Here is a 57,107-nt window from a genome sequence, read left to right as displayed (position 1 = left end):
CTTCGACCAACAGTTCTTCCGCACCACGTTTTATCAGCGCTAGCTGCTCTTCAACCGACTTCATAACAGACCCGCAAGGCTCAGATTCAAAAGGGAACCAACCATACAAGATCAGGGACTAATTACAAGTTTTGCCCTGCGAACGGACACCGTTCAGCAAGCCCAGCGTTCGCGAGCTTGCGCCACAGATGATTTGGTTATATTTTATACAGTTATTTCATCTTCATCATGTCATTCATCTTTTCCATTTCATCTTCAAAGTCAAAATTACCTATGACCACTGAACCGTCTAAAGCGCCGCCGCTTTACCCGAAGACCCACCTGCTCGCCGCAAGTGGTATCGCCGCCCTTCTCAGCCTGGCACTCCTGGTATTCCCTTCCAGTGACGTAGAAGCCAAACGAACATCCCTGAGCCTTGACCTGGAAAGTCCAGTTGAACAACTGACACAAGATCAAGACGCTTCCGACGCGCAACAAGCCACAAATACGACCACCGAATCACCGTTCGCCCAGATAGAAAACAACCCCGAAGACACCCAACAAGCAGCCCAGAGTACAGCTGCGCCTGCTGCCGACACGGCCAAAAACCCTCAACACCGCGAAGTGATCGTGGCCAAGGGCGACACCCTGTCGACTCTATTCGAGAAGGTCGGCCTCCCCGCCGCTACCGTTAATGAAGTGCTGGCGAGCGACAAACAAGCCAAGCAGTTCACCCAGCTCAAGCACGGCCAGAAGCTCGAATTCGAGTTCGCCCCCGATGGCCAACTGAACAACCTGCACAGCAATGTCAGCGACCTCGAAAGCATTACCCTGACAAAGGGCGCCAAAGGCTTTGCCTTCAATCGGATCACTACCAAGCCGGTCATGCGCTCGGCCTATGTACACGGGGTGATCAACAGCTCCCTGTCACAGTCGGCGGCCCGGGCAGGCCTGTCCCACAGCATGACCATGGACATGGCCAGCGTGTTCGGCTACGACATCGACTTCGCCCAGGACATTCGCCAGGGCGACGAATTCGACGTGATCTACGAGCAGAAAGTCGCCAACGGCAAAGTCGTGGGCACCGGCAACATTCTCTCCGCACGCTTCACCAACCGCGGCAAGACCTACACCGCCGTGCGCTACACCAACAAACAAGGTAGCAGCAGCTACTACACTGCCGATGGCAATAGCATGCGCAAGGCCTTCATCCGCACCCCAGTGGACTTCGCTCGTATTAGCTCGCGTTTCTCCATGGGTCGCAAGCATCCAATTCTGAACAAAATCCGCGCCCATAAAGGCGTCGACTACGCCGCCCCGCGCGGCACGCCGATCAAGGCAGCCGGCGACGGTAAAGTCCTGCTGGCAGGACGTCGTGGCGGCTATGGCAATACCGTGATCATCCAGCACGGCAATACCTACCGCACCCTGTATGGCCACATGCAAGGCTTTGCCAAGGGCGTGCAAACCGGCGGCACAGTGAAACAAGGCCAGGTGATCGGCTATATCGGTACTACCGGCCTGTCCACCGGCCCACACTTGCATTATGAGTTCCAGGTCAATGGCGTTCACGTCGACCCACTGGGCCAGAAGCTGCCCATGGCCGACCCGATCGCCAAGGCCGAACGTGCCCGTTTCATGCAACAGAGCCAGCCGTTGATGGCGCGCATGGACCAAGAACGCTCCACCCTGCTGGCTTCGGCGAAGCGTTAAGTATGGCGCTCTATATTGGCGTGATGTCCGGGACCAGCCTTGATGGCCTGGACATCGCCTTGATCGAGCAGTCCCTGGCGATCAAGCTGATCGCTACACACTACATTCCCATGCCCGACACCCTGCGCACTGAGCTGCTTGCTCTTTGCGCCAGCGGGGCAGATGAGATCGCTCGCTCAGCCATCGCCCAGCAGAACTGGGTGAAGCTTGCCGCTCAAGGTATTCACGCTTTACTCGACCAACAAAACCTCAAGCCCCAGGACATTCGCGCAATTGGCAGCCATGGCCAGACCATCCGCCATGAACCCGCACGGGGCTTTACCGTACAGATCGGCAACCCGGCCTTGCTCACCGAGCTTACAGGCATCACCGTGGTCAGCGATTTCCGTAGCCGCGACGTCGCCGCCGGCGGTCAGGGCGCTCCGCTGGTCCCTGCGTTCCATGAAGCGCTATTTGGCGAGCACAGCGGTAACCGTGCCGTATTGAATGTGGGAGGTTTCAGCAACCTCAGCCTGATTGAGACCGGCAAACCTGTAGCCGGCTTCGACTGCGGCCCAGGTAATGTCCTGCTGGATGCGTGGATTCACCAGCAACGCGGTGAACACTTTGATCGTGATGGCCAGTGGGCGGCCAGCGGCAAGGTCAAGCCAGCTCTACTCAACGCCCTGCTCAGCGACCCTTTCTTCGTGACCACGGGCCCCAAGAGCACCGGCCGCGAAGTATTCAATCTGGAATGGCTGCACCAACACCTGGGTCGCTTACCAACATTCGAGCCTCAGGATGTTCAGGCCACGCTACTTGAGCTGACCGCCCTGACCATCATCGAATCCCTGCAGGCCGCCCAGCCCCAGACCGAAACACTGCTGGTGTGTGGCGGAGGCGCCCGCAATACCGCGCTGATGAACCGCCTGGCCGCTCTGCTACCATCGACTCAAGTCAGCAGCACCGCCACTTACGGAGTAGACCCCGACTGGGTCGAGGCCATGGCCTTCGCATGGCTGGCCCATTGCTGTCTCGAAGGCATCGCCGCCAACCGCCCAAGCGTCACCGGGGCACGAGGACTTCGGGTACTGGGCGCCATCTACCCGACCTAAAATCTGCGCACAGCAAAACGCCGCTTGGCCTATCACAGCCAAGCGGCGTTTTTGCATCCGTTGCCGATCAGATCGAGAACGAAGACCCGCAACCACAGGTGGTGGTAGCGTTAGGGTTCTTGATCACAAAGCGTGAACCCTCCAGACCTTCCTGGTAATCCACCTCGGCACCGGCCAGGTATTGGAAGCTCATCGGGTCCACAACCAAACTTACGCCTTCGCGCTCAACGATGGTGTCATCATCGGCTACATCTTCATCGAAGGTAAAACCGTACTGAAATCCTGAACAACCGCCGCCCGTAACGAATACGCGCAGCTTCAAGCGATCATTACCCTCTTCATCGACCAGGCTCTTCACCTTGTGCGCAGCACCGTGGGTGAATTGCAAAGCCGTGGGGGTGAAGGATTCAACGCTCATGCTGATAATCTCCCGGCGTAGCGCCGCCATATGCGTAATGGTCTGCATTATCCGCTTCTCCTAGAAAAGCGGTCAACTATTGTTACGGTATATCAATCTGCGCTGTCGCCATTAAAAACACAAAAGGCCCGATCAACGGGCCTTTTGCTTAGCGACTCAACCGCCTCAAGGCAGCATGCCCGCGTGGGACAGCCCCAACTTCTCATCCAGGCCAAACAGGATGTTCATGTTCTGCACCGCCTGGCCGGACGCGCCCTTAACCAGGTTATCGATCACCGACAACACCACGACCAGGTCACCGTCCTGCGGGCGATGCACAGCAATCCGGCACACATTGGCACCGCGCACGCTGCGGGTTTCCGGGTGGCTGCCGGCCGGCATCACATCGACGAACGGTTCGTTGGCATAACGCTTTTCAAACAGCGCCTGCAGGTCGACCGAGCGATCGACCACGGTGGCGTACAACGTGGAGTGAATACCGCGGATCATTGGGGTCAAGTGCGGGACGAAGGTCAGGCCCACGTCCTTCCCAGCCGCGCGGCGCAGCCCCTGACGAATTTCTGGCAAGTGACGGTGACCTTTCACCGCATAGGCCTTCATGCTTTCCGACGTCTCGGAGTACAGCGAACCAACCGCCGCACCACGACCGGCACCGCTGACGCCTGACTTGCAGTCCGCGATCAAGCGCGAAGCGTCTGCCAGCCCCGCTTCCAGCAAAGGCAGGAAGCCCAACTGTGTAGCCGTCGGATAGCAGCCCGGTACAGCAATCAGGCGCGCTTGCTTGATCTGTTCACGATTCACTTCCGGCAGGCCGTACACCGCCTCTTCCAACAACTGCGGCGCGCCGTGCGGCTGGCCATACCACTTGGCCCACTCATCAGCGTCCTGCAGACGGAAGTCCGCCGACAAGTCGATCACCTTGGTGCCGGCGGCCAACAACTCGCCTGCCAGGGCGTGGGCAACACCGTGCGGGGTGGCGAAGAACACCACGTCGCAGCCGCCCAGGGTCTTGATGTCCGGAACACTGAACGCCAGGCCGTCGTAATGACCGCGCAGGTTCGGGTACATATCGGCCACGGCCAGCCCGGCCTCGGATCGGGAAGTGATGACCACCACCTCAGCTTGCGGATGCTGAGCCAACAGACGCAGCAATTCGACACCGGTGTAACCCGTGCCGCCGACGATACCGACCTTGACCATAAACCTGCCCTCAACGAACCCACTGGAAAGCCGTCGATAATAGGGGTCGTATCGTCCTGCGACAACCGCCAACGTGACGTATGGGCGCATGAGCCACTACTATCCTCAGTTACCGTGAACCTGGGAATAACTAGAAATGCTCTATCTATGGATCAAAGCCTTCCACATCGTCAGCGTCGTCTGCTGGTTTGCCGGGCTGTTCTACCTGCCACGCCTGTTTGTCTACCACGCCCAAAGCGAGGACACCGTCAGCAAAGAGCGTTTCAGCGTCATGGAGCGCAAGTTGTATCGCGGCATCATGGGGCCGGCGATGATCGCCACGTTGATTTTCGGCGGCTGGCTGATCTATCTGAACCCAGGCATCTTTCATTCGGGCGGGTGGATTCACGCCAAGCTGACCCTCGTCGTACTGCTCATTGGCTACCACCATATGTGCGGCGCGCAGGTAAAACGCTTTGCCCGTGGCGAAAACACCCGCAGCCATGTCTTTTATCGCTGGTTCAATGAAGTGCCCGTTCTGATATTGCTGGCTATCGTAATTTTGGTCGTGGTCAAACCGTTCTAACTTCAATTACTTGGGGTACCTCCAATGTCGCTGCCCGCTCTGCTTGAACAACGTCTGCGCCTGCCCGTCGTGGCGGCGCCGATGTTCCTGATTTCCAACCCGCAACTGGTCCTGGCGTGCTGCCGCAATGGGGTAGTCGGGAGTTTCCCGGCGCTTAACCAACGCGAAAGCAGCGGGTTCAAGGCCTGGCTGGAGGAAATCGAAGCGGGCCTGGCGCTGCTGGACAACCCCGCGCCCTATGCCGTCAACCTGATCGTGCACAACAGCAATCCCCGCCTGGAGGCAGACCTGGCGATCTGCATTGAGCATAAAGTGCCCATCGTCATTACCAGCCTGGGTGCCGTCAAAGAGCTGGTGGACGCGGTACACAGCTACGGTGGCCTGGTGTTCCACGACGTCACCACCCGCCGCCATGCCGAGAAGGCTGCCGAGGCCGGTGTGGACGGCCTGATCGCCGTAGCAGCCGGCGCCGGTGGCCATGCCGGCACCTGGAGCCCATTCTCGCTGATTGCCGAGATCCGCCAGTTCTTCGACAAAACCCTGCTGCTGGCCGGCTGCCTCAATCACGGGCACGAGATTCTCGCCGCCCAACTGCTCGGTGCAGACCTGGCCTATTTCGGCACGCGCTTTATCGGCACTACCGAAAGCCAGGCACCGGATGCGTATAAAGAGATGCTGCTCACATCGCGCGCCGCCGACATCGTGCACACTCCCGCTGTCTCCGGCGTGCCCGCCAGCTTTATGCGCCAGAGCCTGGAAAACGCCGGTTTCGACCTCGCCGCCCTGCAAGGCAAAGGCGAGGTCAACTTCGGCTCCAAGCTCAAGCCGTTGAGCGACGAGGCCAAAGCCTGGAAGACCGTATGGTCTGCTGGCCAAGGCGTCGGTGAGATTGATGATTTGCCCAGCGTCGATGAACTCGTTGCGCGCCTGGATGCCGAATACCGCAAGGCACGCGAACAGGCGTCACAACTGCGCTGGCCACGTTGACCCAACCGCCAGGCCTGCTGATTAGACGGGCCTGCACTACCTCCCTGAACAAGTGACAAGGAAGCCCGCATGAGCGACAACCGTTTCAAGATTGTGTTTGATGGAGCCTTGCTCCCGGGTGTCGAAAGCACCACGGCCAAACTGAACCTGGCCGAGCTGTTCAAGAGCGAAGTCGAAGCCATCGAAAAGCTCTTTACCGGCCGCCCGGTTGCGCTCAAGCGCGACCTGTCTCGCCCGGATGCGGAAACCTACCTCACCGCGCTGAAAAACGCCGGGGTCGACGCGCGCATTGAGCCCGAACAGCCTGTGGCCTTCAGCCTGGCTGAAACTCACGAGACGGATTCCGGCCCTTCTGGTTTCGCGCGTCCGGATGCCTCGCCTTATGCGCCTCCCCGCGCGGCGGTGGGTGATGACCTGCCCGAGTACGCCACCCTCAAAGTCTTCACTATCCATGGGCGGATCGGCCGCCTGCGCTACCTGGCATGGACCCTGGTGCTGACCCTGGCGATGCTGGTTGCGGGTGGCATCATCAGCACCGTCAGCTTTGCCGTGGCTACCGCCTCGCCGATTGCGGGCACCATCATCGGAGTACTGCTGGGTCTCGCGCTGTTTGTGGCGCTGGTATGGGTCAGTGTGCAAATCGGCGTGCAGCGCCTGCATGACCTGGGCTGGTCGGGCTGGTTGTACCTACTCAACCTGGTGCCATTGGTGAACAGTGTCTTCCCGATCCTGTTGCTGGTACTGCCGGGCAATGCAGGCGCCAACCAGTATGGTGCGCCACCGCCACGTAACTCCACCGCGGTAAAAGTCCTGGCCACGCTGTGGTTGGCGTTTATTCCAGTCATGCTTGCCATCGTGGTGACCTTGGGCATGAACGGTTACCTGGACCAGCTCGAAGCTAACGTGGACAGCAGCTACGAAAGCAGCTCCATCACCTCCGACGAAGACGCCGACCAGGCGGCAACCGTCGAAGAAGACGAAGCGCAGAGTGCTGACGAAGCGGGCGAACCTGTAGACTCTCCAGAACAGTGAAGAAACGCCCCCGGCCTGTGATGCCTCTGTCACAGGCGCGGCGGCGTTGCGATGGAGAAAGGCATGACCCGTTACGCTCTGATCACCGGCGCCTCCAGCGGCATCGGCCTGGCCCTGGCCGAAGCACTCGCCCGTCGCGGCCGCAGCTTGATTCTGGTGGCCCGCCAGCGTGATCAGTTGGAAAGCATTGCAATCGAATTGACCCAACGCTTTGGCGTCGAAGTGCTGTTCCGGGCCTGCGACCTTGGCGAGCCACTGCGCTTGTCCGGGTTCCTGCTGGAGCTTGAAGAAGGCGAGCGGCAGATCGACCTGCTGGTGAACTGCGCCGGCATCGGCACCAGCGGGCCGTTCCTGGCCCAGGACTGGATGACCGAACAGGACCTGATGGAGGTCAACATCCTGGCCCTGACCCGTATGTGCCATGCGCTCGGCAATGCCATGGCACTGCACGGCGGCGGGCAGATTCTCAATGTGGCGTCCATCGCGGCATTCCAGCCCGGCCCGTGGATGAGCACTTATTACGCCAGCAAGGCCTATGTGCTGCATTTCTCCGAAGGCTTGCGCGAAGAACTGAAAACCTGCGGCATCAAGGTCTCGGTGCTCTGCCCCGGCCCGACACGCACCGCGTTCTTCGGCACCGCGCAGATGGACACCGCCAGGCTCGACCGCAGCCAACAGCTGATGAGCCCCGAAGAAGTGGCGCTCTACACCGTACGCGCACTGGAAAAGAACAAAGCCATCATCATCCCCGGCCGTCGCAACCGCTGGATCGCCTTCAGCCCGCGTTTCAGCCCACGCTGGCTGACCCGCAAGATCGCCGGCGCCATCAACAAGGCCTATTGCCCACGCTGACGGGCTGGGTACACTCATCCTGCACTTTCATAATGGAGAAACAGTTGTGGATACTCTGTTCACCAAGATCATCAACAGAGAAATACCCGCGGATATCATCTACGAAGATGACCAAGTCCTGGCGTTCAAGGACATCTATCCGGCGGCGCCCGTGCATTTCCTGGTCATTCCCAAGAAACACATCCCCACGCTCAATGACCTGACTGAAGAAGATAAAGCCCTGGCCGGTCATATCCTGTTCACCGCCCAACGCCTGGCTGTAGAACAAGGGTGTGAAGAAGGTTTCCGGGTGGTGATGAACTGCAACCCGAAAGGCGGGCAGACCGTTTATCACATCCATATGCACGTGCTGGGCCAGCGCCAGATGAACTGGCCGCCGGGCTGATCAGCCTTTCAGCAAAGGTCGCAGCCCAGGCTGCGACCCCATGCCCTTGACGCAACGCAAACGCTTGCCCCTCTCTTGCGGTAAACTGGCCGCCGAGATTCTTCCCGGAGGTCAGCATGACTACCCAACGTCACTACTCGCCGATTGACCGTCTGTTGCTGCAAGCCGACATGGCCATGCGTACGCTGCTGCCCTTCAGCGGCCAGCCGTATCGCCCCTCGCCCGCCATCGTGCAGCCCGACGCGCAGATGAGCGAGGCCGAGACCCGTCACGTCGCCGGCTTGATGCGCATCAACCATACCGGCGAAGTCTGCGCCCAGGCGCTGTACCAGGGCCAGGCGCTGACCGCCAAGCTGCCGCAGGTGCGCGCAGCCATGGAGCATGCCGCCGAGGAAGAAATCGATCACCTGGCCTGGTGCGAGCAACGCATCCGCCAACTGGGCAGTCACCCGAGCGTGTTGAACCCGCTGTTCTACGGTTTATCGTTTGGGATCGGCGCCGCGGCCGGCCTGATCAGCGACAAGGTCAGCCTGGGTTTTGTCGCAGCGACTGAACATCAGGTGTGCAAACACCTGGACGAACATCTGGAACAACTGCCGGCCGAAGACGAAAAGTCCCGTGCCATTCTTGAGCAGATGCGCATTGATGAAGAACATCACGCAGAAAGCGCGCTGGATGCCGGTGGTTTTCGCTTCCCGGCGCCAGTGCGGTTTGGCATGAGCCTATTGGCCAAGGTCATGACTAAAAGCACGTACCGAATCTGAGCCAAAAGAAGGGCGCTATCACAGCGCCCTTTCTTTTTGCCCGCCGATTGAGCGATCAACCCAACTCAATTATCTCGTAATCATGGGTAATGGCCACCCCGGCCGCGCCCAGCATGATCGACGCCGAGCAATACTTCTCCGCCGACAGTTCGATAGCGCGCTTCACCTGCGCCTCTTTCAGCGCCCTGCCCTTTACCACGAAATGCATGTGGATTTTGGTGAATACCTTGGGGTCTTCGGTGGCACGCTCGGCCTCCAGGAAGGCTTCGCAGCTTTCCACGGCCTGGCGGGATTTCTTCAGGATGCTGACCACGTCGAAATTGCTGCAACCGCCTACGCCCAGCAGGAGCATTTCCATCGGGCGTACGCCCAGGTTACGGCCACCGGCTTCCGGCGGGCCATCCATGACCACCACATGGCCACTGCCCGACTCACCGAGGAACATGGCTTCGCCCGCCCATTGGATGCGTGCCTTCATCGCCCAGACTCCACTGCTAAAAAAGGGTCGCCAGCTTAGCACAGGGCCCGCCTGCGTCAGCGTTTGCAACAAAAGCGATCAAAAGCAGGCTTTGCGCGGAAAATTGGCTAATCGAGTCAGAATGTGTCTGTTAAGCTGACGCCAAATCGATGGCGTAATGCCACCCTTTATACAGCGCGTATCAATGCCGATACCCGATGAATACAACAACTCCAACTATTTAGCGCAGTCTTTTCGGGATACAACCATGGTTGCCCTTACTCCCATACCCAAAATCAAGAATCTCGACAAACTGTTGATGCATTGCCAGCGCCGCCGCTACCCGGCCAAGCACAACATCATCTGCGCCGGCGAACGCTCCGAAACCCTGTTCTTCATTATCAAAGGCTCGGTCACCATCCTGATCGAGGATGAAGACGGCCGCGAAATGATCATCGCCTACCTGAACACCGGGGATTTTTTTGGGGAGTTGGGGTTGTTCGAACAAGCCGGCAAGGAACAGGAACGCAGCGCCTGGGTGCGTGCCAAGGTCGAGTGCGAAGTGGCCGAGATCAGCTACGCCAAATTCCGCGAACTGGCCCAGCAAGATCCCGACATCCTTTATGTCCTCAGCGGCCAGATTGCGCAACGCCTGCGGGACACCACGCGCAAAGTCGGCGACCTGGCATTCTTCGACGTCACTGGCCGTGTAGCGCGCTGCCTGCTTGACCTGTGCAAGCAACCGGACGCCATGACCCACCCCGATGGCATGCAGATCAAGGTCACGCGCCAGGAAATCGGGCGCATTGTCGGCTGTTCACGGGAGATGGTCGGACGCGTACTCAAAGACCTGGAAGAACGCAACCTGGTGCACGTCAAAGGCAAGACGATGGTGGTGTTCGGTACCCGTTAAACCGGCAGGAAGCTGGCCAACATCTGGCGGTACAAGGTGTCCAGCCGGCTGATCGCATCGGGCGCCGGGAAGGCTTCGTGCAGGGCGATATGACTGTCGGCACGCACCCGCTGTTCAAGACCGCAGGCTTCATTGAAGCGATTGACCGCCGCGATCAGGTCTTCGCGATCGTTTTCCAGCAACAGCGCACCGTGCACCAGGCCCACCGGGCGCCCCCCGCTTTGACGCCAGCGCTGGGCAGTGCCAACCATTTTCCGGCCATTGAGATTGACGTTGTAGCGACCGTCGCAAAATGCGCCGTCGATCTCGCCGACAGACGCATCGCCGCCCAACTCGATCAGCAAGTCGCAGATCGGCTGACATAAACGCAGGTAACCGGTTTCGATACGATTCTGGTCGCCCTCACTGCGCCGCGGGGCGTAGACCAGGGCGATGTTGACTGTGGCACTCGACTGCGGCACCGGCTCACCGCCGGTTTCACGCAGCAGCACCGGCCAACCCGCATCGGCTGAAACCTGGCTGGCGGTTTCAAAGGCCGGCAAGCGGCTCAACCGACGCGGCATGACCAAAGCCTGATCGCTGGGTTGCCAGAACAACAACCCATACTCCCGCTCACCTGCGCAAACAGCCGCCAGCAGGTCTTGCTCGGCGGCAAGTCCTGCTTCGACGGTCATCGCCACCGGCTGCGTCATCATCAATCCAGCGTCGAACCGCTGACCGCCATGCCCCGCTCCGGGAAGAACAGGCGCTGCAATTCAGCCCCCGGGTTCTCGGCACGCATGAAGGTCTCGCCCACCAGGAACGAGTACACGCCACTGATCTCCATCAACTCCACGTCGGCACGGTTGACGATGCCACTCTCGGTGATCACCAGACGGTCGCGCGGAATCCGAGGCAACAGGTCGAGGGTGTTTTCCAGGCTGACTTCGAAGGTGTGCAGGTTACGGTTGTTGACCCCCACCAGCGGTGTGTCGAGGGTTTTCAAGGCGCGTTCCAGCTCATCGCCGTCATGCACTTCCACCAGCACGTCGAGGCCGACGCTTTTGGCGACGGCAGCCAACTCGGCCATCTTCACGTCATCCAGCGCGGAAACGATCAGCAGCACGCAGTCGGCGCCCAGGGCACGGGCTTCGACGATCTGGTACGGGTCGACCATGAAGTCCTTGCGGATCACCGGCAACTTGCACGCGGCGCGGGCCTGCTGCAGGAACAGGTCGGAACCCTGGAAGTAGTCGATATCGGTCAGCACGGACAGGCAAGTCGCTCCTCCCTTCTCATAGCTGACGGCGATTTCCGATGGCACAAAGTGTTCGCGGATCACGCCTTTGCTCGGCGAGGCTTTCTTGACCTCGGCGATCACGGCCGGTTGCTTCTGCTTGGCCTGGGCGATCAGTGCATTGGCGAAACCGCGCGGTGCATCGGCGATCTTTGCCTGGGCTTCCAGCTCGGCCAGGCTCACGCGGGCGCGCCGCTCGGCAACTTCTTCAGCCTTGCGGGCCAGGATTTTTTCCAGAACGGTCGGCACACTCATCCTTCATTCTCCATCTTGAATACTGCGGTGAATGCTCCCAGCTCTTCGAGCTTCTCACGAGCCAGACCGGTGTGCAGCGCATCGTGGGCCAAGGCAACACCCTCCTTAAGACTATAGGCGTGGTCGGCTGCATAAAGTGCCGCGCCAGCATTCAAAACAATCATCTCGGCGGCTTTCTGACCGTTCTCGGTCTTGCGACGGCCCAAGGCATCACGAATCAGTTCCAGGGAGGCCGCCGGGCTTTCCACCGCCAGGCCGTGCAGGCTCTGGCTCTTCATGCCCAGGTCTTCCGGCTCGACCCAATACTCAGTGACCTGGTCATTTTTCAGCTCCGCCACGAAGGTCGGTGCCGCCAGGCTGAATTCGTCCAGGCCGTCCTTGGAATGCACCACCAGCACATGCTTGCTGCCCAGGCGTTGCAGTACTTCGGCCAATGGCCGGCACAGCGCCTGGCTGAACACACCCACCACCTGGTGTTTCACACCGGCCGGATTCGTAAGCGGGCCGAGCATGTTGAACAGGGTACGAAGGCCGAGATCCTTGCGCGGGGCGGCAGCATGCTTCATCGCACCGTGGTGGGATTGGGCAAACATGAACCCAATACCGACGTTGTCGATACAGCGCGCCACTTGGATAGGGGTCAGGTTCAGGTAGATCCCCGCCGCTTCCAGCAAGTCGGCGCTGCCACTCTTGCCGGAGACCGCGCGGTTACCGTGCTTGGCCACAGTGCAACCCGCCGCCGCCACCACAAACGAAGAAGCCGTCGACACGTTGAAGATGTTCGCACCGTCACCGCCGGTGCCGACCACGTCGACCACACCATCGAGGGTCTTGAGCTCGACCTTGTCCGCCAGCTCGCGCATAACCGACACGGCGCCGACGATTTCGTCGATGCTTTCGCTTTTCATGCGCATGGCCATCATGAACGCGCCGATCTGCGCGTCGGTGCATTGACCGGTCATGATCTCGCGCATCACATCGCTCATTTCAGCGGTGCTCAGGTCCAGGTGGCCGACGATACGGCTCAGGGCAGTCTTGATATCCATGGAAAGTCCTTAGCGCGTGCCGCCGCTCTGCTTGAGAAAATTGGCGAACAGCTCGTAGCCCTGCTCGGTCAGGATCGATTCGGGGTGGAATTGCACCCCTTCGATATTCAGTGTCTTGTGGCGCAGGCCCATGATCTCGTCGACCGAGCCGTCCTCCAGTTGGGTCCAGGCGGTCAGTTCCAGGCAATCCGGAAGGGTTTCGCGCTTGACCACCAACGAATGGTAGCGGGTCACGGTCACCGGCAAGTTAAGCCCATGGAACACGCCCTGATCATGATGGAATACCGGACTGGTCTTGCCGTGCATCACCTGGCGTGCACGCACCACGTCACCGCCAAAGGCCTGGCCGATGGACTGGTGGCCCAGGCATACGCCCAGGATCGGCAGCTTGCCGGCGAAATACTGGATCGCCTCCAGGGAAATACCCGCCTCGGTCGGCGTGCACGGGCCTGGCGAAACCACGATGCGCTCCGGGTTCAGGGCGGCGATCTCGGCGACGGTCAGTTCGTCATTGCGCACTACCTTGACCTCGGCACCCAACTCGCCCAGGTACTGCACAACGTTGTAGGTAAAGGAATCGTAGTTATCAATCATCAGCAACATGGGGGAACCTCAGGAATTGGGGGTCTGTTCAGCCAGCGCAACGGCGCGGAACATCGCGCGGCGCTTGTTCAGGGTTTCTTCCCATTCGAGGGCCGGCACCGAGTCGGCGACGATCCCGCCACCGGCCTGCACGTGCAGCTCCCCGTCCTTGATCACGGCGGTGCGGATCGCAATGGCCGTGTCCATGTTGCCGTTCCAGGCGAAATAACCCACGGCACCGCCGTAGACCCCACGCTTGACCGGCTCCAGCTCGTCGATGATTTCCATCGCGCGGATCTTCGGCGCACCCGACAAGGTGCCCGCCGGCAGAATCGCGCGCAACGCATCCATCGCCGTCAGGCCAGCCTTCAGCTCGCCGGTAACGTTGGACACGATATGCATCACGTTGGAATAACGCTCGATCACCATCTTCTCGGTGAGCTTCACCGAACCGATTTCCGAGACACGCCCGGTGTCATTACGACCCAGGTCGATGAGCATCAAGTGCTCGGCGATTTCCTTGTCGTCGCTCAGCAGGTCTTCTTCCAGCGCCAGGTCAGCTTCTTCGGTTGCACCCCGTGGGCGCGTGCCGGCGATCGGGCGCACGGTGATCAGGTTGTCTTCGACGCGCACCAGCACTTCCGGCGAACTGCCCACCACGTGGAAGTCACCAAAGTTGAAGAAGTACATGTACGGCGTCGGGTTGAAGCAACGCAGCGCCCGGTACAGATCGATCGGCGCGGCCTTGAAGTCGATGGACATACGCTGCGACGGCACCACCTGCATGCAGTCGCCGGCGAGGATGTATTCCTTGATGGTATCGACGGCCCGCTCGTAGTCATCCTGGGTAAAGCTTGAACGAAAGATCGGGTCGGCCGCCGGCGGACGGCTGAGGTCCAGGCCGCGACGCGGGGTGATCGGCTGGCGCAGTTTTTCCAGCAGGGCTTCGAGGCTGGCCCGGCCTTGCTCGAACGCATCGGCCTGGGACGGGTCGGCCAGCACGATCGCGTGCATCTTGCCAGCGAGGTTGTCGAACACCACGACCGCATCGGAGACCATCAGCAGAATGTCCGGCACGCCCAACGGGTCCGGGTTCGGGCATTGGCCCAAACGTTTTTCCACATAACGCACGCAGTCATAACCGAAGTAACCCACCAGGCCGCCGTTGAAGCGCGGCAGGCCGGCAATGGTCGGCACGTTGTAGCGCGCCTTGAAGGCTTCGACGAACGCCAACGGATCTTCGACATCATGGTGTTCGATCTCGACGCCATCATGGGTAATGCTCACATGATGGTCATGTACCCGTAGCACCGTACGGCACGGCAGGCCGATGATCGAGTAACGACCCCACTTCTCGCCGCCCTGTACGGACTCGAGCAGGTAGGAGTTAGGCTCATCGGCCAGTTTCAGGTAGATCGACAGCGGCGTGTCGAAGTCGGCCAGGGTTTCGCAGGCCAGGGGAATGCGGTTGTAGCCGGCAGCGGCCAAACGCAGGAATTCTTCGCGGGTCATGATATGCCTCGTGGCTTGAGGGTCTAACAGTCAGGTATGCAAACGTGCCGCAGGGCGCGGCCAGGAACAGTCAGGCGCGCCAACGCCAGCGGGCCAGGGCCTTGATGACTTTCATCCAGAGTTTGCGAGTGACCACCACGATGGAATTTCCAGAAGGGGACGGATCGGTGTCGGGCAACGTTATCTCAGCGCCAGCTCCCAAGCAACCGGGGATTAACAGGCGCAGGTCATCAATCACCATCGCCGGCGACTCTTCGGCGATCGGCCGACCATGGTTATAGCCGTAGCTGAGGGCCACGCACTGCACGCCCGCGGCCTTCGCCGCCTGCACATCACTGCGTGAATCGCCGACAAACAACGATTGCGAGGCCGGGATATTGGCCATTTTCATCACGAAAAACAGCGCCGCCGGGTCGGGCTTTTTCTGCGGCAGGGTGTCGCCACCGATGATCCATCGGAAATACCGACCGATTTTCATCTGGTCCAGCAGCGGCGCGACGAAGCGTTCCGGCTTGTTGGTGATCAGGGCCATTTCCACGCCCTGCTTGCTCAGCCATTTGAGGGTGTCACGTACGCCGGGGTAGACCACGGTCAGTTCATGGCCGTCTTCATAGGCGGCGTTGAACAGCTCCAGGGCGTGTTCAGCCTCGACGTCATCCACGCCTTCGGCATCGATATTATTAGCCAGGGCGCGGCGCACCAGCATCTGCGCACCGTTGCCGACCCACTCACGCACCGACTCGATCCCGGCCGGCTTGCGCCCCAGCTTGAGCAGCATCTCGTCCACCGCCGCTGCCAGGTCGGGTACCGAGTCGATCAAGGTACCGTCCAGATCGAACATCACCAGCCGTGGCAGTTTGCCGGGGAACAGCTGCTCAAAGCCGCTCATGGACGTGCCAGCGCCAGTTCGGCACGCATCTTGTCGATGACTTCCTGATAGTCCGGCGCGTTGAAGATCGCCGAGCCGGCCACGAAGGTGTCGGCGCCCGCTGCGGCGATTTCGCGGATGTTGTTGACGTTGACCCCGCCGTCGATCTCCAGGCGGATGTCGCGACCGGAAGCATCGATCAGCGCGCGAGCTTCACGCAGCTTGTTCAGGGTGCCCGGGATGAACTTCTGGCCGCCGAAGCCTGGGTTAACGCTCATCAGCAGGACCATGTCGACCTTGTCCATCACGTACTCAAGCACACTCAACGGCGTGGCCGGGTTGAACACCAGGCCCGCCTTGCAGCCGCCTTCGCGGATCAGTTGCAGGGTGCGGTCGACGTGCAGCGAGGCTTCCGGGTGGAAGGTGATGTAGGTCGCGCCGGCTTCCACGAAGTCGCCGATGATGCGATCCACCGGGCTGACCATCAGGTGCGCATCGATCGGCGCGGTGATGCCGTACTTGCGCAGCGCCGCACACACCATCGGGCCGATGGTCAGGTTGGGCACGTAGTGGTTGTCCATGACGTCGAAGTGCACGAAATCGGCACCGGCGGCCAACACCTTGTCCACTTCCTCACCCAGGCGGGCGAAATCGGCGGAGAGAATCGATGGAGCAATAACGAAGGGCTGCATGACGCACCTTTTTTGAGCTAAATCACGATGGCGCGCATTGTATACCTCATGCTTTGCCGCGCGCACCGTGACCTGGCTCAACGGCTAGTAAGCCGCCCGGTAGATTTTCTCGATATCGGCGGCGCTGAGCTTGCGCGGATTGTTACGCATCAGCCGCTCAATGCCTGCCGCCTCAACCGCCATCGCCGGGATCGCGTCCTCGGGCACGCCGAAACTGCGCAGGCCTGCCGGAATCTCGACGGCGGCACACAGTCGCGTCATCGCGTCCACTGCCTGATCGGCCGCATCGTTGACGCTCAAGCCGGTGACATTCACGCCCATGGCCTGTGCAATCTCCTGCATGCGCTCCACACAGGCCAATTTGTTCCAGTGCATCACATAGGGCAGCAACAGCGCGTTGCTCACCCCATGGGCAATGTTGAAACGCCCACCCAACGGGTACGCCAACGCATGCACCGCGCCGACCCCGGCGTTACCGAACGCCATGCCGGCCATCAGGCTGGCGGTGGCCATGTCGTCACGTGCCTGCAGGTTGGCCGGGTTGGCGTAGGCCTTGGGCAGCGCCTTGGCAATCAACTTGATCGCGCCGATGGCCAGCGCATCAGTGATCGGCGAGGCATTCAGCGACAAGTAGGACTCGATGGCATGCACCAGCGCATCCACACCACTGGCGGCGGTAACGCTGCGCGGGCAGGTGAGGGTCATTTGCGGGCTGATCAAGGCCACATCCGGCAGAAGGTAGTCGCTGACGATGCCTTTTTTCAGCTGTGCGGCCTTGTCGGAGAGGATCGCCACATTGGTCACCTCCGAACCGGTGCCGGCCGTGGTCGGGATGGCGATCAACGGCGGGCCCTTGCGCGGCACCTGGTCGACGCCAAAGAGGTCCGACAGCGCACCGTGGTAACCGGCATAGGCGGCTACGCTTTTGGCGATATCGATGGCGCTGCCGCCGCCCAGCCCGATCAGGCCGTCATGCCCGCCCTCGCGGTAAACGCGCATGCAGTCCTCGACGATGGCGATTTCCGGGTCGGGCAGTACGCGGTCGAAAATCTCGTAGGTGCGCTCGCCCAAGTGTTCGAGGGCCAGCGCCACGGTGCCGGACTTGACCAGCGCGGCGTCGGTGACGATCAGCGGGTTGTCCACATCCAGGCGCGTGAGTTCAAAGGCCAGTTGTTCGATGGCGCCAGCGCCGGTCAGCAGTTTGTGGGCGATCTTGAATGAGGAAGTACTCATGTGCGCGGCCTCTTATTAAGTGATGGGCTGGCACAAGAGTAGCTCGGAAACTCGGGTTGCCTAGCATTCAGAGGCTGAATGGTGATTTCCAACACAACACAAAACCATGTGGGAGAGGGCTTGCCCCCTCCCACACTTGAATCTCCAGCAGGCAGTCAGACTGCCGCGGTGCGCAGTTTCTCGCTACGCCCGCGCAGCCATTCCAGGGTCAGCAACAGCAATACCGAGAAGGCAATCAACAAGGTTGCCGCCGCCGCAATCGTCGGGCTGAGGTTCTCGCGGATGCCGCTGAACATCTGACGCGGCAGCGTCGCTTGCTCAGGGCCGGCGAGGAACAGCGTCACCACCACTTCATCGAACGACGTGGCGAAAGCAAACAGCGCCCCGGAAATCACCCCCGGCGCAATCAATGGCAAGGTCACTCGGCGAAACGCCGTCAACGGCGAAGCCCCGAGGCTCGCCGCCGCCCGCACCAGGTTGTGGTTGAACCCCTGCAACGTGGCCGACACCGTGATGATCACAAACGGCACGCCCAGCACCGCATGCACCACGATCAACGAGAAGAAGCTGTTACCCAGTCCCAGCGGTGCAAAGAACAGGTAACTGGCCACACCGATAATCACCACCGGCACCACCATCGGTGAAATCACCAGTGCCATCACCAGCGCCTTGCCGGGGAAGTTGCCACGGGTCAGGCCGATGGCCGCCAGGGTGCCGAACACCATGGCCAGCACCGTGGCCGCCGGGGCGACGATGATGCTGTTCTTGAGTGCACGCATCCACTCGGCCGAGGCAAAGAAGTCCTGGTACCAGTGCAGCGAAAAGCCTTGCAACGGGTACACCAGGAAACTGCCGCTGTTGAACGACAGCGGAATGATCACCAGCACCGGCAGGATCAAGAACAACAGGATCAAGCCGCAGAGGATCCGCAAGCTGTAGAACCAGACCCGTTCAACGGGCGACATGTAAGGGCTCAGCATCGCAAGGTCTCCTCAGCTCAGGCGCAGGCGACTGGCGCCCACCAGCCGGTTGTAGATCAGGTACAGCACCACGGTGGCCAGCAGCAGCAAGCCACCCAGTGCCGTCGCCATGCCCCAGTTGATACTGGTGTTGGTGTAGAACGCCACGAAGTAGCTGACCATCTGGTCGTTCGGGCTGCCCAGCAGCGCCGGGGTGATGTAGTAACCAATCGCCAGGATGAACACCAGCAGGCAACCGGCGCCGACGCCGGCATAGGTCTGCGGGAAGTACACGCGCCAGAAACTGGTGAACGGGTGGCAACCCAGGGAAATCGCCGCACGCATGTAGGTGGGCGAAATGCCCTTCATCACGCTGTAGATCGGCAGGATCATGAATGGCAGCAGGATGTGCACCATCGAGATGTAGACCCCGGTGCGGTTGAACACCAGCTCCAAGGGTTTATCGATCAAGCCCATGCCCATCAAGGCGCTGTTGATCAGGCCGCCGGACTGCAGCAACACGATCCACGCCGCCACCCGCACCAGGATCGAGGTCCAGAACGGCAGCAACACCAGAATCATCAGCAAGTTACTCTTGCGTGCCGGCAGGTTGGCCAGCAGATAGGCCAGGGGATAGGCCAGCAGCAAGCAGATGACAGTGATTACCAGGCCCATCCAGAAGGTACGGGCGAAGATGTCCAGGTAGATTGCCTGGTCAGGTGTGGCCGGCGCTATTTCGCCGAGGTCGTCGATGCGATGATCGACGGCCGCCAGGAGGTAGAACGGTGTCAGGCTGCTGGTATTGCGCCGGATCGCCTGCCAGTACGCCGGGTCGCCCCAGCGTTCGTCGAGGTTTTCCAACGCTTCTTTATAAGAGCCGGGCGCTTCACTGAACGGCAGCGCCCGCGCGGTTTTGGTCAGCAGGCTACGGTAGCCGGCCAGTTCCATGTTCAAGCGTTTGGACAGATCGCCCAGGGTCTGGTTTTTGCGCGCTTCGCCCAGGTCCTCGCTGAGGGCCTGGTACACCGGTTCACCCGGCAAGCCACGGCCGTCCCAGGCCGTCACCGCGACCACGGTACGCGGCAAGCCGCCCACCACTTCCGGATTGCCGACGCTCTTGAACAGCAAAGCAACGATCGGCACCAGGAACACCAGCAGCAAGAACAGCACCAGCGGCGCAATCAAGGCCTGGGCCTTCCAGCGATTGAGCCGCTCGGCACGCGCCAGGCGCTGCTTGAGGGTGGGGCTGTTGACCTCGTTCGAGGGAACGGCGATGGCCATGGCTGACTCCGGTAAGACTGAAAATGACGACAGTTTCGTGCGATGTACAACAGACCCTGTGGCGAGCGGGCTTGCCCCGCGTTGGGCTGCGCAGCAGCCCCATTAAACCCACCGCGCTCTGCCTGATCGAGCGCGGCGCCTGGTTTTAGGGCCGCTACGCAGCCCAACGCGGGGCAAGCCCGCTCGCCACAATCAGCAAACACACAACAACAGTGTTGGGTTACTTGGCCGCCCAGGAATTGAAGCGCTGCTCCAGCTGCTCGCCGTTATCCGCCCAGAAGCTCACATCGATCTGCACCTGGTTGGCGATGTTTTCCGGGGTGGTCGGCATGTCCTTGAGGATGTCCTTGGCCAGCAACGGCACGGCTTGGGTGTTGGCCGGGCCGTAGGCGATGTTTTCCGAGTAGGTCTTCTGCTGCTGAGGCTGTACTGAGAAAGCGATGAATTTCTTCGCCGCTTCGGCACGGTCCTTGGCCAGGCCTTTAGGGATGGCCCAGGCGTCGAAGTCGTAGATGCCGCCGTTCCACACCACTTTGAGGTTGCTTTCTTTCTGTACGGCGGCGATGCGGCCGTTGTAGGCCGAACTCATCACGACGTCACCGGAAGCGAGGTACTGCGGCGGCTGTGCGCCGGCTTCCCACCACTGGATCGACGGCTTGAGTTCATCGAGTTTCTTGAATGCACGGTCCTGGCCATCTTTGCCGGCCAACACTTTGTACACGTCTTTCGGCGCCACACCGTCGGCCATCAAGGCGAACTCCAGGGTGTACTTGGCGCCTTTACGCAGGCCGCGCTTGCCCGGGAATTTCTTGGTGTCCCAGAAATCTGCCCAACTGGTGGGGGCGGAGGTGAGTTTGTCGGCGTTATAGGCGAGCACGGTCGACCACACGAAGAAGCCCACGCCACATGGCTGGATCGCGCCCTTCACGTAGTCGGCGGTGTTGCCGAACAGTTTCGGGTCCAGCGGCTCGAACATGTCTTCGTCACAGCCACGGGAGAGTTCCGGCGATTCCACTTCCACCAGGTCCCAGGACACGCTCTTGGTGTCGACCATGGCTTTCACCTTGGCCATTTCACCGTTGTACTCGCCGGCGACGATCTTGCCATTGCCCGCGCTTTCCCAAGGTGCGTAGAACGCCTTGACCTGGGCCGCCTTGTTCGCGCCACCGAAGGACACGACCGTCAGGTCCGGGCCTGCCATGGCCTGGGTTGCGCCGATCAAGCCAATGGCCAGCGCCGAATACTTAAGGGATCTCAACATTGTTGTTCTCTCCACGTGCAGGGTTGGTGAAGCCAGGGGGCGATCAATTCGCCTCTAGAAGTGGGTCGAGTGCGCGAACGTGCTCGACTTGCCAGCCAATCGGTACCACGTCGCCGACCGCCAGGGCTGGGTCCAGCTCGGCAATCGGTTGTTTCACAAAAAAATCGGTCTTGCCGCAGACTTCCAGGCGCACGCGCACGTGGTCGCCCAGGTAGATGAATTCCGCCACCCGCCCCGAGAAACGGTTGACGCAGCTCTCGCTGGAACCATTGAGGCTGACGCGCTCCGGGCGCACCGACAGGGTCACCGGGCCACCGACCTGGCCGACATTCACCGCCAGTGCCTCGACCTTCTCGCCCCGTGCCAGCTCCACCACGCAGCGCTCGCCGGTGTGGCTGTGCAGGCGACCATTGAGGCGGTTGTTCTCACCGATGAAGTTGGCGACAAAGGTGTTCTTCGGTTCTTCGTACAAGGTGCGCGGCGCGGCGATCTGCTGGATCTCGCCTTGATGGAATACCGCCACGCGGTCAGACATGGTCAGCGCTTCGCCCTGGTCATGGGTCACGTACACCACAGTCACGCCGAGGCGCTGGTGCAGGTGCTTGATCTCCATCTGCATGTGTTCGCGCAGTTGCTTGTCGAGGGCGCCGAGGGGTTCGTCCATCAGCACCAATTGCGGTTCGAACACCAGCGCCCGGGCCAGCGCCACGCGCTGCTGCTGGCCGCCGGAGAGTTGTGCCGGGTAACGTTGGGCGAAGGCATCGAGCTGGACCATGCTCAACACGCGTTTGACCCGCTCGCTGATATCGGTCTTGCTCAAGCCCCGCACCGACAGCGGGAACGCCAGGTTCTCGGCGACGGTCATGTGCGGGAACAAGGCGTAGTTCTGGAACACCATGCCGATGTCGCGCTTGTGCGGTGGCACGTTGTTGATGGACCGCCCGGCCAGCTGGATTTCGCCGGCGGTCGGCGTCTCGAAGCCGGCGAGCATCATCAGGCTGGTGGTCTTGCCCGAACCGGAAGGCCCGAGCAGGGTGAGGAACTCGCCCTTGCGAATCTCCAGATTGAGGTCTTTGACGATCAGGTTCTCGCCGTCGTAGCTCTTCTGCACGCCACGAAAGCTGACCAGCACATCATTTGAATCCACCTCGCTCATACCCGCACCTTTTTGTTTTGGACTGCTGTGGAACAAGCGTAGTCCAGGCGCCAGCCCCCGGAAATCGGGGGCCAGGAGAGAATTGCATCGGTCGGATGGAAGGTTGGGGGTAGGGATTGCCCTACAGGGATGGCGCGTACGGGACAGCACAGCCGCAAGGGGCGAGCTGCAAGCGGCAAGAATGGGTTTGACGGTGTTTTGGGGGTGTCGTTATTAGATACGTCGCTAGAGGAGCTTGTGCTCCATGGCGTATTTCACCAGCTCAGCCAGGGAGGTGATATTGAGCTTTTGCATCAACCGCGCCTTGTGCGTGCTGATGGTCTTGCTGCTCAGCGCCAGTTGCTGGGCGATGTCGTTGACGTTGGCACCCTGGGCCAGGCGTTCGAACACCGAGAATTCGCGCTCGGAAAGCAACGAATGCAGCGGTCGGGTATCGGTGAGGCCGACTTCGAAGACCATGCGGTCGGCCAGGTCCGGGTCGATGTAGCGCCCACCGGCCGCCACCTTGCGGATCGCCGTGAGCAACAGCGCCGGGTCACTGTCCTTGGTGGCATACCCGGCGGCGCCAACCTTCAAGGCGCGAGCGGCCATTTGCGCTTCGTCGTGCATCGACAACACCAGGATGGCCGGCGGATTGTTCAGCGCACGGATGCGCGCAATCGCTTCCAGGCCGTTGACGCCGGGCATCGAGATGTCCAGCAACACCACCTCGCAAGGCACGTGACGCAAGGTCTCCAGCAACTGCTCGCCATTGCCGGCCTCACCCACCACCAGCAGGTCCTTGGCCAGGCCGATCAACTGCTTGATGCCTTCACGAACAATGGTGTGGTCTTCGGCTACCAGTACACGGATCACAGGCGCTTCCTCTTGGTGTTATGCATCCAACGGCACCGTGACGCTCAGGGTGGTGCCCTCCCCCAACTCGCTGTCCAGACTCAATTGCCCGCCCATGATCAGCACTCGCTCGCGCATGCCTACCAGACCGAATGATACCGGACGGCCCTGGGCCTGGACGAAACCGACGCCGTCATCACTGATGGTCAGCCGCAGATGCGTGCCTTCCACTGCCAGGGTCAGTTCGACAGTATGCGCCTGGGCATGGCGCATCACATTGGTCAGCGCCTCCTGCAGGATGCGGAACAGGCCGACGGCCTTGGCATCGCTCAAGGTCGGCAGGTTATCCGGCACCTGGACCAGGCAAGGGATATGCGTGCGCGCCTCAAAACGCCGCGCCTGCCATTCGATGGCCGAGGCAATGCCGGCATCCAGAATCGGCGGGCGCAGCGCGGTCGCCACATCGCGTACCAATTGGAATAACTGGGCGATCAGGCGCTTCATGCTGTTCAAGCGCTCGTGCAAACCGGGGTCGAGTTGCGCATAAGCCAGCTCGCACATCGAGGTTTCAAGCTTGAGCACTGTGAGCATCTGCCCGAGTTCGTCGTGTACTTCACGGGCGATGCGGGCCTTTTCTTCTTCGCGCACGGTTTCCAGGTGGGCAGAGAGTTCGCGCAACTGCGCTTCACTTTGCAGCAACGCAGCCAACGTCCGGCGCAATTCGGTGACGTCGTTGAGGTAGACCACCAGGTACTCGGCCTCGGCAAACCGCAGAAAACTCAAGGACACATTGGTCGGCAGGATGCTGCCATCGGCACGTCGGCAATCGGTGGCAAAGTTCTGCGGGCCGTCTTCGCTGGCCCGCGCGCGTTTCCACAGGTTGAGCCAGCGGTCCATATCCAGGCTTGGATCCAGGTCAGCCAATGGCCGCTCGATCAGTGCACCGGGGCTATAGCCGAGCATGCTTTCGGCGGCACGGTTGGCGTAGCGCACATGGCTGTCCCAGTTGACCCACAAGATGCCCACGGTGCTCTGATCGATGGAAAACTGCGTCAGGCGCAAGGCTTCGGCCCCGGCGGCGCGGGCGGCGCTTTCTTCGCGGGCGGCCAATAACCCATGCTCGAGCACCCGTTGCTGGCGGCGCTGCCAGAACACGACAACCAGGCTGGCGAGCAAAAACAGGCCCAGCAACAGGCTGAGGTTTTGCCACAGGCCTGGGGTTTCCGTCAGGCGTGGGTACTTGGGTTGCAGCCAGCGGCTATGCAATTGGTCCAGGTCGCGGGCGGGGATGGCGCGCAAGGCGCTCTCCATGATGCCGGCCAGCTCCGGCCACTCCCGGCGCGTGGCCACCCGCAACAACTGTGGCAGGCCGATATCCCCCACTACCGCCAACCCGGCGAACTCCGCCTCGCCGGACAAGCGACTCAATTGCGCCTCGTCCACCACCGCATAGCGTGCCTGCTGGCTCACCAGTAGCTGCAGGGCCTGGCGCTCCATCGGCACGCCTTGCAGGTTGAGGCCGGGATAGGTGCTGCGCAGGTAGTCCGCCACGGCGCTGGGCATGCGCACGGCAACGCGGGATTGCTCATCGAGTTTCTCCAACTCCACAGCGCCGCCGCCCTCGCGGATGCCGACAATGTGCTGCGGCACACGCATGTAAGGGTCGGTGAACAACCACAGGCGTAAACCGGCCGGGGTTTGTTGCAGGCCGGGGGCAATGTCCACTTCGCCCTCGCGCACAGCAGCTTCCAGTTGCTCCTGGTTGGGGAAGTTGCGCCAGGTCAGCTCGATGTTCAGTGCCTTGGCCAACCACTGCATCAACTCGACGTTCGCCCCGGACAATCGCTGCAAACGCCGGTCGTATTGCGCATACGGCGCCTGCAATACCAGGCCCACCCGCAGTTCCGGGTGCTGGGCCAGCCACTCGCGTTGCTGCACATTGAGCTGCGCCTGGGGAGTGGCGGGCGCAGGGGCGGCATTTGCGATCAAGGCAAGGCAGCAACAGCCGATAACCAGCAGACAGCGAAAAACCATGATTGACGTCTCACATCACTGACAAATACTGACCAACCCATTAGGCTGCCGGAATCACTTCTGGCCGGGAATTTACGATGCCCTTTGTTCACCGTTCGGCACTGCCAGCATTGTGCCTGTCGCTACTTATTACCAGTGCCTTTTCCGTGCAGGCCGCTGACGCCCCCGCACCGGCCGCCGAAAAACCGGTCGAGCGCCAGCCTTTACCCGAGCGTAGCCAGGAGGAAGCCAGTGCACTGGAGCGCAAAATCCCGCAACAGGAACAGCAACAATTGCAGGCCGGCAGCGATTCATTCCTGGCCCTGTGGAAACCGGCCAACAGCGCCGAGCCCGAAGGTGTGGTGATTATCGTACCGGGCGCCGGCGAAAGTGCTGACTGGCCGCAAGCAATCAGCCCGTTGCGGCACAAATTGCCGGATGCCAATTGGGGCTCCCTCAGCCTGTCGCTGCCGGATGTGAGCGTGGACACGCTGCCACCACGTGTGATGGAAGCGCCCAAGGCTACCGTCGACACCAGCAGCAAGGAAGCGAGCACCGCCGACAAACCTATCGAACAAGCCGCCAGCGCCGAAGCCGAAGGCACCGACCCGGCCGTGGTGCCTGGCGCCGATGAACAGGACAAGACCGACGCTTCGCGCATTTTCGCGCGCATCGACGCCGCAGTGGCCTTCGCCCAGACCCAGAGCGCACGCAGCGTGGTGCTGCTCGGCCATGGCACCGGCGCCTGGTGGGCCGCACGTTATTTGAGCGAGAAGCAGCCGTCCCAGGTGCAGAAGTTCGTCATGGTCGCGGCGCAGACGCCCACCGGTCGTCACCCGGATGTGCAACAACTGGCCCCCGGCCTGAAGTTGCCGACCGCCGATGTGTTCTATCAAGACAGCGCTCAATCACGCAAAAACGCACTGGCCCGTGCCCAGGCGGCCAAGCGTTTGAAGAATGATGGCTATAAGCAGGTGTCGTTGAAAGCCTTGCCCGGCAACAGTGATGCCGGGCAGGAGCAGTTGTATCGCAGGGTTCGCGGCTGGTTGAGCCCGCAGGCCAGCGTCGACTGAAACCTAGCGGAAATCCCGGCGCTCGCGAATCAACGTATAGGCGTTGTGCAATTCACGGGTACGCTCGGTCGCCTCACGCACCTGCGCGGCGCTGGCACCCGTGCCGGCAATCTTGTCCGGGTGATGGCGACTGAGCAGGCGGCGATAAGCACGCTTGATTGCCGATGGCTCGGTGGTGGCCGTCACCCCCAGCAAGCGCAACGCCTCCTGATAAGTGATGCCGCGACTGACCAATGGCCTGTGCTCAGGCTTGAAGTCAGCGGCCAATGCCTGGAGCTGTTGTGGCGTCCAGCCCAGCCATTTGCCCCACAGGTCGATCAGGTCGCGTTCGGCGTCATCCGCCTTGCCATCGGCCCACGCCATACGCCAGCACGCGCGCAACACACCTTCGGCGGCGTGGGGCTGGGCCTTGAGCACACGCAGGTAGCTGCGCATCCGGTCAGCGCCGGACTTGCCGCGATTGAACGCCGCTATCGCACGGCGCTGGGCCGACTCGGTCATGTCCAGCGAACGCATCTCCTGACGCGCCTGCTGGATATGCCCATCCACCACACGCCCATTGCTCTTGGCCAGGCGCCCCAGCAACACAAACAACAACTCGTCATTGCGCAACGCCGGGCGCCCGCCCAGGCGCTCGCGCAATTGGGCCCAACTGCGCAGTTGCAGGCGGCGGTCCAGCGCCTGCCCCAACAGTGCGCCCAACATGGCCCCCGGAATACTGGCAATGGCAAAGCCAGCCCCCGCGCCGATCAGCGTCCCTGGCCACAGCATGCTACTGCCCCGCTGCCAGCAGGGTTTCGACCTGCGCCAGGCGCTCCAGCGTGCCGACATCAATCCAGCGTCCCGCCATGTGTTCCCCCGTTACCAGACCTTTGGCCATGGCTGCCCGCAACAGCGGCGCCAGCTTGAAGGCACCCGCGCTGCACCCCGCGAACAGCCTGGGGTCGAGCACGGAAATGCCACTGAAGGTCAGGTTATCGGCACCGGCCGCCGCATCATGAAGCAAACCCTGATCCAGGTAGAAATCGCCACCCGAAGGGTGATGCGCCGGGTTATCGACCATCACCAGATGGGCCAGGCCCTTGAGCGGTTGCTTGAGCCGGGTGAAGTCGTAATCGGTCCAGATGTCGCCGTTGACCACCAGGAACGGTTCGTCGCCCAGCAACGGCAGCGCCTGGAAAATCCCGCCGCCGGTTTCCAGCGGTTCGCCTTCGGCTGAGTAACGGATGCGCACGCCAAACTGTGCACCATCCCCCAGGTAACTCTCGATCTGTTGGCCGAGCCAGGCGTGATTGATCACGATATCGGTGAAGCCCGCCTTGGCCAGAGCCTCCAGGTGATACTCGATCAGGCGCTTGCCACCGGCCTGCACCAGCGGCTTGGGCGTATGCAAGGTGAGTGGCCGCATCCGCTCACCTTTGCCGGCCGCCAGGATCATCGCCTTCATACGCTTGCCTCGGTGGGCTGGCGCAAGCTGGCGAGCAATTCACCCAGTTCGCTCAGCTCAGGGCGGTCGGCGAGCACCGCTTCTATATACGCAAAGAAGCGCGGCACATCGGCCAGGTAACGTGGCTTGCCGTCGCGATGGCAGATCCGCGCGAAGATGCCGATGACCTTGAGGTGGCGCTGCACGCCCATCAGGTCGCTGGCACGCAGGAAGTCTTCGAAGTCCGCCTGCACCGGGATGCCCAGTTTCGCGGCACGCTCCCAATAGCCGCGCTGCCAGTCCCGCACGCGGGCCTTGGGCCAACTGAGGAACGCGTCCTTGAACAGGCACGTGATGTCATAGGTGACCGGCCCGTAGACCGCATCCTGGAAATCCAGCACGCCCGGGTTCGGCTCGCTGATCATCAGGTTGCGCGGCATATAGTCGCGGTGCACCAGCACGTTCGGCTGCGCGAGGGCGCTGTCGATCAGGTGGTCACTGACGCGCTGCCAAAGCGCTTGTTGCTGTGTATCCAACTCGATACCCAGGTGCCGGCGGACGTACCACTCGGGAAACAATTCCAGCTCGCGGCGCAGCAAGGCGACGTCATAGCTGGGCAGCGGCGCGTCCATCGGCAACTGCTGGAAAGCCAGCAAGGCGTCGATGGCATCGGCAAACAAGTGATCGGCGTTTTTGTCGTCAATCACGTCCAGGTAGGTTTTTCTGCCCAGGTCATTGAGCAAAAGAAAGCCTCGGGGCAAATCTTCTGCATAAATTTTTGGAACATTTATGCCCGACTTCGCCAGCAAATGAGCGATATCGACGAAAGGTTTGCAGTTTTCCTGGGGGGGTGGAGCGTCCATTACGACAAAGGTCCGCCCCCCCCCTTCCCAACGGAAGTAGCGCCTGAAACTCGCGTCGCTGCTGGCCGCGGTCAATATGGCCGGGGGGACGGCGCCCCAGCCTTGAGTGTTGAAAAGGATCGGCAACTGCTCTTCCAGCCAGGCTTCCAGCTGTTGTAAACGTAGATCTTGCTCGGGCATTACAAGGGTCTCCGACGGCGCTAGCCGTCAAGCGGGGCATGCTTTATTATCACGCATCTTTTTCAGACCATCGAGAGGCGTGCGGCCCAAACCGCGGGCAGATGGCACGCAGGAAGCCCGGACTAATAAGATGGCATTGAAATCCCCCGCGTTTCGTAGAAAATTTCCGTTGCTGGTAACCGGCAGTCTGCTGGCCCTGCAACCCTTCGCCACTTCATTCGTGGTCGCCGCGGAACAGTATGACTGCTCAGTCTCTGCTTCGGGTGCCTGGGATTGCGCGCCAAAAACCGCCGCAACCCCACTACCACCACGCCCGGTGCATGACGGTGCAGCCGTCAGCTCCGCCAACAGCACGGCGCAGGCCGATGCTGGCGGCAACGCCGAGGCCGAGCCCAAGACCGCTCTGGTCACCGAAGCCAAGGGCCGTGGCCTGCGTTCGCGCAGCGCCGACTACAGCCACCTGGACTGGGTGCCCCGCGACAAGCTGACCGCAGCACAGTTGGCCGAAACCGGCCCTTACTGCGGCGGTGCGTACATCGAGCCGACGCGTCCTGGCATGAACGACAAGACGAACAAGAGCGATGCGCCCACCTTCATCGGTGCCAAGGCCTCTCGTTACGAGCAGGAACAACAGGTGGCAACCCTGGCCGGTGACGTCGTCATGCGCCAGGGCAGCATGCAACTGGAATCCGAGGAAGCCAGCCTGTACCAGGCCGAGAACCGTGGCGAGCTGAACGGCAACGTTCGTTTACGCGACAACGGCGCATTGATCGTGGGCGATCACGCCGAAGTCCAACTGGACACTGGCGCCGCCCAGATCGACAACGCCGAATATGTGATGCACAAATCGCGTATCCGCGGTAACGCGCTGTACGCCAAGCGTGCCGAGAACGCGATCATCCGTCTCAAGGACGGTACGTACACCACCTGCGAGCCAGACAGCAACGCCTGGCAGCTCAAGGGCAACAACATCACGTTGAACCCGGCCACCGGTTTCGGTACGGCCACCAACGCGACGTTGCGGGTCAAGAACATTCCGATCCTGTACACCCCCTACATCTATTTCCCGATCGACGACCGTCGTCAGTCCGGCTTCCTGCCACCGAGCTTCAGCACCGGCAGCGAAACCGGCTTTACCTTGGTCACGCCGTACTACTTCAACCTGGCGCCGAACTACGACGCCACGTTGTACCCGCAGTACATGACCAAGCGTGGCTTGTTGATGGAAGGCGAATTCCGCTACCTCACCAAGTCCAGCGAAGGCCAGTTCGGCGGCGCGTACCTGAACGACGACAGCGACGAGCGGAAAAAGCAGACCGATTACGAAAAAACCCGCTACATGCTCAACTGGCAACACAAGGGCGGGCTGGACTCGCGTGTACTGACCCAGGTCGACTACACCAAGATCAGCGATCCTTACTACTTCCAGGACCTCAAGTCCTATCAGGAAGGCGTCGAGAGCCGCGACTACATCAACCAGCAGGGTTCGGTGACTTATCGCGGCGACAGCTTCCAGGCTCGCTTGAACCTGCAGGCCTACCAGTTGGCAACGATTTCCCAGGTCACTCCGTATGACCGCCTGCCGCAGATCACCTTCAACGGCACGCTGCCGTACCATCCAGGTGGCCTTAACTTCAGCTACGAGACCGAAGCCGTGCGTTTCGATCGCGATCTGGAGAACGGCAACTTTATCAATGAGAACGGTGACTCAGAAGCCCGCCTGGACACCTACGTCCGCGGCCTGACCCGTGCCAACGGCACGCGCCTGAACGTAGCCCCAGCCGTCGAATACCCGATGAACTGGACCTACGGCTTCATCACGCCGAAGCTCAAGTACGTGTACACCAAGTATGACTTGGACCTAGACAACATCGGCAAGAACCAGATCATTGCCGACCAGGCCGCAGCAGCCAGGAACGGTACCCAGTACGCCGGTGGTACGTTCAAAAGCTCCCAGGACCGTGCGGTTCCGATTGCCAGCGTCGACAGCGGCCTGTATTTCGACCGCAACACCAACTGGTTCGGCAAAGAGTATCGCCAGACCCTTGAGCCGCGTGCGTTCTACCTGTACGTACCGAACAAGGACCAGGCTGATATCCCGGTCTTCGACACCAGCGAGTACTCGTTCAGCTACGCGTCGCTGTTCCGCGATAACCGCTTCAGCGGCACCGACCGCATCGGCGACGAAAACAAGCTGTCCCTGGGCTTGACCAGCCGCTGGATCGAAGAGAACGGCTTCGAGCGTCAGCGCGTATCCGTCGGCCAGGCCGTGTACTTCAAGGACCGTGAAGTTCAACTTCCAGGTATCCTGGCGGCGGACCGTGCCGACGCACAGTCCGACGTTTCGCCGGTTGCCCTGGACTACGAGTTCCGCTTCAACCGTGACTGGCGCGCCACTGCCGACTACAACTGGGACACCGAAGAACACAGCCCTCGTTCCGGTAGCGCGATGCTGCACTACCAGCCGGAAGACAACCCGAACAAGATCATCAACGTCGGTTATCGCTATCGCAATGACCAGGTCGTCTACAACCAGCTGACCGGCAAATGGCAGTTTGGTGGTGACTACGGGCAGCCAGGTGATCCGAACTTCGTGAAGGATTACTACAAGATCCAGCAACACGACTTCTCGATGATGTGGCCGATCATTCCACAATGGAACCTGATCACTCGCTGGCAGTACGACTACGCCCGCAACCGTACCCTGGAAGCCTTCGGTGGTTTCGAGTACGACAACTGCTGCTGGAAACTGCGCGTCATCAACCGTTACTGGGTTTCCAACGACGAATACAGCCAGATCGCCCCGCTTAACGAAAAGGGTGACCACGGGCTCTTCTTCCAGATCGTCCTCAAAGGACTCGGCGGCCTGACCGGCGCCAAGGTAGAGAGCTTCCTCGACAAAGGCATTGAAGGTTATCGTGAACGTGAAGACCAAGCTTTCTGATTGTCTGCGCCCGCTAGTGCTGGGCGCGCTGTTCCTGGGTGCCGCATCGGTACACGCTGCGGTTCAAGAACTGGATAAGGTCGTGGCCATCGTCGATAACGACGTGATCATGCAGAGCCAACTGGACCAGCGCGTCAAGGAAGTCCAGCAGACCATCGCCAAGCGTGGCGGTGGCGTGCCGCCGACCAGCGTCCTGGACCAGCAGGTACTGGAACGCCTGATCGTCGAGAACCTGCAACTGCAGATCGGCGATCGTTCCGGCATCCGTATTTCAGACGAAGAACTGAACCAGGCAGTCGGCACCATTGCCCAGCGCAACAACATGAGCATCGATCAATTCCGCGCGGCCCTGGCCCACGATGGCCTTTCGTATGACGACGCCCGTGACCAGATCCGCCGTGAAATGATCATCAGCCGTGTGCGTCAGCGCCGTGTTGCCGAGCGGGTCCAGGTATCCGAACAGGAAGTGAAGAACTTCCTGGCATCGGACCTCGGCAAGATGCAACTCTCCGAAGAACTGCACCTGGCCAATATCCTGATCCCGACACCGGACAGCGCCAACTCCGAGCAGCTCAATGCCGCCGCCGCCAAGACCCAGGCTATCTATGATCGCCTCAAGGCCGGTGCTGATTTCGCCCAGATGGCCATTGCCCAATCCGGTAGCGACAACGCCCTCGAGGGCGGTGACATGGGCTGGCGTAAAGCCGCTCAGTTGCCACCTCCGTTCGACCGTGAACTGAGCGCCATGGCCGTGGGTGATATCACCAAACCAGCCCGCACCCCAGGTGGTTTCATCATCCTGAAGTTGCTGGAGCGTCGCGGTGGCGAGACCTCGCTTAAAGACGAAGTGCATGTTCGTCATATCCTGGTCAAACCAAGCGAAATCCGCACCGAAGCGCAAACCAAGGAACTGGCCCAGAAGATCTACGACCGCATCGAAAGCGGTGAAGACTTTGCCACCCTTGCCAAGAGTTTCTCGGAAGACCCGGGCTCTGCCCTCAACGGCGGCGACCTGAACTGGATCGACCCGAAAGCCCTGGTGCCGGAGTTCCAGCAGGTGATGGCCGATACGCCGCAGGGCGTGTTGTCCAAGCCGTTCAAGACCCAATATGGCTGGCATGTGCTGGAAGTCCTTGGCCGTCGCGCCACCGACAACACCAGCCAGGCCCGCGAGCAACAAGCGCTGAACGTACTGCGTAACCGCAAATACGATGAAGAACTGCAAACCTGGCTGCGTCAGATCCGTGACGAAGCCTACGTTGAAATCAAGCTACCAGGCGCCCAGACAGGCACCGACCAGGCAGTGCAGTGAAACCCCAGCGTTTCGCGGTGACACCCGGCGAGCCGGCCGGCATTGGTCCTGACCTGTGCCTGCTGCTCGCCTCGCAACCCCAGCCACACCCCCTGATCGCCATTACCAGCCGTGACCTGCTCCTTGAGCGGGCCACGCAGCTGGGTGTGACGGTCACTTTGCTGGATGTGGCACCGGGCAACTGGCCCGAACTGCCCGCCCCCGCCGGCAGCCTGTATGTGTGGGACACCCCACTGCAGGCCAAAGTCGTTGCCGGGCAACTGGACAAGGCCAACGCAGCGTTCGTGCTCGAAACCCTGACCCGCGCCGGGCAAGGCTGCATCGATGGCGACTTCGCCGGCATGATCACCGCCCCCGTGCACAAGGGCGTGATCAACGAATCCGGCATCGCCTTTTCCGGCCACACCGAATTCCTTGCCGAACTGACCCACACTGAGCAAGTGGTGATGATGCTGGCCACGCGCGGCCTGCGGGTCGCCCTGGTGACCACGCACCTGCCACTGCGCGACATTGCCGATGCCATCACCGTCGAGCGACTGGAGCGCGTGACACGCATCCTGCACGCCGACCTGCAACAGAAATTCGGCATCGCCCAACCGCGCATCCTGGTCTGTGGGCTTAACCCCCACGCCGGTGAAGGCGGCCACTTGGGCCACGAAGAAATCGACATCATCGAACCCACCCTGGAGCGTCTGCGCCAAGAAGGCATGGACCTGCACGGCCCGCTGCCTGCGGACACTCTGTTTACCCCCAAATATCTGGAGCACTGCGATGCAGTGCTGGCGATGTACCACGACCAGGGACTGCCGGTGCTTAAATACAAAGGCTTCGGCGCCGCCGTCAACGTGACATTGGGCCTGCCGATCATCCGCACCTCCGTCGACCATGGCACCGCCCTGGACCTGGCGGGCAGCGGCAGGATCGATACCGGTAGCCTGCACGTGGCCCTGGAAACCGCCTATCAGATGGCCGAGACCCGTATATGACTGAGCATTACCAACACCGGGCGCGCAAGCGCTTCGGGCAAAACTTCCTGCACGACGCTGGCGTGATCGATCGCATCCTGCGCTCCATCCATGCCAAGCCCGAAGACCGTCTGCTGGAAATCGGCCCGGGCCAGGGCGCGCTGACCCAAGGCCTGCTGGCCAGCGGCGGCCAACTGGATGTGGTGGAGCTGGACAAGGACCTGATCCCGATTCTCAACCAGCAGTTCGCCGGCAAGCCCAACTTCAACCTGCATCAGGGCGATGCGCTGAAGTTCGACTTCAACACTCTCAACGCCGCACCCAACAGCCTGCGCGTGGTGGGTAACCTGCCGTATAACATCTCTACGCCGCTGATTTTCCACCTGCTGAACAACGCCGGGATCATCCGCGACATGCACTTCATGCTGCAAAAGGAAGTGGTCGAACGCCTCGCGGCAGGCCCTGGCGGTGGTGATTGGGGCCGCCTGTCGATCATGGTTCAGTACCACTGCCGCGTCGAACACCTGTTCAACGTCGGTCCGGGTGCCTTCAACCCGCCGCCGAAGGTCGATTCGGCGATTGTGCGTCTGGTGCCCCACGCGGTACTGCCGCACCCGGCCAAAGACCATCGCCTGCTGGAACGCGTCGTACGCGAAGCGTTCAACCAGCGCCGCAAGACCCTGCGCAACACGCTCAAGGCCTTGCTGAGCAACGCCGAGATCGAAGCTGCCGGCGTCGATGGCAGCCTGCGTCCCGAGCAACTGGACCTGGCCGCGTTCGTACGCCTGGCCGACCAGTTGGCCATCCAGCCTGCGCCCGCAGCGCAATAGAGCATCCCGGGGATAGGCCAGACAGCATGTCTGGCCTAGTGCCCACCTCTTGGCCTAGACTGACCCGCATCTGCTGTCCTCTGCTTTTAAGGCCTCTTGCATGTCCGATCCTCGCTACCAGATCGACGTCAGCGTCGTCACCCGCTTCCTGGCGGACCAATCGCAACCTGAACAGAACCGCTTCGCCTTTGCCTACACCATCACGGTGAAGAACAACGGGCTGGTACCGGCCAAGTTGCTGTCACGCCACTGGGTGATCACCGACGGTGACGGCCAGGTCGAAGAAGTGCGCGGCGCAGGCGTGGTCGGCCAGCAGCCGCTGATCGACAGCGGCGCCAGCCACACCTACAGCAGCGGCACGGTGATGACCTCCAAGGTCGGCACCATGCAAGGCTCGTATCAAATGAAGGCCACCGACGGCCAACTGTTCGACGCCATCATCGCGCCGTTCCGTCTTGCCGTGCCGGGAGCCCTGCACTGATGACGACGTATGCGGTCGGCGACCTGCAAGGTTGCCTGGAGCCGCTCAAGTGCCTGCTTGAGCGCGTAGCCTTCGATACGGCAAGTGACCGCCTGTGGTTGGTCGGTGACCTGGTCAATCGCGGCCCGCAGTCCCTGGAGACGCTGCGCTACTTATATAGCCTGCGCGATTCCCTGGTGTGCGTATTGGGCAACCACGACCTGCACCTGCTGGCGGCCGGCAACAACATCGAGCGCCTGAAAAAGGGCGATACCTTGCGGGAAATCCTCGAAGCGCCCGATCGCGCCGCGTTGCTCGACTGGTTGCGCCGCCAGAAAATCATGCATTACGACGAAGGCCGTAACGTGGCCCTGGTCCATGCAGGCATCCCGCCCCAATGGTCATTGAAGAAAGCACTCAAGTGCGCCGCTGAAGTCGAGAGCGCCCTGGCCGATGACAATCTGTACACCGCCTACCTCGACGGGATGTACGGCAACGAGCCGGTGAAGTGGGACAACGAACTGACCGGCGTCGCACGCCTGCGAGTTATCACCAACTACTTCACGCGCATGCGCTTCTGCACCGCCGAGGGCAAGCTGGACCTCAAGAGCAAGGAAGGCGCCGACACCGCGCTTCCCGGCTATAAGCCTTGGTTCGCCCACAAAGAACGCAAGACCCGTGACACCAGGATCATTTTCGGTCACTGGGCTGCACTTGAAGGCAAGTGCGATGAGCCTGGCGTATTCGCCCTCGACACCGGTTGCGTGTGGGGCGGCGCCATGACGCTGATGAACGTCGACACCGGCGAGCGTTATAGCTGCCAGTGCGAATCCCCCCCGCCCGTTACATTGCCGGCTACCGCCAGGCCCTAGGAGCCATCCATGAGCGAATTCAAACGTATCCCTCCCGAACAAGCCCAGGCCCTGCGCGAGCAAGGTGCCGTGGTGGTCGATATCCGCGACCAGCCGACCTACAACGCCGCGCACATCACCGGTGCCAGGCACCTGGACAACGTCAACATCGCCGACTTCATCCGCGCCGCAGACCTTGACGCACCGGTAATCGTGGCCTGCTACCACGGCAACTCCAGCCAGAGCGCGGCGGCCTACCTGATCAGCCAGGGCTTCTCCGACGTCTACAGCCTGGACGGCGGCTTTGAGCTGTGGCGTACGACCTATCCTGCGGAAATTTCCTCGGGCGATTCGCAATAATTTTTTTCACACCCCGCTACCCCGCGTGACGCTTGGGCTTGCGCCGTTTCTGACGAACGGCGCAGCCAAACTAATTGCGCATCGCGCCTTGACCTCTCCGATTCCGAACTATCCTTAAGCGCAGGCCATCCGAATCAGGGGAGAGCCGGTACACCGGCGTGCGGGTCATCGGTAGCGTTTCAGGGTGTTCTGGGGGGAAAACAGCCATTGGCGTCTGCCAATGTCTGCCAGCATCGACTGATTGATCCGGCGTCGGCTCCACGTATCGAGCGAGGTGACGACGTCATGAGTATTTTTAGCCACTTCAAAAACCGCTTCGAATCCACACAGCAGGAAGAACTCACGCTGCAAGAGTATCTCGAGCTGTGCAAACAGGATCGCAGCACCTATGCGTCTGCCGCCGAACGTTTGCTGCTGGCGATAGGCGAGCCGCAACTGATAGACACCTCGAACAATTCGCGGCTGTCGCGAATATTCTCCAACAAGGTGATCCGTCGCTACCCGGCCTTTGAAGACTTCCATGGGATGGAAGAATGCATCGACCAGATCGTCTCCTACTTCCGCCATGCCGCCCAAGGCCTGGAAGAGAAGAAACAGATCCTCTACCTGCTCGGCCCCGTCGGCGGCGGCAAGTCGTCCCTGGCCGAGAAGCTCAAACAACTGATCGAGAAGGTGCCCTTCTACGCCATCAAGGGCTCGCCGGTCTTCGAGTCGCCCCTGGGCCTGTTCAACGCCACGGAAGATGGCGCGATCCTCGAAGAAGACTTCGGCATCCCGCGCCGCTACCTCAACACCATCATGTCGCCCTGGGCCACCAAGCGGCTGGCCGAGTTCGGCGGTGACATCAGCCAGTTCCGCGTGGTCAAGCTCTACCCGTCCATCCTCAACCAGATCGGCGTGGCCAAGACCGAACCGGGCGATGAGAACAACCAGGACATCTCGGCCCTCGTGGGTAAGGTCGATATCCGCAAACTCGAGGAATTCCCGCAGAACGACGCCGACGCCTACAGCTATTCCGGCGCACTGTGCCGGGCCAACCAGGGCCTGATGGAGTTCGTGGAGATGTTCAAGGCACCGATCAAGGTGCTGCACCCACTGCTTACCGCCACCCAGGAAGGCAACTACAACAGTACCGAAGGCCTCGGTGCGATTCCGTTTACCGGGATCCTGCTGGCCCACTCCAACGAATCGGAGTGGCACACCTTCCGCAACAACAAGAACAACGAAGCCTTCATCGACCGGATCTATATCGTCAAGGTGCCTTACTGCCTGCGGGTCAGCGATGAAATCAAGATCTACGACAAGCTGCTGTTCAACAGCTCCCTGTCCAAGGCGCATTGCGCACCCGACACCTTGAAGATGCTTGCCCAGTTCACCGTGCTGTCACGCCTCAAGGAGCCGGAAAACTCGAATATTTACTCGAAGATGCGCGTGTACGACGGCGAAAACCTCAAGGACACCGACCCCAAGGCCAAGTCGATACAGGAGTATCGCGACACGGCCGGTGTGGATGAGGGCATGAACGGCCTGTCGACGCGCTTTGCGTTCAAGATCCTGTCCAAGGTCTTCAACTTCGACCCCCACGAAATTGCCGCCAACCCGGTGCACTTGCTCTATGTGCTGGAACAGCAGATCGAACAGGAGCAATTCCAGGCGGAAACCCGCGAACGCTACCTGCGCTTCCTCAAGGAATACCTGGCGCCGCGCTACATCGAGTTCATCGGCAAGGAAATCCAGACTGCGTACCTGGAGTCCTACAGCGAGTACGGCCAGAACATCTTCGACCGCTACGTGCTGTACGCCGACTTCTGGATCCAGGACCAGGAATACCGCGACCCGGAAACCGGCGAGATCCTCAACCGCGTCGCCCTCAACGAGGAACTGGAAAAGATCGAAAAACCCGCCGGCATCAGCAATCCGAAGGATTTCCGCAACGAAATCGTCAACTTCGTGCTGCGCGCCCGCGCCAACAACAATGGCAAGAACCCGACCTGGCTCAGCTACGAGAAGCTGCGGGTGGTCATCGAGAAGAAGATGTTCTCCAACACCGAGGACTTGCTGCCGGTCATCAGCTTCAACGCCAAGGCCAGCAAGGAGGATCAGCAAAAACACAACGACTTCGTCACACGAATGGTCGAGCGCGGCTACACCGACAAACAGGTACGGCTGCTGTCCGAGTGGTACCTGCGGGTGCGCAAATCGCAGTAAGGCAGCGACAGGCGTGCGCTGCCGGGCTTCTGGCCTGGCAGCCGACCGCTTGTCTCTAAGCTTCCAGCTCGCCGCTTGAAGCTTGTAACGTGAAGCTGCCCGGAGGGCTCCCCATGAGCTATGTGATCGACCGACGCCTCAATGGCAAGAACAAGAGCACGGTAAACCGCCAGCGTTTCCTGCGGCGTTACCGTGACCACATCAAAAAGGCCGTCGAAGAGGCCGTCAGTCGCCGCTCCATCACGGACATGGAGCATGGCGAACAAATCAGCATTCCCGGACGGGACATTGACGAACCGGTGCTGCACCACGGCCGGGGCGGTAAACAGACCGTCGTGCACCCCGGCAACAAGGAGTTCACCACCGGCGAGCATATCCAGCGTCCCCAAGGGGGTGGCGGCGGCAAAGGTCCGGGCAAGGCGGGCAACTCCGGCGAAGGCATGGACGAGTTCGTGTTCCAGATCACCCAGGAAGAATTCCTCGAATTCATGTTCGAGGACCTGGAACTGCCCAACCTGGTCAAGCGCAACCTGACCGGTACCGACACCTTCAAGACCGTACGCGCGGGTATCAGCAACGAGGGCAACCCCTCGCGCATCAACATCATCCGCACCCTGCGCTCGGCCCATGCCCGGCGTATCGCACTGTCGGGCAGCAGCCGCGCCAAACTGAAGGAGGCCAAGGAAGAGTTGGCGCGCTTGAAGCGTGAAGAACCGGACAACTTCGGCGATATCCAGCAAATAGAAGCAGAAATCGAGAAACTCAGCGCGCGCATTCACCGCGTGCCGTTCCTCGATACCTTTGACTTGAAATACAACCTGCTGGTCAAGCAACCCAACCCCAGCTCCAAGGCCGTGATGTTCTGCCTGATGGACGTGTCCGGCTCCATGACCCAGGCCACCAAGGACATCGCCAAGCGCTTCTTCATCCTGCTGTATCTGTTCCTCAAGCGGAACTACGACAAGATCGACGTGGTATTTATCCGCCATCACACCAGCGCCCGGGAAGTCGACGAAGAGGAGTTCTTTTACTCACGGGAAACCGGCGGCACCATCGTCTCCAGCGCCTTGAAGCTGATGCAGGAGATCATGGCCGAGCGCTACCCGGCCAATGAGTGGAACATCTACGCCGCGCAAGCCTCGGACGGTGACAACTGGAACGACGATTCGCCCATCTGCCGCGACATCCTGATCAACCAGATCATGCCGTTCGTGCAGTACTACACGTATGTCGAAATTACCCCCCGTGAGCATCAGGCGCTGTGGTTCGAATACGAGCGCATCGGCGAAGCCTTCGCCGACACGTTCGCCCAGCAGCAACTGGTCTCGGCCGGCGATATCTACCCGGTCTTCCGTGAACTCTTCCAGCGCAGGTTAGTGACATGACCGCCAAAAAAGAGCAAAAACGCCAACCCATCTCCACGGGGTCAGAGTGGACCTTCGAACTGATCCAGGCATATGACCGGGAAATCAGCCGTATCGCCGCGGGGTATGCCCTGGACACCTACCCCAACCAGATCGAAGTGATTACCGCCGAACAGATGATGGATGCCTACGCCTCGGTGGGCATGCCGCTGGGCTATCACCATTGGTCCTACGGCAAGCACTTCCTCAGCACCGAAAAGTCCTACACCCGCGGCCAGATGGGCCTGGCCTACGAGATCGTGATCAACTCCGACCCGTGCATCGCCTACCTGATGGAAGAAAACACCATCTGCATGCAGGCACTGGTGGTGGCCCACGCCTGCTACGGGCATAACAGCTTCTTCAAGGGCAACTACCTGTTCCGCACCTGGACCGACGCCAGTTCGATCATCGATTACCTGGTGTTTGCCAAGCAGTACATCATGCAGTGCGAGGAGCGCCACGGCATCGATGCGGTAGAGGACCTGCTCGACTCCTGCCACGCGCTGATGAACTACGGTGTCGACCGCTACAAGCGCCCCTACCCGATTTCCGCCGAGGAAGAACGCCTGCGCCAGAAGGAGCGCGAAGAACACCTGCAGAAGCAGATCAATGACCTGTGGCGCACCATTCCCAAAAAGACAGGAAAAAACAGCGACAAGGATAATGTACGCTTCCCCGCCGAACCTCAGGAAAACATCCTGTACTTCCTGGAAAAACACGCGCCGTTGCTGGAGCCCTGGCAGCGGGAAATCGTGCGTATTGTGCGCAAGATCGCGCAGTATTTTTATCCACAGCGCCAGACCCAGGTGATGAACGAAGGCTGGGCCACGTTCTGGCACTACACACTGATGAATGACCTGTACGACGAAGGCCTGGTCACCGACGGCTTCATGATGGAATTCCTCACCTCCCACACCAGCGTGGTCTTCCAACCCGGCTTCGACAGCCCTTACTACAATGGCATCAACCCTTATGCGCTGGGCTTTGCGATGTACCGCGATATCCGCCGCATGTGCGAGCACCCCACCGAAGAAGACCGCCGCTGGTTCCCGGAAATCGCCGGCAGCGACTGGCTCTCCACCATCAAGTTCGCCATGAGCAGCTTCAAGGACGAGAGTTTTATCCTGCAGTACCTGTCACCTCAGGTGATCCGCGACCTCAAGCTGTTCAGCATCCTCGACGACGACCTCAAGGATGACCTGGTGGTGCCGGCCATCCACGATGAGCCTGGCTATCGCACCATCCGTGAAACCCTGGCGGCGCAGTACAACTTGGGCAACCGCGAGCCCAACGTGCAGATCTACAGTATCGACGTGCGCGGCGACCGCTCGCTGACCCTGCGGCACCAGCAGCACGATCGCAAACCTTTGGGGGAATCCACCGAGGAAGTACTCAAGCACCTGCATCGGCTGTGGGGCTTCGATATTCACCTGGAAACCCTGCAAGGCGATCAGGTGATGAAGACCCACCATGTGCCACCGCGCAGCGATCACAACGACAACGACTACGGTCGCCTGGACCTGGCTGTCGTTCATCTCTGAAACAGCAAAGCCTCCATTGGTCAGGCACAGGCGGTATCCTGTGCCGCTAACGGAGGCTTTTTCATGAAAACCTATAAAGTCGGCGGTGCGGTACGGGATCGCCTCTTGGGCATCCCGGTCACCGATATTGACCGCGTCGTGGTGGGCGCGACTGCCGAAGAGATGCTCGCCAAGGGCTATAAGCCGGTGGGCGCAGACTTCCCAGTGTTCCTCGATCCAACGAACGGCGACGAGTACGCCCTCGCCCGCACCGAACGCAAGAGTGGCCGGGGTTACGGCGGCTTTGTGTTTCACGCGAGCCCCGAAGTGACGCTGGAAGAAGACCTGATCCGTCGCGACCTGACCATCAACGCCATGGCGCAAGACGATGACGGTAACTTGATCGACCCTTATCACGGCCAACGCGATCTTCAAGAGCGCATTCTGCGCCACGTTTCCCCGGCGTTCGCCGAAGACCCCCTGCGCGTACTGCGAGTGGCACGATTTGCTGCACGTTATGCGCCCCTGGGGTTCACCGTCGCGCCGGAAACACTGGAGCTGATGCGCCAACTCAGCGAATCCGGCGAACTGGAAGCCCTGACGCCGGAGCGCAGCTGGAAAGAAATCTCCCGGGCGCTGATGGAAGATCAACCTCAGGTGTTTATTCAGGTGCTGCGTGACTGCCAGGCCCTGAAAACCTTGATGCCCGAAGTCGATGCACTGTTCGGCGTGCCACAACCCGAAGCCCATCACCCGGAAATCGACACCGGCGTGCACACCCTCAGCGTGCTAGAACAAGCCGCCTTGCATCAACAGCCACTGACTGTGCGCTGGGCCTGCATGCTCCACGACCTGGGCAAGGGTACGACGCCTGTGGATAAGTTGCCGCAGCACATCGCCCACGAACACCGGGGCTTGAAGCTGATCAAGGCGGTCAACGAACGCTTCAAGGTGCCGAGGGATTGCCAGGAATTAGCACTGCTGGTGGGCCAATATCACACCCACGGCCATCGCGCTCTGGAGCTGAAGGCCTCGACATTGCTGGAGTTGCTGCAAAGCTTCGACGTGTACCGGCGGCCACAGCGCTTTGAAGAGTTCGTGGTCGCCTGCGAGATGGACGCCCGAGGCCGCAAGGGCCTGGAGCAAAGAAGTTATCCACAGGCGGATTATTTGCGCGGAGCGGCAAAAGCAGCTCGCGAGGTTGCGGTGGCCCCCTTGCTGGAGAAAGGCTTCAAAGGCCCGGAGCTGGGTGAGGCGCTCAAGCGCGAACGGCTCAAGGCACTAAAAACCTACAAGGAACAACACGCCCTCATTTAGGAGTGAGCTTGCTCGCGAAGAACGTCAACGATAACGCAGCGCTCTCCGGTTTTTCGCGAGCAAGCCCGGCTCCTACAGGAGAGCGCCCGGCGTCAGTTGTCGGCCCTGCCATTCAAACGCGACAGGCGCCAGCACTTGGTCGATCTGCGTATCGCGCCACAAATCGGCCAGCGTCTTGCCCACCTCAGGATGCACGCGTTCCGGCGCCATCAGCGACAGCGGCCACAACACAAAGGCGTTTTTCAGGATTTCCGCACGCGGCAAAACCAAACCATCGAAATTGCCCACCAGATCGCCATACAACAACACGTCGATATCCAACGGCAGCCCTTTGCGGTCCGGCGCATAACGACCGTTGTCGGCCTCGATGAATTTCAACCGGCGGTCCAGTTCCATCAACGGCAGATCGGTATACGCCGACACCACCAGATTGAAGAACGGCCCACTCTTGATGCCCACCGGCTGGCTTTCGAACACCGCAGAGCAACGCATATCGGTCAAGAAACTCGCCAGCGCATCCAAGCCGGCGCACAGGTGAGACTCGCGCTCGATATTGCTGCCTAGGCCAAGGTAAACCTGAGTTAGCGACATCCGCGCTCGATCTCCACGCCCACGCCTTTGGCAGCCGGCACGGCACCAGGCTTGGTCAGCTTGAGGTGCAGCCAGGGAATCTGGAATTCATTCATCAACACTTGCGCGAGGCGTTCGGCAAAGGTTTCCACCAGTTGGTACTGGGATTGCTCGGCAAAGGCCTGGATGCGCGCGGACACGCTGGCGTAATCCAGCGCAAGGGTCAGGTCGTCACCGGCCGCGGCCGGGCGGTTGTCCCAGGCAAAGCTCAGGTCCAGGCGCAGGCATTGGCGGATTCCGCGCTCCCAGTCGTAGGCCCCGATGACGGTATCGACTTCCAGGCCTTCGATAAACACTCTGTCCAAGCACTCTTCTCCGCAGCACGACAAGGGCGCGATGCCCCGTTAGAATCAGGGCGTCCTCGCCCGGAATAGTTAGCATGTTTTGGTCACTGGCGATCTTCGCCTACCTGCTCGGCTCGCTGTCCTTCGCCATTTTGCTCAGCCGCCTGACGGGAACCCCCGATCCGCGAATGAGTGGCTCAGGCAATGCCGGCGCCACCAATATGTTGCGCCTGGCCGGCAAGAAACTCGCCGTACTGACGCTACTGGGCGACCTGTGCAAGGGCTTGTTGCCCGTGCTGATCGCCAGCCTCGCCGGCCTGCCCCTGCAACAACAGGCCTGGATCGGCGTCTGCGCGGTCCTGGGCCATCTGTTTCCCCTGTACTTCCGCTTTCGTGGCGGCAAAGGCGTCGCCACGGCGGCCGGCATGTTGCTGGGGATCTACCCACCCGCAGCGTTACTGGCTGTACTCGCCTGGCTGTTGACGTTCTACCTGACCCGCACCAGCTCACTCGCCGCACTGATCGCCACCCCGCTCACCCTGCCGCTACTGGCCTGGCAAGAACCGGCGGCGCTGCTGCCGATGAGCGTGCTGACACTGCTGATCGTCTGGCGCCACCGTGGCAATTTACGCGACCTGTTTGCCGGGCGCGAACGGCATTTTTAAATACCGTCAATTCGGGTTGCGGTGTTACAGCGGCGACAACTGCTCCATCGGCCAGCGCGCCTGCACGCTGATCGCCAAGCTTTCATGCTGCCCGGCCTGCAGGCGCTGGCAACCGGCGTAGGCGATCATCGCGCCGTTGTCGGTGCAGAACTCCGGACGTGCGTAGAACACATCGCCCTTCATATCGCTGAGCATTTTTTCCAGCGAAGTGCGCAAAGCCTTGTTGGCACTGACGCCGCCGGCGATCACCAGGCGCTTCATGCCCGCCTGTTTCAGGGCGCGCTTGCACTTGATGGTCAAAGTCTCCACCACGGCCTGCTGGAACGCCAGCGCGATGTCGCAACGGGCTTGCTCACTGTCGTCCCCGGCGCTGACGCTCTGCTGCCAGGTGTTCAGCGCGGAGGTTTTCAAGCCGCTGAAGCTGAACATCAGGCCTGGGCGATCACACATCGGACGCGGGAAGGTGTAGCGGCCGGCCACGCCTTTTTCAGCGAGGCGTGCGATTTCCGGGCCACCCGGATAATTGAGGCCCATCATCTTCGCGGTCTTGTCGAACGCTTCACCGGCGGCGTCATCCAGGGATTCACCCAGAAGGGTGTATTGGCCGATGCCATCCACCTGAACCAACTGCGTATGGCCGCCCGAAACCAACAAAGCGACGAACGGGAACTGTGGCGGGGTTTTCTCCAGCATCGGAGCCAACAAATGGCCTTCCATATGGTGCACGCCGAGCGCCGGAATGCCCCAGGCAAACGCCAGCGCCTGAGCGCAAGAGGCCCCAACCAGCAGGGCCCCGACCAATCCGGGGCCGGCCGTGTAGGCGATAGCGTCGATCTCGGTCGGCACGCAGCCGGCCTCGTCCAGCACCTGGCGGATCAGGGGCAGCATGCGCTTGACGTGATCACGGCTGGCCAGCTCCGGCACCACGCCGCCATAGGCACGGTGCAGGTCGATCTGGCTGAACAGCGCATCGGCCAGGAGCCCGCGTTCACTGTCGTAAAGTGCGACACCGGTTTCGTCGCAGGAGGTTTCAAGTCCCAGTACTAGCATGGGTTTGCGCCTTGTAGAGGCTGAATTCGAAGGCGCGCATAATAGTCGCCACTCCCCCTCCCGACTAGCGGTTTTCGATCAGAGGCTTTGCATTCCGGGCAATGAGGGGTTAACATCCGCAACCCTTAAAAACCGACGACCTCAGCCGCGAATTTTTTGCGACGAGAACGTTGATCCCGGTAATGAAAGAAGGTAGCTCTGGATGCCAGCCGTCAAAGTTAAAGAGAACGAACCCTTCGACGTAGCTCTGCGTCGTTTCAAGCGCTCCTGCGAAAAAGCCGGTGTACTGGCTGAAGTTCGTAGCCGCGAATTTTACGAGAAGCCAACTTCTGAGCGTAAGCGTAAAGCAGCAGCCGCTGTTAAGCGTCACGCCAAGAAAGTTCAGCGCGAACAGCGCCGCGCCGTTCGTCTGTACTAATACACAGACGTTCGTAGCAAGCTTCTGCCAAGCCCGGCCCTCAGCCGGGCTAATGGCATTTGCGGATATCGCTTGATGCTTCACCGTTGACGCCGCACATGCGACCGAGACAACTGCTTCACACGTCAGGACTGGCTCTTTTGCCAGCGGTGCACGTCTCTTCTGACGAGCCTATCAAGGCTACTGACGAGCACACTCATTCTGTAAACAGCCGACCAACCGTGTCGACTGCGCCCAACGAGGCGTTTCCGAGGCCCGTCACCGGCCAAGACCGGGCGCCGGGGCAACATTTCCACACCGAAGACTGATCAGAAACTAACGTCAGTGAATATTCGGCAGATACACTTCCGTACACCCCATGCAGTCGCTGGATGCTTGAGCACTCGATACGCGCGCTTGAACACCTCACGGGCCCTCATTTACACGCAGTGATGACGAGAACGCCATGGCCGGGCTGATTCCCCAGAGCTTTATTGACGACCTTCTGAACCGCACCGACATCGTCGATGTGGTCAGCTCGCGCGTGCAAATGAAGAAGGCCGGCAAGAACTACACCGCTTGCTGCCCGTTCCATAAGGAAAAGACCCCGTCGTTCAGCGTCAGCCCGGACAAGCAGTTCTACTACTGCTTTGGCTGCGGCGCGGGCGGCAATGCCCTCGGCTTCATCATGGACCACGACAACCTGGACTTCCCCCAGGCCGTCGAGGAACTGGCAAAAGCCGCCGGCATGGAAATCCCTCGCGAAGAAAGCGGCCGCCCGCACAAACCGCGGCAACCCACCGATTCGCCGCTGTACCCGCTGCTGACCGCCGCTGCCGACTTCTACCGTCAGGCGCTTAAAAGCCATCCGCAGCGCAAGGCCGCCGTCGACTACCTCAAGGGACGCGGCCTCACCGGCGAAATCGCCCGCGACTTCGGCCTGGGGTTCGCCCCGCCCGGCTGGGACAACCTGTACAAGCACCTGAGCAGTGACACCCTCCAGCAAAAGGCCATGATCGACGCCGGCCTGCTGGTGGAGAACGCCGAGACTGGCAAACGCTATGACCGCTTCCGCGACCGCGTGATGTTCCCGATCCGCGACAGCCGGGGCCGCATCATCGCCTTTGGTGGCCGGGTGCTGGGAGACGACAAGCCCAAGTACCTGAACTCCCCGGAAACCCCGGTGTTCCACAAAGGCCAGGAACTCTACGGCCTGTTCGAAGCGCGCAAGAACAACCGCAACCTCGACGAGATCATCGTGGTTGAAGGCTATATGGACGTGATTGCGCTCGCCCAACAAGGCTTGCGCAACGCGGTCGCCACCCTGGGCACCGCCACCAGCGAAGAACACATGAAACGCCTGTTTCGCGTGGTGCCCAGCGTGCTGTTCTGCTTCGACGGCGACCAGGCTGGCCGCAATGCCGCATGGCGCGCGCTCGAAGCCACGCTGTCGAGCCTGCAGGATGGACGCCGTGCGCGCTTCCTGTTCCTGCCCGAAGGCGAAGACCCGGACACCCTGGTGCGCTCCGAAGGCACCGACGCATTTCGCGCGCGCATCAATCAACATGCGCAGCCGTTGGCCGACTACTTCTTCCAGCAACTGACCGAAGAAGCAGATCCACGCTCCCTCGAAGGCAAGGCCCACATGGCTACCCTCGCGGCACCGTTGATTGATAAGGTCCCAGGCGCCAACCTGAAGTCCCTGATGCGCATGCGCCTGCTGGAAATCACCGGACTCAGTGGCGAAGCCGTCAGCCAGCTGGTGCATAACGCACCGCATGACGCAGCGCCACCGGCCTACGACCCAGGCATGGATTACGACGCCATGCCGGACTACTCCGACTTCCACCAACCCCAGGAGGCCTACGCGCCCCAACAGGAATGGACGCCGAAGAAACCCGGTGCCGGCGGCAAGAAATGGGACAAGAAACCCTGGAGCAAGAACGGCAAGCGCGGTGACGGCGATGAGGCCTACGCCCCGCGCACCCCGGTTGCCGTGGAAGCGCCGACGCTGATTGCCCTGCGCACGCTCATCCACCACCCGCATCTGGCGGAGAAGGTCGAGAGCGCCGATCACTTTGCCAACGAGAGCAACACCTACGCCCAGGTACTGATCGCCCTGATCGAGGCGGTACAGAAAAATCCTAAGCTAAACTCAATTCAATTGATGGCTCGCTGGCATGGCACCGAACAAGGCCGCTTGCTCAAAGCGCTCGCGGAAAAGGAGTGGCTAATTGACGGTGACAACCTTGAACAACAGTTTTTAGACACCATTACTAGGTTATCTGCGGGTCAGCACACGCAGACCCTCGATGAACTCATCAAGAGAGCAAGGCAGCCGGGATTGTCGGCTGAAGAGCAAATTCAGATAGCAAAACAGATGCGCGACCTCTTAAAACAGAATGTTTCCGCATCAAACCCGACCTCAGCTGGCGTGTGAGGTCATAGCTCGGGTATAATCCTCGGCTTGTTTTTTGCCCGCCAAGACCTTCAGTGGATAGGGTGTTATGTCCGGAAAAGCGCAACAGCAGTCACGTATCAAAGAGTTGATCGTTCTCGGTCGTGAGCAGGGTTACCTGACTTACGCGGAGGTCAACGACCACCTGCCTGAGGATATTTCAGATCCAGAGCAGGTGGAAGACATCATCCGCATGATTAACGACATGGGGATCAACGTATTCGAAGCTGCGCCAGATAAGGATTCCCTTATGCTGGCGGACGCCGATACCGACGAGGCTGCCGCAGAAGAAGCGGCCGCCGCGCTGGCTGCTGTGGAGACCGATATCGGTCGTACCACCGACCCTGTGCGCATGTATATGCGTGAAATGGGTACCGTCGAGCTGCTGACACGCGAAGGCGAAATCGAAATCGCCAAGCGTATCGAAGAGGGTATCCGTGAAGTGATGGGCGCAATCGCGCACTTCCCAGGCACGGTTGACCACATTCTCTCCGAGTACACCCGCGTCACCACCGAAGGTGGTCGCCTGTCCGACGTCCTGAGCGGCTATATCGACCCGGATGACGGCATTGCGCCGCCTGCCGCCGAAGTACCGCCGCCTGTCGATGCCAAGGCTGCGAAAGCGGACGACGACTCCGAAGACGACGACGCTGAAGCCAGCGGCGACGATGAAGACGAAGTCGAAAGCGGTCCGGACCCGATCATCGCTGCCCAGCGTTTCGGTGCGGTTTCCGATCAAATGGAAATCACCCGCAAGGCCCTGAAAAAGCACGGTCGCGCCAACAAGCAGGCAATTGCCGAGCTGGTGGCCCTGGCAGAGCTGTTCATGCCGATCAAGCTGGTGCCGAAGCAATTCGAAGGCCTGGTTGAGCGTGTTCGCAGTGCCCTGGAGCGTCTGCGTGCCCAAGAACGCGCAATCATGCAACTGTGCGTGCGTGATGCCCGCATGCCGCGTGCCGACTTCCTGCGCCAGTTCCCGGGCAACGAAGTAGACGAAAGCTGGACCGACGCACTGGCCAAAGGCAAGGCGAAATACGCTGAAGCCATTGGTCGCCTGCAGCCGGACATCATCCGTTGCCAGCAGAAGCTGACTGCGCTTGAGACCGAAACCGGTCTGACGATCGCCGAGATCAAGGACATCAACCGTCGCATGTCGATCGGCGAGGCCAAGGCCCGCCGCGCGAAGAAAGAGATGGTTGAAGCCAACCTGCGTCTGGTGATCTCCATCGCCAAGAAGTACACCAACCGTGGCCTGCAATTCCTCGACCTGATCCAGGAAGGCAACATCGGCTTGATGAAGGCTGTGGACAAGTTCGAATACCGTCGCGGCTACAAGTTCTCGACTTATGCCACCTGGTGGATCCGTCAGGCGATCACTCGCTCGATTGCCGACCAGGCCCGCACCATCCGTATTCCGGTGCACATGATCGAGACGATCAACAAGCTCAACCGTATTTCCCGGCAAATGTTGCAGGAAATGGGTCGCGAACCGACCCCGGAAGAGCTGGGCGAACGCATGGAAATGCCTGAGGATAAAATCCGCAAGGTATTGAAGATCGCTAAAGAGCCGATCTCCATGGAAACCCCGATCGGTGATGACGAAGACTCCCACTTGGGTGACTTCATCGAAGACTCGACCATGCAGTCGCCAATCGATGTCGCCACCGTTGAGAGTCTTAAAGAAGCGACTCGCGACGTACTGTCCGGCCTCACTGCCCGTGAAGCCAAGGTACTGCGCATGCGTTTCGGCATCGACATGAATACCGACCACACCCTTGAGGAAGTCGGTAAGCAGTTTGACGTGACCCGCGAGCGGATCCGTCAGATCGAAGCCAAGGCGCTGCGCAAGTTGCGCCACCCGACGCGAAGCGAGCATCTGCGCTCCTTCCTCGACGAGTGACACCAGAACCCCCGGCCCAGGCCGGGGGTTTTGTTTTGTATAGATAAAATCCCTCGCAACGCCCCTCCCCCGCAATGCCCGTCTACACTCGAAACATTCCCCGTGCCATAACGAGACCGTTATGCCCAGATTGCCGACTGTGTTACTGCTGTCGCTGCTGACCTGGACCGCAACGGCTGGCGCGTTGACTCTCACTGATGATGAGCGTGGCTGGTTGGCGGACCATCAGGAGCTGCGCCTGGGGGTGGACGCGTCATGGCCACCCTTTGAGTACCGTGACGAAGAAGGTCGCTACCAAGGTTTGGCGGCGGATTACGTGCGCCTGATCCAGGATCGCCTGGGCATACGGGTCAAGCTGATCGAACCGGTGAACTGGAGCGCGGTACTGGAGCTGGCCCGCAACAACCAGCTCGACCTGCTGCCCGGCATCATGTCCACACCCGAACGCCAAGGCTACATGGCGTTCACTCGCCCGTACCTGGACTTCCCCATCGTCATCCTGGCCCACGAAGGCGGGGCCAAACCGCGCAACCTGAAGGATCTCTACGGGCTGAAGATTGCCGTGGTGGAAAACTACGCGCCCCATGAACTGCTGCGCACGCACCATCCCGACCTCAACCTGGTGGCCATGCCGAATGTGAGTTCGACGCTGCAAGCCTTGGCCACGGACGAAGTGGATGCGGTCGTCGGCGACCTCGCCTCAAGCGTCTGGAGCCTGCGCCAACTCAAGCTCGACGGTTTGTACGTCAGCGGCGAAACGCCCTACCGCTATCAGTTGGCGATGGGCGTACCACGCGACAACAAAATGCTGGTGGGCATCCTCGACAAGGTACTGGCCGACCTTAGCCCGCAGGAAACCGACGCGATCCAGCAACATTGGGTCGGCAGCTTTACCGACCATCGCACCTTCTGGACCGACTTGCTGACTTACGGCCTGCCCGCCGTGTTGCTGCTGAGCACCGTACTGGCCGTGGTAATCCGGATCAATCGCCGGCTCAGTTCGGAAATCTCCCGCCGCGTAGCCCTCGAACAGGAACTGCGCAGCAGCGAGTACCACTATCGCGGCCTGGTGGAGAGCTTGTCCGCGATTGCCTGGGAAGCCAGCGTCACCGACTTCACCTACAGCTATGTATCACCCCACGCTGAGGAACTGCTGGGTTACCCACGGGCCCACTGGCTGATTCCGGGCTTCTGGCGCAACATCATTCACCCCGCCGACCTGATTCGCACCGAATCCTACTGCCAACGCGAAACCCGCGCCAACCGTGACCACAGCGTTGATTACCGGGTCATCACCGCCGACAACCGTTGCTTGTGGGTGCGTGACATCGTCAGCCTGATCGAGCACGGCCATGAGCCCGTGCTGCGCGGCTTGATGATCGACATCAGTGAGGCAAAGCGCACCGAAGAGGCCCTGCAACTGTCTGAGCAGAAGTTCGCCTCGGTGTTCCAGCAATGCCCGGACATCCTGGTGATTGCACGGCTGTCCGACGGCTGCCTGCTGGAGGTGAACAAAGCGTTCGAGGACCAGGTCGGGCTGACAGCCGAACAGGTCGTGGGTAAAACCGCTACCGAGCTGAACATCTGGGGCATCCAGGGCGCAGGCCCCGATCTGCTGCAGCGGTTGCAGACCACCAGCATCCGCAACCTGGAAATGCCCTTTCTGCGCAGCAATGGCCAAGCCTTCACCGGGCTGATTTCCGCCGAGCCGTTTCAACTCGACACTACAGAGGCCATCGTGGTGGTGGTGCGCGACATCACCCAACTCAAGGAAACCCAGCAACAGCTGCAAACCTCCGAGGAGAAATTCGCCAAGGCCTTCCACGCCTCCCCCGACGGCTTGCTGTTGAGCCGCCAGCGCGATGGCCTGCTGATAGAAGTGAACGATGGTTTCAGCCGGATCACAGGTTTCAACAGCGCCGCCTCCGTCGATCAGTCCACCTTGGACCTGGGCATCTGGGTCGACCTCAACGAACGCAAACACATGCTCGAACTGATGCAGCGCGATGGCTTTGTGCGCGACTTCATCTGCCACATACGCCGCAGCGATGGTCAGATTCGCCTGTGCGAGCTATCCAGCCGCCCACTGCCGATTGGCGATGACGACTGCATGCTGACCATCGCCCGAGACATCACCGAACGCCAACTGATGCAGGAAAAACTGCAACAAGCTGCCACCGTGTTCGAGAGCACAGCCGAAGGGGTGTTGATCACCGACACCCGGCAGAACATCAGCGCCGTCAACCGTGCCTTCAGTGAAATCACCGGCTACAGCGAGGCCGAAGCCCTCGGCAATACCCCGCGCTTACTCGCTTCCGGGCTGCATGACAGCGCGTTTTATGCGGCGATGTGGCATCAATTGACCGCCCAGGGGCATTGGCAAGGCGAGATTTCCAACCGTCGCAAGAACGGCGAGTTGTACCCCAGTTGGCTGACCATCAGTGCCGTGCGCAACCGCGACCAGTTGATCACGCACTTCGTCGCGGTGTTCGCCGACATCTCCAGCCTCAAACTAGCCCAGGCCCGTCTCGACTACCAGGCGCATCACGACCCATTGACCGGCCTGCCCAACCGCACGCTGTTCGAAAGCCGACTGCAGGCCGCCCTCAACGGTCACCAGGAAACCGGCAAACAGGGCGCCGTGCTGTTTCTTGACCTGGACCGCTTCAAACACATCAACGACAGCCTCGGCCACCCGATCGGCGACCTGCTGCTCAAAGACATCGCCGTCCGCCTCAAGGAGCAACTGCGCGACATCGACACCGTGGCACGCTTGGGCGGCGACGAATTCATCATCCTGCTCCCAGGCCTGCAACACGCGAGTGACGCCGAATACCTGGCGAATAAGCTGTTGGCCTGCTTTACACCGCCGTTCCAGGCCGGCGAGCACGAGTTCTTTATCAGCGCCAGCATCGGCACCAGCCTATACCCGCAGGACGGCACCGACGTCGCCACCCTGGTCAAGAATGCCGACGCCGCGATGTATCGCTCCAAGGCCAAGGGGCGCAACCGGGTCGAAAGCTACACCCGCGACCTCACCGCCCAGGCCAACGAGCGCGTGGCGCTGGAACATGAACTGCGCCGCGCCATCGAGCGCAACGAACTGACCCTGTACTACCAGCCGAAACGGAGCCTGATCACCCAGGAACTGATCGGTGCCGAAGCATTGATCCGCTGGCATCACCCCACGTTTGGCGACGTACCGCCCGAACACTTCATCGCCCTCGCCGAAGAGAACGGCATGATCCTGCAGATCGGTGATTGGGTGCTGGAACAGGCCTGCCGACAACTGCACACCTGGCAAGGCACCTTCGACGAGTTCGGCCCACTGTCGGTGAACCTGGCCGGCGCCCAACTGCGTCACCCCGGCTTGCTGGCGCGCATCGAACAGCTATTGCGCGACTACCGACTCGACCCGGGCTGCCTGCAACTGGAGATCACCGAAAACTTCATCATGAGCCAGGCCGAAGAAGCGCTGGAGGTGCTGCACCAACTCAAAGACCTCGGCGTACAACTGGCAATCGATGACTTCGGTACCGGCTACTCCTCCCTCAGCTACCTCAAGCGCCTGCCCCTGGATTACCTGAAGATCGACCAATCCTTCGTCCGCGGCCTGCCCGACGACCCCCACGACGCCGCCATTGTGCGCGCCATCATCGCCCTGGGCCACAGCATGCAATTCACCATCATCGCCGAAGGCGTGGAGAACCCCGCACAGCAGGCCTTCCTCGCTGCGGAAGGCTGCGAACAGATGCAAGGCTACATCGTCAGCCTGCCGCTACCGCCGGAGCTTTTTGCTGCTACGTTTCTTCGTATAAGCATTGAGGATTTTTCGGATGGCACAGCGGGGAAACCATCGTTATAATCCGCGACCTGTTACAGGGCCTATAGCTCAGTTGGTTAGAGCAGTGGACTCATAATCCATTGGTCGTAGGTTCAAGTCCTACTGGGCCCACCAAACAAGAAAGCCGCGCATTGCGCGGCTTTCGTGTGTCTGGCCGCCTCACTTCGCAAACAACTGCCCAATATCCTTGAACGCCTTGAACTCCAGCGCGTTCCCACACGGATCAAACAGAAACAACGTCGCCTGCTCCCCCACCTGCCCCTTGAACCGAATATGTGGTTCCAGCACAAACCGAGTTTCCCTGGCCTGCAGCCGCTGCGCCAAGGCGTGCCAATCTTCCCAGCCCAGCACCACGCCAAAATGCGGCACGGGTACGTTGTGGCCGTCGACTGCGTTGGTGTGGGCTAACTCCTGGGAGGCGGTTTTCGGGTGTTCGTGAATGACCAACTGATGCCCGAAGAAGTTGAAATCTACCCAGTGTTCGCTGGAACGCCCCTCTTCAAGGCCAAAGACTTCACCGTAGAAATGCCGCGCAGCGGCGAGGTCGTATACCGGAATTGCCAGGTGAAAAGGTGCGAGTGTCATCAGGTCAAACCTCTGTGGGCATTAAGTCCCACGAGTTTAGCCTTGCTCCTGACGATGAAAAGACGATAGTTTTTGCGCCGAGCTCAAATTATTTCGATCAATCGAGACGCCCATGCTGCGCGAATTGAAGACCTTTATTGCGGTAACCCGTCACGGCACGTTTGCGGCGGCGGGCATGCATATCGGGCTGACGCAGTCGGCGGTCAGTGCGCAGATTCGTCAATTGGAGCAGGCGCTTGGCGTGCAGTTGTTCGATCGTACCGGGCGCCAGGCCACGTTGAATGCAGCCGGTTTGCGTGCCTTGCCGTTGGCCAGGGAGATACTGGAAACCTTCAACCGCATGGCCGTACCCGTGCATGCCAACGAGTACCGGGGCGAACTGAAAGTGGGTGCCATCACCACCGCGCAGACCGGCCTGCTACCCCAGGCGCTGGTGCGTTTGCGTCAGGCGGCACCGACGGTGGAGTGCAAGTTGATACCGGGCGTGTCCCTGGAGTTGTTGAGCCGGGTGGACGCCGGTGAGCTGGACTCGGCGATCATCATCCGCCCGCCCTTCGACCTGCCCAAGGAACTGCACGTGCAGGTGCTGCGCAAGGAGCCGTTCGCGCTGATCGTGCCTCACACGTTGGCGGGTGATAACCCGTTGCAGTTGCTGGCGACGCAGCCCCATGTGCGCTATGACCGCACTTCATTTGGCGGTCGCCTGGTCAGCCGATTCCTGAAGGAACATAAACTTGACGTGCAGGTAGCATTGGAGCTGGATGAGCTGGAGGCCATCGTCAAGATGGTCGAATGCGGCCTGGGCGTATCGCTGATTCCTCAGGCCGGGTTGTGGCTGGAACGCTCGCCCAACGTGCGAGTCATCCCATTGGGCAGCCGGACCTTTTACCGCGAAATCATCCTGCTGAGCCGCTACAGTCAACGCCAGCTGCCCGTGCCGCAACTGTTTACCCGCTGCCTGCTCGCCAGCGCCAACCTGTAAGATGCCAACCCATTGCCCCCGTACCGGAGCCCTCGCCTTGCCTGCCCTAGATGAAATCGACCGCCAACTGATCGCCGCCCTGCAGATCAACGCCCGCGAAAGCGTGGCCATGCTCGCCCGGCAGTTGGGCATCGCGCGCACCACAGTGACGTCACGCCTGGCACGCCTGGAGAAAACCCAGGTGATCACCGGTTATGGCGTGCGCCTCGGGCAGCGGGTGGTCGATGGTGGTTTGCAGGCTTATGTGGGCATCACCGTACAGGCACGCTCGGGCAAAGAAGTGTTGCGCCGGTTGAGTGCCATGGCCCAGGTGCAGCAGTTGTGCGCGGTGAGTGGAGAGTTTGATTACGTGGCTTGGCTGCGCACGGATTCGCCGGAGCAGTTGGACCAACTGCTGGACCAGATCGGCAGCGTCGACGGCGTGGAGAAAACCACCACGTCGATCATCCTCAGTAACAAACTGGATCGCGGTCAACCAATCTGACCAACAGTTTCGTCATTCTGACTAAAAAAAGTTCAATCCGACGACACTTTGCGTCTTATTAACGAACGCCGCGCTCCCTAAACTGGCTGCCATCTTTTCCTATACTCAGCGGGTCGTGCCCCGTCGGGTCATCAGCCAGGTCAGCCATGAACACCTTCAACAAAAACAATCGCCACCCTGCAGACGGTAAAAAGCCCGTCACCATCTTTGGCCCGGACTTCCCGTTTGCCTTTGATGACTGGATCGAACACCCGGCAGGCCTGGGCAGCATCCCCGCCGCCCACCACGGCGCCGAAGTGGCGATCGTCGGCGCCGGCATCGCGGGTCTGGTGGCCGCCTACGAACTGATGAAGCTGGGCCTCAAGCCGGTGGTGTACGAAGCCTCGAAAATGGGCGGCCGCCTGCGCTCCCAGGCCTTTGAAGGCGCCGAAGGTATCATCGCCGAGTTGGGCGGCATGCGCTTTCCGGTGTCGTCGACGGCGTTCTACCACTATGTGGACAAGCTCGGCCTGGAAACCAAACCTTTCCCCAACCCGCTGACCCCGGCCTCCGGCAGCACGGTCATCGACCTTGAAGGCCAGACCCACTACGCGCAAAAGCTCTCCGACTTGCCGGTACTGTTCCAGGAAGTCGCGGACGCCTGGGCCGATGCGCTGGAAGCCGGTTCGCAGTTCGGTGATATCCAGCAGGCCATCCGCGACCGCGACGTGCCGCGCCTCAAGGAGCTGTGGAACAAGCTGGTGCCGCTGTGGGACGACCGCACCTTCTACGACTTCGTCGCCACCT

54 protein-coding genes and 1 tRNA gene (2 of these 55 cut by a window edge) are annotated in these 57,107 nt (G+C 60.7%); 30 read left to right on the top strand and 25 right to left on the bottom strand.

Annotated features, from left to right (window positions below):
- Positions 1-64, bottom strand: partial view of a tyrosine--tRNA ligase gene (tyrS, locus tag BM110_RS22235; RefSeq protein ID WP_010206932.1) — the 5' end (the start) only. 1,136 nt of this gene lie to the left of the window's left edge; 64 of the gene's 1,200 nt are visible here — the first part of the coding sequence; the start codon lies at positions 62-64; its stop codon lies off the left edge, out of view.
- Between the two features lie 209 nt (positions 65-273).
- Here tyrS and BM110_RS22230 point away from each other — a divergent pair, with 209 nt between their 5' ends.
- Both BM110_RS22230 and BM110_RS22225 read left to right on the top strand, forming a co-directional pair.
- Complete coding sequence (locus BM110_RS22230) at positions 274-1,692, top strand: peptidoglycan DD-metalloendopeptidase family protein (RefSeq protein ID WP_093514184.1); 1,419 nt, start codon at positions 274-276, stop codon at positions 1,690-1,692.
- Positions 1,693-1,694: 2 nt separating this feature from the next.
- Positions 1,695-2,786, top strand: coding sequence for an anhydro-N-acetylmuramic acid kinase (locus BM110_RS22225; RefSeq protein ID WP_093514183.1), 1,092 nt, complete (start codon positions 1,695-1,697; stop codon positions 2,784-2,786).
- 67 nt (positions 2,787-2,853) lie between these two features.
- Here BM110_RS22225 and erpA read toward each other — a convergent pair whose 3' ends face one another.
- Positions 2,854-3,204, bottom strand: a complete 351-nt coding sequence (gene erpA, locus BM110_RS22220; protein ID WP_003176443.1) for an iron-sulfur cluster insertion protein ErpA — start codon at positions 3,202-3,204, stop codon at positions 2,854-2,856.
- A gap of 165 nt (positions 3,205-3,369) precedes the next feature.
- Positions 3,370-4,404: an N-acetyl-gamma-glutamyl-phosphate reductase gene (argC, locus tag BM110_RS22215; protein ID WP_092242356.1), complete on the bottom strand. Its 1,035-nt coding sequence runs from the start codon at positions 4,402-4,404 to the stop codon at positions 3,370-3,372.
- Positions 4,405-4,540: 136 nt separating this feature from the next.
- Between argC and hemJ the strand changes: the two genes are divergently transcribed.
- From hemJ to coq7, 6 genes are all read left to right on the top strand, one after another.
- On the top strand, positions 4,541-4,969 hold the full coding sequence (gene hemJ, locus BM110_RS22210) for a protoporphyrinogen oxidase HemJ (RefSeq protein WP_071490210.1): 429 nt from the start codon (positions 4,541-4,543) through the stop codon (positions 4,967-4,969).
- 24 nt (positions 4,970-4,993) lie between these two features.
- The gene (locus BM110_RS22205; protein ID WP_093514182.1) at positions 4,994-5,956 is read left to right on the top strand and encodes an NAD(P)H-dependent flavin oxidoreductase; all 963 of its coding nucleotides are present in this window, start codon (positions 4,994-4,996) and stop codon (positions 5,954-5,956) included.
- A 69-nt stretch (positions 5,957-6,025) separates the two neighbouring features.
- Positions 6,026-6,988 carry a DUF805 domain-containing protein gene (locus tag BM110_RS22200; RefSeq protein WP_092242347.1) on the top strand — a complete coding sequence of 321 codons (963 nt, stop codon included), beginning with the start codon at positions 6,026-6,028 and terminating at the stop codon, positions 6,986-6,988.
- Between the two features lie 63 nt (positions 6,989-7,051).
- Positions 7,052-7,840, top strand: a complete 789-nt coding sequence (locus BM110_RS22195) for an SDR family NAD(P)-dependent oxidoreductase (RefSeq protein WP_092242344.1) — start codon at positions 7,052-7,054, stop codon at positions 7,838-7,840.
- A 46-nt stretch (positions 7,841-7,886) separates the two neighbouring features.
- The gene (locus tag BM110_RS22190; protein ID WP_071490214.1) at positions 7,887-8,225 is read left to right on the top strand and encodes a histidine triad nucleotide-binding protein; all 339 of its coding nucleotides are present in this window, start codon (positions 7,887-7,889) and stop codon (positions 8,223-8,225) included.
- A 116-nt stretch (positions 8,226-8,341) separates the two neighbouring features.
- A complete protein-coding gene (gene coq7 / locus BM110_RS22185) occupies positions 8,342-8,989 on the top strand; it encodes a 2-polyprenyl-3-methyl-6-methoxy-1,4-benzoquinone monooxygenase (RefSeq protein WP_093514181.1) in 648 nt (215 codons plus the stop codon).
- 55 nt (positions 8,990-9,044) lie between these two features.
- On the opposite strand, the gene BM110_RS22180 is transcribed toward coq7, so the two are convergent.
- Positions 9,045-9,467: an OsmC family protein gene (locus tag BM110_RS22180; RefSeq protein ID WP_005792019.1), complete on the bottom strand. Its 423-nt coding sequence runs from the start codon at positions 9,465-9,467 to the stop codon at positions 9,045-9,047.
- 247 nt (positions 9,468-9,714) lie between these two features.
- On the opposite strand from BM110_RS22180, the gene crp reads away from it, so the two are divergent.
- Positions 9,715-10,359, top strand: coding sequence for a cAMP-activated global transcriptional regulator CRP (crp, locus tag BM110_RS22175; protein WP_071490216.1), 645 nt, complete (start codon positions 9,715-9,717; stop codon positions 10,357-10,359).
- Here crp and BM110_RS22170 read toward each other — a convergent pair.
- The 14 genes from BM110_RS22170 to BM110_RS22105 form a co-directional block, all read right to left on the bottom strand.
- Positions 10,356-11,054 (bottom strand): lipoate--protein ligase family protein, encoded by a 699-nt coding sequence (locus BM110_RS22170; protein WP_175538859.1) that lies wholly within the window; start codon positions 11,052-11,054, stop codon positions 10,356-10,358. The genes crp and BM110_RS22170 overlap by 4 nt on opposite strands.
- Positions 11,054-11,890, bottom strand: a complete 837-nt coding sequence (gene trpC / locus BM110_RS22165; protein ID WP_071490218.1) for an indole-3-glycerol phosphate synthase TrpC — start codon at positions 11,888-11,890, stop codon at positions 11,054-11,056. Before trpC ends, BM110_RS22170 begins: the two co-directional genes overlap by 1 nt.
- Positions 11,887-12,936 carry an anthranilate phosphoribosyltransferase gene (gene trpD, locus BM110_RS22160; protein ID WP_093514179.1) on the bottom strand — a complete coding sequence of 350 codons (1,050 nt, stop codon included), beginning with the start codon at positions 12,934-12,936 and terminating at the stop codon, positions 11,887-11,889. The genes trpC and trpD overlap by 4 nt, the downstream gene beginning before the upstream one ends.
- Before the next feature lie 9 nt (positions 12,937-12,945).
- On the bottom strand, positions 12,946-13,539 hold the full coding sequence (locus tag BM110_RS22155; RefSeq protein WP_071490220.1) for an aminodeoxychorismate/anthranilate synthase component II: 594 nt from the start codon (positions 13,537-13,539) through the stop codon (positions 12,946-12,948).
- A gap of 9 nt (positions 13,540-13,548) precedes the next feature.
- Positions 13,549-15,030 (bottom strand): anthranilate synthase component I, encoded by a 1,482-nt coding sequence (gene trpE / locus BM110_RS22150; RefSeq protein ID WP_093514178.1) that lies wholly within the window; start codon positions 15,028-15,030, stop codon positions 13,549-13,551.
- 70 nt (positions 15,031-15,100) lie between these two features.
- On the bottom strand, positions 15,101-15,919 hold the full coding sequence (locus BM110_RS22145) for a phosphoglycolate phosphatase (RefSeq protein WP_093120876.1): 819 nt from the start codon (positions 15,917-15,919) through the stop codon (positions 15,101-15,103).
- Entirely contained in the window at positions 15,916-16,590 is a 675-nt protein-coding gene (gene rpe / locus BM110_RS22140; RefSeq protein ID WP_071490223.1) for a ribulose-phosphate 3-epimerase, read from the bottom strand. The genes BM110_RS22145 and rpe overlap by 4 nt, the downstream gene beginning before the upstream one ends.
- 84 nt (positions 16,591-16,674) lie before the next feature.
- Positions 16,675-17,823 carry an iron-containing alcohol dehydrogenase gene (locus BM110_RS22135; RefSeq protein ID WP_093514177.1) on the bottom strand — a complete coding sequence of 383 codons (1,149 nt, stop codon included), beginning with the start codon at positions 17,821-17,823 and terminating at the stop codon, positions 16,675-16,677.
- Between the two features lie 155 nt (positions 17,824-17,978).
- A complete protein-coding gene (locus BM110_RS22130) occupies positions 17,979-18,803 on the bottom strand; it encodes an ABC transporter permease (RefSeq protein WP_015886162.1) in 825 nt (274 codons plus the stop codon).
- 12 nt (positions 18,804-18,815) lie between these two features.
- Complete coding sequence (locus BM110_RS22125) at positions 18,816-20,063, bottom strand: ABC transporter permease (protein WP_093514176.1); 1,248 nt, start codon at positions 20,061-20,063, stop codon at positions 18,816-18,818.
- Between the two features lie 220 nt (positions 20,064-20,283).
- Positions 20,284-21,324, bottom strand: coding sequence for an ABC transporter substrate-binding protein (locus BM110_RS22120; protein WP_071490226.1), 1,041 nt, complete (start codon positions 21,322-21,324; stop codon positions 20,284-20,286).
- A 43-nt stretch (positions 21,325-21,367) separates the two neighbouring features.
- A complete protein-coding gene (locus BM110_RS22115; RefSeq protein ID WP_058424775.1) occupies positions 21,368-22,480 on the bottom strand; it encodes an ABC transporter ATP-binding protein in 1,113 nt (370 codons plus the stop codon).
- A gap of 225 nt (positions 22,481-22,705) precedes the next feature.
- Positions 22,706-23,335 carry a response regulator gene (locus BM110_RS22110; RefSeq protein WP_071490227.1) on the bottom strand — a complete coding sequence of 210 codons (630 nt, stop codon included), beginning with the start codon at positions 23,333-23,335 and terminating at the stop codon, positions 22,706-22,708.
- An 18-nt stretch (positions 23,336-23,353) separates the two neighbouring features.
- On the bottom strand, positions 23,354-25,348 hold the full coding sequence (locus BM110_RS22105; RefSeq protein WP_093514175.1) for a PAS domain-containing sensor histidine kinase: 1,995 nt from the start codon (positions 25,346-25,348) through the stop codon (positions 23,354-23,356).
- A 77-nt stretch (positions 25,349-25,425) separates the two neighbouring features.
- Between BM110_RS22105 and BM110_RS22100 the strand changes: the two genes are divergently transcribed.
- Positions 25,426-26,400, top strand: a complete 975-nt coding sequence (locus tag BM110_RS22100; protein WP_093120867.1) for an alpha/beta hydrolase family protein — start codon at positions 25,426-25,428, stop codon at positions 26,398-26,400.
- Between the two features lie 3 nt (positions 26,401-26,403).
- Here the strand turns inward: BM110_RS22100 and BM110_RS22095 are convergent, their stop codons facing one another.
- From BM110_RS22095 to BM110_RS22085, 3 genes are read right to left on the bottom strand one after another with little or no spacing between them, the layout of a single operon-like run.
- Positions 26,404-27,171, bottom strand: coding sequence for a TerB family tellurite resistance protein (locus BM110_RS22095; RefSeq protein WP_093120864.1), 768 nt, complete (start codon positions 27,169-27,171; stop codon positions 26,404-26,406).
- A 1-nt stretch (position 27,172) separates the two neighbouring features.
- The gene (gene murU, locus BM110_RS22090; RefSeq protein ID WP_071490231.1) at positions 27,173-27,847 is read right to left on the bottom strand and encodes an N-acetylmuramate alpha-1-phosphate uridylyltransferase MurU; all 675 of its coding nucleotides are present in this window, start codon (positions 27,845-27,847) and stop codon (positions 27,173-27,175) included.
- Entirely contained in the window at positions 27,844-28,869 is a 1,026-nt protein-coding gene (locus BM110_RS22085) for an aminoglycoside phosphotransferase family protein (RefSeq protein ID WP_093120861.1), read from the bottom strand. The genes murU and BM110_RS22085 overlap by 4 nt, the downstream gene beginning before the upstream one ends.
- 130 nt (positions 28,870-28,999) lie before the next feature.
- On the opposite strand from BM110_RS22085, the gene BM110_RS22080 reads away from it, so the two are divergent.
- The 11 genes from BM110_RS22080 to BM110_RS22030 all read left to right on the top strand — a co-directional run bounded on the left by BM110_RS22080 (position 29,000) and on the right by BM110_RS22030 (position 43,042).
- A complete protein-coding gene (locus BM110_RS22080; protein ID WP_093514174.1) occupies positions 29,000-31,813 on the top strand; it encodes an LPS-assembly protein LptD in 2,814 nt (937 codons plus the stop codon).
- The gene (locus tag BM110_RS22075; protein WP_092242312.1) at positions 31,788-33,125 is read left to right on the top strand and encodes a peptidylprolyl isomerase; all 1,338 of its coding nucleotides are present in this window, start codon (positions 31,788-31,790) and stop codon (positions 33,123-33,125) included. Before BM110_RS22080 ends, BM110_RS22075 begins: the two co-directional genes overlap by 26 nt.
- Positions 33,122-34,111, top strand: coding sequence for a 4-hydroxythreonine-4-phosphate dehydrogenase PdxA (gene pdxA, locus BM110_RS22070; RefSeq protein ID WP_093514173.1), 990 nt, complete (start codon positions 33,122-33,124; stop codon positions 34,109-34,111). The genes BM110_RS22075 and pdxA overlap by 4 nt, the downstream gene beginning before the upstream one ends.
- Positions 34,108-34,920: a 16S rRNA (adenine(1518)-N(6)/adenine(1519)-N(6))-dimethyltransferase RsmA gene (gene rsmA / locus BM110_RS22065; RefSeq protein ID WP_071490236.1), complete on the top strand. Its 813-nt coding sequence runs from the start codon at positions 34,108-34,110 to the stop codon at positions 34,918-34,920. The genes pdxA and rsmA overlap by 4 nt, the downstream gene beginning before the upstream one ends.
- Before the next feature lie 100 nt (positions 34,921-35,020).
- On the top strand, positions 35,021-35,401 hold the full coding sequence (gene apaG, locus BM110_RS22060; protein WP_010206973.1) for a Co2+/Mg2+ efflux protein ApaG: 381 nt from the start codon (positions 35,021-35,023) through the stop codon (positions 35,399-35,401).
- Positions 35,401-36,252, top strand: a complete 852-nt coding sequence (locus BM110_RS22055; protein WP_093514172.1) for a symmetrical bis(5'-nucleosyl)-tetraphosphatase — start codon at positions 35,401-35,403, stop codon at positions 36,250-36,252. Before apaG ends, BM110_RS22055 begins: the two co-directional genes overlap by 1 nt.
- A gap of 9 nt (positions 36,253-36,261) precedes the next feature.
- Positions 36,262-36,591: a thiosulfate sulfurtransferase GlpE gene (glpE, locus tag BM110_RS22050; RefSeq protein WP_092242303.1), complete on the top strand. Its 330-nt coding sequence runs from the start codon at positions 36,262-36,264 to the stop codon at positions 36,589-36,591.
- 285 nt (positions 36,592-36,876) lie between these two features.
- Positions 36,877-38,799, top strand: a complete 1,923-nt coding sequence (locus tag BM110_RS22045) for a PrkA family serine protein kinase (protein ID WP_071490239.1) — start codon at positions 36,877-36,879, stop codon at positions 38,797-38,799.
- A 113-nt stretch (positions 38,800-38,912) separates the two neighbouring features.
- Positions 38,913-40,184, top strand: a complete 1,272-nt coding sequence (locus tag BM110_RS22040; RefSeq protein ID WP_017138057.1) for a YeaH/YhbH family protein — start codon at positions 38,913-38,915, stop codon at positions 40,182-40,184.
- Positions 40,181-41,746: a SpoVR family protein gene (locus tag BM110_RS22035; protein ID WP_092242300.1), complete on the top strand. Its 1,566-nt coding sequence runs from the start codon at positions 40,181-40,183 to the stop codon at positions 41,744-41,746. Before BM110_RS22040 ends, BM110_RS22035 begins: the two co-directional genes overlap by 4 nt.
- A 63-nt stretch (positions 41,747-41,809) precedes the next feature.
- Positions 41,810-43,042, top strand: coding sequence for a multifunctional CCA addition/repair protein (locus BM110_RS22030; RefSeq protein ID WP_093514171.1), 1,233 nt, complete (start codon positions 41,810-41,812; stop codon positions 43,040-43,042).
- Between the two features lie 72 nt (positions 43,043-43,114).
- On the opposite strand, the gene folK is transcribed toward BM110_RS22030, so the two are convergent.
- Together folK and folB are read right to left on the bottom strand one after the other, a co-directional pair.
- Complete coding sequence (folK, locus tag BM110_RS22025; protein ID WP_071490242.1) at positions 43,115-43,633, bottom strand: 2-amino-4-hydroxy-6-hydroxymethyldihydropteridine diphosphokinase; 519 nt, start codon at positions 43,631-43,633, stop codon at positions 43,115-43,117.
- A complete protein-coding gene (gene folB / locus BM110_RS22020; RefSeq protein WP_071490243.1) occupies positions 43,624-43,977 on the bottom strand; it encodes a dihydroneopterin aldolase in 354 nt (117 codons plus the stop codon). Before folB ends, folK begins: the two co-directional genes overlap by 10 nt.
- Positions 43,978-44,051: 74 nt before the next feature.
- Between folB and plsY the strand changes: the two genes are divergently transcribed.
- Positions 44,052-44,621: a glycerol-3-phosphate 1-O-acyltransferase PlsY gene (gene plsY, locus BM110_RS22015; protein WP_092242293.1), complete on the top strand. Its 570-nt coding sequence runs from the start codon at positions 44,052-44,054 to the stop codon at positions 44,619-44,621.
- A 24-nt stretch (positions 44,622-44,645) separates the two neighbouring features.
- Here plsY and tsaD read toward each other — a convergent pair whose 3' ends face one another.
- Entirely contained in the window at positions 44,646-45,671 is a 1,026-nt protein-coding gene (tsaD, locus tag BM110_RS22010; protein ID WP_092242291.1) for a tRNA (adenosine(37)-N6)-threonylcarbamoyltransferase complex transferase subunit TsaD, read from the bottom strand.
- A 202-nt stretch (positions 45,672-45,873) separates the two neighbouring features.
- Here tsaD and rpsU point away from each other — a divergent pair, with 202 nt between their 5' ends.
- From rpsU to BM110_RS21985, 5 genes are all read left to right on the top strand, one after another.
- Positions 45,874-46,089 (top strand): 30S ribosomal protein S21, encoded by a 216-nt coding sequence (gene rpsU / locus BM110_RS22005; RefSeq protein ID WP_002551877.1) that lies wholly within the window; start codon positions 45,874-45,876, stop codon positions 46,087-46,089.
- 445 nt (positions 46,090-46,534) lie between these two features.
- Complete coding sequence (dnaG, locus tag BM110_RS22000) at positions 46,535-48,508, top strand: DNA primase (protein ID WP_071490245.1); 1,974 nt, start codon at positions 46,535-46,537, stop codon at positions 48,506-48,508.
- A gap of 67 nt (positions 48,509-48,575) precedes the next feature.
- Positions 48,576-50,426 carry an RNA polymerase sigma factor RpoD gene (gene rpoD / locus BM110_RS21995; RefSeq protein ID WP_071490246.1) on the top strand — a complete coding sequence of 617 codons (1,851 nt, stop codon included), beginning with the start codon at positions 48,576-48,578 and terminating at the stop codon, positions 50,424-50,426.
- Between the two features lie 121 nt (positions 50,427-50,547).
- On the top strand, positions 50,548-54,291 hold the full coding sequence (locus tag BM110_RS21990; protein ID WP_093514170.1) for an EAL domain-containing protein: 3,744 nt from the start codon (positions 50,548-50,550) through the stop codon (positions 54,289-54,291).
- 16 nt (positions 54,292-54,307) lie between these two features.
- Positions 54,308-54,384, top strand: a tRNA-Ile gene (locus tag BM110_RS21985).
- A gap of 45 nt (positions 54,385-54,429) precedes the next feature.
- On the opposite strand, the gene BM110_RS21980 is transcribed toward BM110_RS21985, so the two are convergent.
- On the bottom strand, positions 54,430-54,855 hold the full coding sequence (locus tag BM110_RS21980) for a VOC family protein (RefSeq protein WP_093120837.1): 426 nt from the start codon (positions 54,853-54,855) through the stop codon (positions 54,430-54,432).
- 112 nt (positions 54,856-54,967) lie between these two features.
- On the opposite strand from BM110_RS21980, the gene BM110_RS21975 reads away from it, so the two are divergent.
- The 3 genes from BM110_RS21975 to BM110_RS21965 all read left to right on the top strand — a co-directional run.
- Positions 54,968-55,837: a LysR family transcriptional regulator gene (locus tag BM110_RS21975; RefSeq protein ID WP_093514169.1), complete on the top strand. Its 870-nt coding sequence runs from the start codon at positions 54,968-54,970 to the stop codon at positions 55,835-55,837.
- A 37-nt stretch (positions 55,838-55,874) separates the two neighbouring features.
- A complete protein-coding gene (locus BM110_RS21970) occupies positions 55,875-56,321 on the top strand; it encodes an Lrp/AsnC family transcriptional regulator (RefSeq protein WP_010206997.1) in 447 nt (148 codons plus the stop codon).
- Between the two features lie 146 nt (positions 56,322-56,467).
- On the top strand, positions 56,468-57,107 hold the 5' end (the start) of the coding sequence (locus BM110_RS21965; RefSeq protein ID WP_093514168.1) for a flavin monoamine oxidase family protein. Its footprint extends 1,052 nt past the window's final position; the window shows 640 of its 1,692 coding nt (coding positions 1-640); it begins with the start codon at positions 56,468-56,470; its stop codon lies off the right edge, out of view.

This window comes from Pseudomonas sp. NFPP28 (genome assembly GCF_900115535.1).
Classification (GTDB): domain Bacteria; phylum Pseudomonadota; class Gammaproteobacteria; order Pseudomonadales; family Pseudomonadaceae; genus Aquipseudomonas; species Aquipseudomonas extremorientalis.
The sequence above is the reverse complement of the archived record's forward strand: the minus strand, read 5'-3'. Positions and strand labels throughout refer to the sequence as shown.

Bases quoted from the DNA above. Each gene is read 5' to 3' on its own strand.
- BM110_RS22230 (WP_093514184.1), top strand. From the start codon at position 274: ATGACCACTGAACCGTCTAAAGCGCCGCCGCTTTACCCGAAGACCCAC.
- BM110_RS22225 (WP_093514183.1), top strand. From the start codon at position 1,695: ATGGCGCTCTATATTGGCGTGATGTCCGGGACCAGCCTTGATGGCCTG.
- erpA (WP_003176443.1), bottom strand. From the start codon at position 3,204: ATGAGCGTTGAATCCTTCACCCCCACGGCTTTGCAATTCACCCACGGT.
- argC (WP_092242356.1), bottom strand. From the start codon at position 4,404: ATGGTCAAGGTCGGTATCGTCGGCGGCACGGGTTACACCGGTGTCGAA.
- hemJ (WP_071490210.1), top strand. From the start codon at position 4,541: ATGCTCTATCTATGGATCAAAGCCTTCCACATCGTCAGCGTCGTCTGC.
- BM110_RS22205 (WP_093514182.1), top strand. From the start codon at position 4,994: ATGTCGCTGCCCGCTCTGCTTGAACAACGTCTGCGCCTGCCCGTCGTG.
- BM110_RS22200 (WP_092242347.1), top strand. From the start codon at position 6,026: ATGAGCGACAACCGTTTCAAGATTGTGTTTGATGGAGCCTTGCTCCCG.
- BM110_RS22195 (WP_092242344.1), top strand. From the start codon at position 7,052: ATGACCCGTTACGCTCTGATCACCGGCGCCTCCAGCGGCATCGGCCTG.
- coq7 (WP_093514181.1), top strand. From the start codon at position 8,342: ATGACTACCCAACGTCACTACTCGCCGATTGACCGTCTGTTGCTGCAA.
- BM110_RS22180 (WP_005792019.1), bottom strand. From the start codon at position 9,467: ATGAAGGCACGCATCCAATGGGCGGGCGAAGCCATGTTCCTCGGTGAG.
- crp (WP_071490216.1), top strand. From the start codon at position 9,715: ATGGTTGCCCTTACTCCCATACCCAAAATCAAGAATCTCGACAAACTG.
- BM110_RS22170 (WP_175538859.1), bottom strand. From the start codon at position 11,054: ATGATGACGCAGCCGGTGGCGATGACCGTCGAAGCAGGACTTGCCGCC.
- trpC (WP_071490218.1), bottom strand. From the start codon at position 11,890: ATGAGTGTGCCGACCGTTCTGGAAAAAATCCTGGCCCGCAAGGCTGAA.
- trpD (WP_093514179.1), bottom strand. From the start codon at position 12,936: ATGGATATCAAGACTGCCCTGAGCCGTATCGTCGGCCACCTGGACCTG.
- BM110_RS22155 (WP_071490220.1), bottom strand. From the start codon at position 13,539: ATGTTGCTGATGATTGATAACTACGATTCCTTTACCTACAACGTTGTG.
- trpE (WP_093514178.1), bottom strand. From the start codon at position 15,030: ATGACCCGCGAAGAATTCCTGCGTTTGGCCGCTGCCGGCTACAACCGC.
- BM110_RS22145 (WP_093120876.1), bottom strand. From the start codon at position 15,919: ATGAGCGGCTTTGAGCAGCTGTTCCCCGGCAAACTGCCACGGCTGGTG.
- rpe (WP_071490223.1), bottom strand. From the start codon at position 16,590: ATGCAGCCCTTCGTTATTGCTCCATCGATTCTCTCCGCCGATTTCGCC.
- BM110_RS22135 (WP_093514177.1), bottom strand. From the start codon at position 17,823: ATGAGTACTTCCTCATTCAAGATCGCCCACAAACTGCTGACCGGCGCT.
- BM110_RS22130 (WP_015886162.1), bottom strand. From the start codon at position 18,803: ATGCTGAGCCCTTACATGTCGCCCGTTGAACGGGTCTGGTTCTACAGC.
- BM110_RS22125 (WP_093514176.1), bottom strand. From the start codon at position 20,063: ATGGCCATCGCCGTTCCCTCGAACGAGGTCAACAGCCCCACCCTCAAG.
- BM110_RS22120 (WP_071490226.1), bottom strand. From the start codon at position 21,324: ATGTTGAGATCCCTTAAGTATTCGGCGCTGGCCATTGGCTTGATCGGC.
- BM110_RS22115 (WP_058424775.1), bottom strand. From the start codon at position 22,480: ATGAGCGAGGTGGATTCAAATGATGTGCTGGTCAGCTTTCGTGGCGTG.
- BM110_RS22105 (WP_093514175.1), bottom strand. From the start codon at position 25,348: ATGGTTTTTCGCTGTCTGCTGGTTATCGGCTGTTGCTGCCTTGCCTTG.
- BM110_RS22100 (WP_093120867.1), top strand. From the start codon at position 25,426: ATGCCCTTTGTTCACCGTTCGGCACTGCCAGCATTGTGCCTGTCGCTA.
- BM110_RS22095 (WP_093120864.1), bottom strand. From the start codon at position 27,171: ATGCTGTGGCCAGGGACGCTGATCGGCGCGGGGGCTGGCTTTGCCATT.
- murU (WP_071490231.1), bottom strand. From the start codon at position 27,847: ATGAAGGCGATGATCCTGGCGGCCGGCAAAGGTGAGCGGATGCGGCCA.
- BM110_RS22085 (WP_093120861.1), bottom strand. From the start codon at position 28,869: ATGCCCGAGCAAGATCTACGTTTACAACAGCTGGAAGCCTGGCTGGAA.
- BM110_RS22080 (WP_093514174.1), top strand. From the start codon at position 29,000: ATGGCATTGAAATCCCCCGCGTTTCGTAGAAAATTTCCGTTGCTGGTA.
- rsmA (WP_071490236.1), top strand. From the start codon at position 34,108: ATGACTGAGCATTACCAACACCGGGCGCGCAAGCGCTTCGGGCAAAAC.
- apaG (WP_010206973.1), top strand. From the start codon at position 35,021: ATGTCCGATCCTCGCTACCAGATCGACGTCAGCGTCGTCACCCGCTTC.
- BM110_RS22055 (WP_093514172.1), top strand. From the start codon at position 35,401: ATGACGACGTATGCGGTCGGCGACCTGCAAGGTTGCCTGGAGCCGCTC.
- glpE (WP_092242303.1), top strand. From the start codon at position 36,262: ATGAGCGAATTCAAACGTATCCCTCCCGAACAAGCCCAGGCCCTGCGC.
- BM110_RS22045 (WP_071490239.1), top strand. From the start codon at position 36,877: ATGAGTATTTTTAGCCACTTCAAAAACCGCTTCGAATCCACACAGCAG.
- BM110_RS22040 (WP_017138057.1), top strand. From the start codon at position 38,913: ATGAGCTATGTGATCGACCGACGCCTCAATGGCAAGAACAAGAGCACG.
- BM110_RS22035 (WP_092242300.1), top strand. From the start codon at position 40,181: ATGACCGCCAAAAAAGAGCAAAAACGCCAACCCATCTCCACGGGGTCA.
- BM110_RS22030 (WP_093514171.1), top strand. From the start codon at position 41,810: ATGAAAACCTATAAAGTCGGCGGTGCGGTACGGGATCGCCTCTTGGGC.
- folK (WP_071490242.1), bottom strand. From the start codon at position 43,633: ATGTCGCTAACTCAGGTTTACCTTGGCCTAGGCAGCAATATCGAGCGC.
- plsY (WP_092242293.1), top strand. From the start codon at position 44,052: ATGTTTTGGTCACTGGCGATCTTCGCCTACCTGCTCGGCTCGCTGTCC.
- tsaD (WP_092242291.1), bottom strand. From the start codon at position 45,671: ATGCTAGTACTGGGACTTGAAACCTCCTGCGACGAAACCGGTGTCGCA.
- rpsU (WP_002551877.1), top strand. From the start codon at position 45,874: ATGCCAGCCGTCAAAGTTAAAGAGAACGAACCCTTCGACGTAGCTCTG.
- dnaG (WP_071490245.1), top strand. From the start codon at position 46,535: ATGGCCGGGCTGATTCCCCAGAGCTTTATTGACGACCTTCTGAACCGC.
- rpoD (WP_071490246.1), top strand. From the start codon at position 48,576: ATGTCCGGAAAAGCGCAACAGCAGTCACGTATCAAAGAGTTGATCGTT.
- BM110_RS21990 (WP_093514170.1), top strand. From the start codon at position 50,548: ATGCCCAGATTGCCGACTGTGTTACTGCTGTCGCTGCTGACCTGGACC.
- BM110_RS21980 (WP_093120837.1), bottom strand. From the start codon at position 54,855: ATGACACTCGCACCTTTTCACCTGGCAATTCCGGTATACGACCTCGCC.
- BM110_RS21975 (WP_093514169.1), top strand. From the start codon at position 54,968: ATGCTGCGCGAATTGAAGACCTTTATTGCGGTAACCCGTCACGGCACG.